The following is a 54013-nucleotide window of genomic DNA, read 5'->3' on the forward strand; positions in this document are numbered from 1 at the left end:
TCTTCCACGCCCCTGAAACCTAAGCGCGACGGCAATGAACCGGTCAAGGTGGGCATCTTGGTGACGCTGTCGCCGGCCGCATTGGCATTGCTTGTGTAAGCCACCGAGCTGTCGAGCACTCCGTACAGGGTGACGCCGCTTTGCGCGTAAGCGCCTGTGGTCACGCCGCAGGCGCACGCGCCCAGCAGCGCCAGCGCAGTCAGCTTGCGTGTGGCGTTGATTTTTCTCATGCTTGTCTCCGTCTATTGTGGTTTTTATTCTGCGTCTGGCTGTGCATCCGGGTGCGCGTGCTGGAACGCCGGCAGCGCCTCGCAGTGCGCGACGATGCGCAGGATCGTGGGATACGGCGCCAGGTCGCACTGGAAGCGCCGCGCGTTGTACACCTGCGGCACCAGGCAGCAGTCGGCCAGGGTCGGCGTGTCGCCATGGCAGAACCGGCCCGTGTGGGGACTATTTGCCAGCTGCGCTTCCAGCGCGGCCAGGCCCAGATGCGTCCAGTGCTGGTACCAGGCGTTCTTCTGCTCCTGCGACAGGGCCAAAGGCCCCGTCAGGTAATTGAGGACGCGCAGGTTGTTCAGCGGATGGATGTCGCAGGCGCAGACCATGGCCAGCTGGCGCACGCGGGCGCGGCCCAGGGCGTCGGCCGGCAGCAGTTTTTGCCCTGTTTGCGTCTCGTCCAGGTACTCGATGATGGCCAAGGATTGCGTCAGCACGGCGCCGCCGTCCTCCAGCACGGGCAGCAGGTGCTGCGGGTTCAGGCTGGAAAACGCCGGCGTGAACTGCTCGCCGCCATTGCGGCTCAGATGCACATAGGCAGTGTCGGCGTGCAGCTGTTTCAGGTTCAGCGCGATGCGCACGCGGTAGGATGCGGAGCTGCGGTAATAGCCATGCAATTTCATACGGTGCTCTCTTTCAGGGTAGCGGGAACGGCGCCGACGGCAGTCCGGGTGCGCATCAAACGCCCCATGGCCAGCAAGGCCAGGGACGCCAGCACGGCCGGAATGGCCAGCAGGAAGAAGATGGTTTCGTTATCGAGTTTCAGGGTCAGCATCAGGCCGCCGGCCATGGAACCGAGCACGGAACCGCTGCGGCCCACGGCAGCGGCCCAGCTGACACCCGTGGCGCGGCTCGACGTGGGGTAAAAGGCGGCGGCCAGCGCATTGGCGCCCACTTGCGAGCCGCTCACGCCGAAGCCCACGCCAAACACGGCCAGCACCAGCAGGGCCAGGCTGCTGCCCGACAGCGCCACGACGACGATGCAGCCGGCGGCGGCCAGGTAGGCGATGCTCAGCACTTTGTGCGGGCTGTAGCGATCCATCCAGCGCCCCAGCATGATGGCGCCGACGGTGCCGCCCACCTGGAACATCATCGTCACCAGCGAGGCGTTCGACAGGGACAGGCCATTGCCATTCAACAGCGTCGGCATCCAGCTCGATAGCAGATAGATGATCAATAAACTCATGAAAAACGTGGACCATAGCAGCAAGGTGCCGCCAATCACGCCGGGACGGAACAATTCGGCCATGGGCGAGCCGGCGAGTTTTTTATCGCTGACGACCAGGCGCGGCAAGGCAGCCACGGTGGGTGCGATGCGGCGCACGATGTTCAGCACCTGGCTGCCATCGCGGCCTTTCAGCACCAGCCAGCGCAGTGATTCAGGCAGCGCCAGCAGCAGCACGGGCACCAGCAGCAGCGGCAAGGCGCCACCGAGCATCAGCACGCCGCGCCAGCCGATCAGGTGCAGCAGCTGCGCCGAGGCCAGACCGCCCAGCGCGGAACCGATGGTAAAGCCGCAGAACATCATGGTCACCAGGCCGGAACGGCGCTGTTGCGGGCAGTATTCGGACGTCATGGTCACCGACGTCGGCATGGCGCCACCCAGGCCCAGCCCCGTCAAAAAGCGCAGCACCAGCAGCATCGTCAGATCCGTCGACCAGGCCGACAGCAGGCTGGCCGCGCCAAAAAACGCCACGGAGACGATCAGCACGGGACGCCGGCCGTAGCGGTCCGCCAGGGGGCCGAACAAAAACGAGCCGGCCATCAGGCCAAACAGGCCGGCGCCGAACAGGGGCGCCAGCGCGGCGGGCGTCAAGCCCCATTCGGCGCGGATGGCGGGCGCGATGAAGCCGATCGAGGCCGTGTCGAAGCCGTCGATGGCGACGATCAGAAAGCATAGCCAGAGGATCAGCTTCTGGTAGCGGGAAAACGGGTGGCTGTCGAGGAAGTGCTGGACGTCGGTGCCGGCGTGGGTAGTCATTGTCTTGTCTCCATTGTTATTGTTCGCTTGGGCTGCGCGATCTGTGCCGCGCTGGCCCGATGGTGTTTACTGCACGGCGACGGTGATCGGTGTCAGCCCGGCGATGCGCGCCACCATGGTTTGCCCGCGGGTGACGGCGCCCACGCCTTCGGGCGTGCCCGTCATGATGATGTCGCCCGGCTGCAGCTCGAACAGCGTGGACAGATTGGCGATGACTTCATTGACGGACCAGATCAGGTGCGTCAGGTCGCTCGTCTGCACGATTTTTCCATCCACTTCCAGCACGATGGCGCCCGTGCTGATCTCGCCGGATACCGCGATGGGCGTGAGCGCGCCGATGGGGGCCGAATAGTCGAAAGCCTTGCCGATCTCCCACGGACGGCCCTGTTCGCGCATGCGCATCTGCAGGTCGCGCCGCGTCATGTCCAGGCCCACGCCGTAGCCGAAGATGTGCGACGCCGCGTCCGCCAGGGCGATGTCCTTGCCACCCTTGCCGATGGCGACCACCAGCTCGATTTCATGGTGGTAGTTCGATGTCTGCGCCGGATACGGCACGGTGGCCGTCACGGCGGGCGACACGGGCACGACGGATTGGTCGTCATTCGGCTTGCAAAAGAAGAATGGCGGTTCGCGGTCGGGATCAAACCCCATTTCGCGCGCATGGGCGGCGTAGTTGCGGCCCACGCAGTAGATGCGGCGCACGGGAAACTGGCTGTCGGCGCCAACGATGGGCAGGCCGGCGATGGCTTGGGGTTCAAAAATGAAGTTGGTCATGGTGAAATCCTGTTTGAAAAATCAATCGGTCAAAAACTGCTCGCGCAGCACGCCCATGGCAAGCTGCACGGGGCGGTCGGAAAAACTGAACAGCACGACATCGTCCTGCGGGCAGTCGAAGGCCACGCTGGCCCACGACGGCACGACGAAGGTGTCGCGCGGGGCGAAGTCAAACACCTGCGCGTTGATCGTCACCTTGCCGTGGCCTTCGACGACGCTGTAGACGGTGCCGTCGGTGCTGCGCGCGCGCTTGCCCTTGAAACCTTTGGGCAGCAGCTGCATGAAGGTGGCCATGGTGGGCATGGGCGAGCCGCCCGTCAGCGGATTCGTGTAGCACAGCTTGTAGCCGTGCCAGGCGTCGATGGCGTCGGTGCGCGACAGCAGATCCAGCGCTTCGCGCGAACGGGCATACGGGTAGTTGAAGACGGGCGAAGTGGCGCCCTGGTGCAGCGACTTGACGGGTGCCATGTTGTAGCCGTAGCGGGCGAAGCTCTGGCCTTCCGGGCGGCTGACCGCCTGGCTGTCCTGCGTGTCGTTTTCCGCGAAACCGGAATCGAAATAGCGCAGCATGGGAATGTCGAGGCCATCGAGCCAGACGACCGGCTCGCAGACGCCATCGACGCCCAGGTTGCCATGGTCATGCCAGGTCCACGACGGGGTGATGATGAAGTCGCCCGGATGCATGGTGGTGCGCTCGCCCGCCACTGTCGTGTAGGCGCCCTGCCCTTCGATCACGAAACGCAGCGCCGACTGGCTGTGGCGGTGCGAGGGCGCCACTTCGCCGGGCAAGATCAGCTGCAGGCCCGCGTACAGCGATTGCGTAATCGATGAACGGCCCGGCAAGGCCGGGTTTTCCAGCACCAGCACGCGGCGCACGGCTTCGTGGGCGGTGATCACTTCGCCGGCGCGCGCCATCTGCGGCGCGATGTCGGCATAGCGCCACAGGGCGGCGGCATACGGCGCCGTCGGATGGGGCGGCACCAGCGTGTGCAGGGATTGCCACAGCGGCGACAGATGCATGCCGCTCAGGGCTGCATATAATGCCTCGCGTTCGGGCGTTTGATGGGAAGTCATGCTGCGTCCTTCTCGGTGGTGGCCAGACAGGTGTGCGCCGTCCAGCCATACAGCCAGGCCAGCGCTTCATAGAATTGCGCGGGCGTGCGGCCGCGCCACAAGTCATTGCGCACCAGGCGTTCGACGCCTTTGGCGTGATACAGCCGGCCCATTTCGCGCGCCGACAGCACCACGCGGGCCGTGCGGGCGATGCGCGAGGTTTGATACAGCTGGAAGGCGGCGGCCATGTCGAAGTCGCAGGCGCGCACGGCTTCGCCCAGGGTGACGGCGTCTTCCAGCGCCATGCAGGCGCCCTGCGCCAGGTATTGCAGCATCGGGTGAGCCGAGTCGCCCAGCAGGGTCATGCGCTTCGTGCTCCAGTTGGCGACGGGGTCGCGGTCGGCCGTGCTCCAGCGTTTCCAGCTGGTCGGCTTGTGCAGCAGCTGGCGCGGCTGCGCATGCACGCCGTCGAAGTAGGACACCACTTCTTCCTTGCTGCCGTCCGTGACGCTCCACGCTTCCTGCTCGCGGCTGTGGAAAGTCACCACCAGGTTGTATTGCTCGCCATTGCGCAGCGGGTAGTGCACGAGGTGGCAGTTCGGGCCGGCCCAGACGACGGGCGCGTTCCAGCGCAAGTCGGCCGGCATGTCGGCGGCCGGCACCACGGCGCGGTACACCACGTGGCCGGAAACGCGGACCTTGTCGCCCACGATGCGCTCGCGGATGACGGACTTGACGCCATCGCAGCCGATCAGCACCTCGGCGCGGAAGCTGCGTCCTGCCGCATCGACCACGGTGACGCCGTCCGCATCTTCCACGACGTCCGTCACCTGCGAGGACGTCACAAAGGTAATCAGTGGCGAAGTGCGCACCGCGTCGAGGATGGCGCCATGGATGTCGGCGCGGTGGATCACGGCGTAGGGATTGCTGAAGCGCTGGCGAAAGGCCGCATCGACGACGAAAGTGCCTACCTCGGTCGCGTCGACGGCGTCCATCATCACCAGGCGCTCCGTGAAGACAGCCTTGGCACGCGTGCGTTCGCCCACGCCCAAGGCATCGAGCGCGGCGAAGGCGTTGGGCGCCAGCTGAATGCCGGCGCCGATCTCGCCCAAGGTCGAGGCCTGTTCCAGCACGGTGACGGCCAGCCCCAGGCGCGACAGGGACAGGGCGGCGGCCATGCCGCCGATACCGCCGCCGACGATCAGCACGGACGGTTTGTGGGTAGCTTCCATTTCTTTCCTCCAATTGATCTGTGTGCTTGCGCGATGCACGTTTGCCGTGCTCTTGGTATGGCAAGCAGTGTGCCGACAGGTCAATATTTGGTAAAGCGATGGAATACAATAACAACAATCACATTTTTAAATAATGGTGGAATCCTCTTATGTCGCGCTTCGATATCGAACTGCTGTTCATCTTTGACGAGATCTATAAAAGCCGCAATGTGACGCGCGCGGCGGAAAACCTGGGCTTGCCGCAATCGACGGTGAGCATCGGCCTGGGGAAATTGCGCACGCATTTCGGCGACCGCCTGTTCGCGCGCACCTCGAAAGGCATGGAGCCGACGCCGCGCGCGCAGAACGCGGTACAGGACGTGCGCGCCGCGATCGCCGCCTGGCAGCATGCGCTGGCCGACCAGCCCGTGTTCGACCCGGCCGCCAGCACGCGCGAATTTGCCATCTGCATGACGGACATCAGTGAAATCGTGCTGCTGCCCACGCTGCTCAACCATTTGCAGCAGATCGGCCCCCGCATCACGCTGGACGTGTCGAAGATCGCCACCGACACGCCGGCGCGCCTGGAAGGAGGCGAAGTGGACCTGGCCGTGGGCTTCATGCCGCACCTGGAATCGGGGTTTTATCAGCAGAAACTGTTCGACCAGCATTTTGTCTGCCTGGTGGCCAGCAGCCACCCGCGCATCCGCGACACGATTACTGTGGCAGAATTCCTGGCGGAGGGGCATATCGAGGTGAAAAGCTCGGGCACCGGCCACTCCATCGTGGAAAAGGTACTGGCGGCGGCCGGCGTGCAGCGGCGCATCGTGCTGAAACTGCCCAGCTTCCTGGGCGTATCGCGCATCGTCGCCGAAACCGAGTACATCGTCACGGTACCGTACCGCTACGCGTTGCAAATGCGCGACCACGAAGCGTTCCACATCCTGCCCCTGCCTGTGGCGCTGCCCAGCTTTTCAGTCAAGCAGCACTGGCACGAGCGCTACCATGAAGATGCATCGAACCGCTGGCTGCGCCAGACCATGGCGCAGCTGTTTGGGGCGGGTGATGGAACGGCATTGCCTTTTGAGTAAGTTTTCCGCATACTGGCAGACCCAGCCTTTTCATTGCCTTCAATTATGTCCATCAGCCTGCGCCCCGTCACCGTCGACAATTTTGACCTCATCAGCGAATTGCCCCTGCTGCCCCAGCAGCGCGACTACCTGGCCAGCAACGACTATTCCATGGCGCAAGCGAGTTTCCATCCCGCCACCATGCATACGCGCGCCGTGTATGACGACGAGGAAGTGATCGGTTTCCTGATGTTCGTCTCGCCCGACGACGAAGATCCACCCGGCTACTACCAGATCTGGCGCTTCATGATCGATCACCGGCGCCAGGGGCAAGGCCATGGCCGCGCCGCCCTCGCTCTGGCGCTGGCGGAAATCCGCGCCCGCCCGGACGCGCGCAGCGTCGAAATTTGCTACAAGCCCAGCAATGCCAACGCGAAACAGTTCTATGCCAGCATGGGTTTCGTGGAAAAAGGCCTGGATGCCGATGGCAATGACATGCTGGCCGTGATACAGCTCGGCGCTGCCTGACCGGGCATGGCCGGCAAGAATGACCAAACTAGTTTAAGCTGCACCGGCCCCACCACTTTACAAGGACCACCATGACCCTGATCGTCGTCGCCACCATCGATGCCCAAACTGACCATATCGGCGCCGTGCGCGCCGCCCTGGAAGCCGTCGTAACGCCCAGCCGCGCGGAAAGCGCCTGCCTGCGCTACGAGTTACACCTCGACAACAAGATCCCCACGCGCTTCATCATGCTGGAAGAATGGACCGACCAGGACGCGCTGACGGCGCATTACGCAACGCCCCACTTCAAGGCGCTGGTGGCCGCCGTGGGCGACAAGACCGTCAAGATCGACGTGGCCGAGTTGAGCAAGCTGAAGTAACCGCACGGCCGCGTTCAATCGCGCGTTCCCCAAAGAAAGTTGCCACTTATAATATGGCAACTATGGCCATCATGACACCATTCTCCCGCATACACGGCGCCCTTGCGGCTGCCGCCTTCACCGTTTGCACCGGCGCCGCCGCGCAAGCGCCCATGCCCAAGCTCGTGGGCGAGTACAATCTGCTCTCGTCGACGACCGTGCCGCCCAGCAACTGGGGCTATTCCAAGGCCCGCGTGTCGATCAAGCAGCTCGATGAGCATCACCTGCTGATCCTGCTCGCCTGCGAGTGGAAACGCGAGCCGAAAGCCGTCTGTGGCGACTATTTCTATGCCCAGTGGCGCGATGATGGCCTGTATCTGCAAGACATGAACACGTTTGCCATGCGCCTGTACTTCGATCCCGCCACGCGCAAGCTCACCATCATTTCGCGCGGCGCCGACGCCAGGCAGAGCGTGCGCCACGAAGTGTTCGGCACGACGACCGCGCCGCTGGTCGATACCGCCCTGGTGCGGCGCATGAAGCGCGAACAATCGAATGCCGACAGCAAGGAAAACCGGCGCGTGTTCGGGCCCTACACCAAGTGGGACTACCGGGAAAACCGCATCGAATTCCAGCGCCAGGACTTGACGGCACCGTGATGGCGCGCCTGATCCAGCCCATGCGGCGCCAGCTGCTGCGCCTCGCCGGCGCCCTGCTGTGCTCGCCCGTGCTCGCGCACGCGGCCGATGACGGCCTGCCCCGCGCCGTGCATCAGCGCATCCTGGCCAGCCTCGACGCTCCGCTACCGAAAGTACTCAATGTGCAGCACCTGGCGCTGATACGGCGCTTCAACATCGGCTGGTCGCCCGTGGAAAGCGGCGCGCCCATGCTCAATCCGGCCTACCCGCTGGGCAAAGGCGATACCCTGGCACTGGCCATGCAAGCCATCGCCAGCAAAGATGCGGCGCTGGCCGCGCAGCGCCTGATGGAAGCGTCGCTGCTGCTGCCCCACTTCGTGCAGATGGCCGACCTGAAACCGGGCAGCTATGCCAATGGCAAGGCGCCGTTTACCTTGACCGCCCGGCATCTGACGCTGCTGCGGCAACAGTCGTGGATGACGCTGGAAATGCTGGGCATGGGCGCGGAAGACTACCTGACCGAAGGCTACTGGCCCACCCCGTCCGTTGACGGCAAGCGCCCGTATGGCGACTTCACGAATTACCCGGTTGAAATGGCACAGGCGCTGGGCTTGCCCGTCCGCAAGCAAGCGGACGGCAGCCTGGCCATTACGCCCGCACTGAGAACGGAAATGAAAGCGCTGCACCAGCAGACCATGCCTGCGCTGCAAGTGTTCGTGCGGGAAGCGGGCTTGCGACGCAATACGGTCTGAAGCGTAGCCGGCTTCCTGTCGATTACGTACGGCACTCCCCGACCAAATACTATTCCGGCGGATGAGCAGCCCGCATCGCCGTCCGACGCGGTTCCGAAGCGTGACAATTGCCCTCGCATTTATGCGCATGGCAGCTTGTTTTCAAGCCTGCTCAATCTGATTCCCCCCTTGTCACGGTCTGCTTGGACTGGAAGCGATTGGCAGGCCCATCCTCGAATCCAATCATTTTTGGTGGCGATGGGTCTTTTCTATGAGCATATGTCAACACACGCAATGCGACAGATAGCGGTACGCCATTTGTTCGCAAGTATTTTGCTGCCACTGCAGTGCCAAGCATTTCCTGGAAAATAATCGCAACGTCTATTTTTTGTGCGGTCAATGCATCGATTCGTCTTCGACGATCAAGCTCCTCTTGCGCCAGGCCACTGATGTAATTTTTATTTAGCATGTAAATTTATGTTAAGTAGCGACAAATAATCACCGCTTGCGCCTGGGGTACCGCAATTATGCGGGGCTACATTCAATCATCCTTTTCCAGCCTCTTGCGTATCTCTGCCCTGACCCTGTGAATACGGCTTCGCACTGTTCCCATAGGACAGCCCATCTTCATTGCAATCTCCCCGTAGCTCATACCATCATTCTCACGTAGCAATAATGCTTCTTTCAACAGAGGCGGCAAGTTGGCGATCAATCGAACAATCTCCAGCCCAGCTTCCATTGCACTACATATTCCCTCTGGACTATTTTCATTAGAAATATTTAATGCATCAACAACATCATTCACACCGTCGAATGAGCACAATGTACTTGATTCAATTTTTAATTCATTACGATAATAGTGTTCGATACTATTCATGGCTATTGAATACAACCATGCATATAACGTCGAGTAGCTACGACATTCTTTAAACCATTGAAATGCATTGAGAAAGATAATCTGAACCATATCATCGATATCTTGCTTATGATGAACATGATGACTTACCAAACTTCTCATATGAACACTATATTTGACATAGAGCGTATGAAATGCCGATGGGTCACCGACACAAATGCTTTCCCTTATGAAATTTTCATTATTTTCAAGCATGAATCGGTCATCGACACCAAAGATGAGCTTGTATCCTAGCAGTAAGAATTTATCCTAAAATCAATACACCAATAATCTTGATTTATATCAATGTCAAAAACATGACAGAGTACCATCGAAAAATTAATTAAATAAATACTTTCCGACGAAAATAATTAAAATTGGAAATTATTTTTTCTCATTGCAAAAATACCTATTTATAAAGAAATTTTAATTTATATTGCATAAATAATTTTTCATTTTGGAAATTTTTGCAAGCAGGCATTTATTGATGTGCTCGTTTTCGTGTGCAGCAAAAAATTTTTATATAGTAATATCTAAAAAACTTACGCACCTGAATGAGCATTTTTGATGATTAAAGATACAAGAACTTCATACGTCATCGAGTTCACGCAGCGAACGACGCGGGTATTAAGGTCGCTCGATGTCAATTCGGGGCGAATGAAGATTGATATAAAAGACACGGCGATGCCGTTCGACACGCGCATAGTTGATGCCTGGGTCAGCGTGGAAGACGGTGTCCTGTGGCTGGAGCATGAAACGGAAGGGGAGCATACGGTGAAAATCAGACTTGCTAAAGTGCTACGTTGGTCACGCCAGCCCAGATGGTAGCCAAACTGCAGACGTCACTCTGCAATTCGGGGGCTGTTCCCATCATATAATCTACTTGCCCACGCCGTCGGTCGATGGCAAGCGTCCGTACGGCAACTTCACACCCTGTGGAATTCCCCTAGGGAAATAGCGCAGGCTACCGTTGGGCTGCCCGTGCACCAGCAGGCTTACAGGGAATCGAGCCTCGTCAGCATCGTGGCCGCCTGCTGCCGGAAGGCCGCGATCGTCGCCGCGTCCATCTTCTCCAACTGGCGATACGCCATGCCGATGCGGGGATTGCGTTCCAGGGTGTCGGCATTGCGATGGAAAAAGTCCCAGTACAAGGCATTGAAGGGACAGGCGCGCTCGCCGACGCGCGCCTTTTTATCGTAATGGCAGCCTTTGCAATAATCGCCCATGCGGTCGATATACGCGGCGCTGGAGACATACGGCTTGGTGGCCAGCAGCCCGCCATCGGCGAACTGGCTCATGCCGACGGTATTGGGCAACTCCACCCATTCGAAAGCATCGATATAAATGCCCAGGTACCAGCCATGCACCCTGGCCGGATCGAGGCCGGCCAACAGCGCGAAATTGCCGATCACCATCAGGCGCTGGATGTGATGCGCATGCGCCTGTTCCAGCGACTGGGTGATCGCCTGCGACAGGCAATGCATCTTCGTCTTGCCATCCCAGAACCATGAAGGCAGCGGGCGCGCGTGGCCAAAAAAGTTCTTCTCCGCATAGCCGGGCATATGCGCCCAGTAAACACCGCGCACATACTCGCGCCATCCCAGTATCTGGCGGATGAATCCCTCCACCGCAGCCAGGGGCGCATGGCCGGCGTGATAAGCCGCCTGCGCCCTCGCGACGACTTCGCGCGGGTTGAGCATTTTGACGTTCAGCGCGAACGACAGCAGGGAATGAAACAAGCGCCATGCCTTGCTGCTCATCGCATCCTGGAAATCGCCAAAATGCGGCAAGGCCCGCTCGATGAAGGCATCGAGCTGCTGCAGCGCCTCATCCCGGTTCAGCGCCCACGCCAGCCGGTCGGCGTGAGGAGCGCCAAAGCTTTTCACGCCTGCGGCAACGATGGATTGCCATAATTGCCCATGATCGTGCAGCGTGCGCGAGTCTTGCGGCTCGGCCGGCGTGCCGCGCCATGGCTTGCGGTTATCGTGGTCGAAGTTCCATTGGCCGCCGACGGGTTTTTTCGCGTCCTCCATCAGCACCTGCTGCGTGCTGCGCATCTGGCGGTAGAAAAACTCCATCAGCCATTGCTTGCGTCCGGCGAAAATATCGGCAGCCTCATGGCGTGCCGTATAGAAATGCTCGCTGTCGACCATCAGCCAGGGGATGGTCGAGCGCCTTCCCGCCTGGTACAGCTGCTGGTCGAGGCGCCATTCGTCGGGTGCCTGATACTCGAAGGCGCAAGCGTCATAGTGACGAATCAGCGCTTCGATATTCTCCGGCATCGTCCGCGTGCTTGCCACCTCGTCGATGGCGATGTAATGCACGCTGTGGCCAAGCTGGCGCAGCTGGCGCGCCAGATCACGCATGGCCGCGAAGATCGCCAGGATTTTCTGCGCATGATGCAGCACATAATCGGTTTCTTGCCGCACTTCCATCAGGACATAGATGGTGGCGGCATCGACTTCGGTGAACCAGCGATGCTGCGCATTGAGCTGGTCGCCGAGTATCAGGCGCAGTGTGGGCTTGGGAGACATGATTGTCCTGTATCAATTAACATCGCGTCGGCTAAGCTTGCGGCACGGGCTGCGGCGCCGGCTGCGGCATAGGAGCGGGTGCCGGAGCGGGCTCCGGCACCGCCTTGCCATGCGTGTCCTGCTCGCCTTCGGCCGGCACGGCCAGCGGCGCTGGCGGCACGCCTTCCTGCAGCAAGTCTCCCGGCTCTTCCACCGGTTCGTCCTGCGGCTCATCGACCGGTTCCACATGGCGCAGCGGCGGTGGCGGCTTACCGCCGGGGAAGATGGCGTCGCGCGACAGCTTGCCCGTGTCCAGCGCCGTCTTGAAGAAGTCGCCCACCACCAGCACGGCGTTGTGGCCGCCCTGGCCCCAGTAATTGCTGCGCATGGTGACGCGCGCGTCATTGAAACCTACCCAGGCGCCGCCCACCAGTTCCGGGTGCATCAAAATGAACCAGCCATCCGCATTGTTTTGCGTGGTGCCGCTCTTGCCGGCCACGTCGGAGCGGATGCCGAAGCGGCTGCGGATGGCCGTGCCCGTGCCGCGGTCGATGACGCCGCGCATCATGTCCGTCAGGGTGGCGGCCGATGCCTCTTGCATCGCGCGCTGGGGCTTGTCTTCGCCGAAGCGGGCGATGACCTTGCCTTCACGGTCCGTGATGTGCGTGACGACGAACGGCAGGCGCGCTTCGCCCTGGGCCGCGATGCTGGCGTAGGCGTTGACCATTTCCAATAAGGTGACGGGACTGGTACCCAGCGCCAGGGACGGCACTTTTTCCAGCTTGCTGTCGCGAATGCCCAGCGCGCGCGCCAGCTTGATGATCGGCGGCAAGCCGACGTCCTGCATCACTTGCGCCGTGATGGTGTTTTTCGAGTAAACAAGGCCGTCGCGCATGGTCATGTCGCGCCCCGTGGTGCCGCTCATGTCAGTCGGGCGCCATTTGGTGCCGTCGGCCGCCTTGATATCCATCACTTCATCGCGGTAGACGTGGTCGGGGCTCAGGCCCTTTTCCAGCGCCGCGCCATACACGATGGGTTTAAAGGTGGAGCCGGGCTGGCGCGCCGCCTGCGACACGTGGTCGAATTGCTCGCGCGCAAAGTCGCGGCTGCCCACCCAGGCGCGCACGGCGCCCGTGGCCGGGTCCATGGCCGTAAAACCCGCTTCCAGGCGCGTCTTCGACTTGCGCAGGGCCGCCATGAAGGCGCGGTCGCCCTTCAGTTGCGCCAGCGCAGCCTCGGGCGTGCCGCCGGCCGCCGTCAGCTTGCGGTAGTCGCCCGACTCGCGCACGAAGGAATCGAGCAGGGCCGGATGCGATTTCCAGAAATACTCGAACGGTACGCTGCCAGCCTGCATGCCTGCGTACATGCCCGTCGAAGTGGACGACGGCACACCCGCGCGGCTCCATTCCACGTCGGCGATCGCCTGCAAGGCGTTCGCCTGGCGTTCGACGGCGCGCTCGGCCGCCTGCTGCAAATCGTGGTCCAGCGTGGTGTGCACCACCAGGCCATCGCGCTCCAGGTTGTAATCGTTTTCGTCGGCCCAGTCGATCAGCCACTTGCGCACATAGGCCGTGAAATGGCTGTCCGATTGCGCCCGCTCGCTCTGGCGCTCGAAATGCAGGCGCAGCGGACGCTTGATCAACTGTTTATAGCGCGCCTCGTCGATAACGTCGTGCTTGCGCATCTGCCCCAGCACCACGTTGCGGCGCTGCAGCGAACGCTCGGGATTGCCGACGGGATTGTAGTAATTCGTGCCCTTGAGCATGCCGACCAGGGTGGCGCTTTCCAGGATGTCGAGGCGCGAGGCTGGCTTGTCGAAGTAAGTGCGGGCCGCCATTTCGATGCCGTAAGTGTTGTACAGGAAAGGCACCGTGTTCAAATACGCTTCCAGGATTTCCGTCTTGCTGTAGGTGGCCTCGATTTTGAGGGCCGTGATGAGCTCCTTCAGCTTGCGGTTCAGGTTGCGCGAGCGGCCTATCTCCTCGGGGAACATATTGCGCGCCAGCTGCTGCGTGATGGTGGAACCGCCCTGGGGGTTGCCACCCGCAGTGTGCAGGATGGCGCCCGCCGTGCGCGTGAAATCGATGCCGTGGTGTGCGTAGAAACGGTGGTCTTCCGTCGAGATCAAGGCGCTGATCACGTTCGGCGAAATCTGTTTTAACGTGACCCGTTCCTGCAAGCCCTGGTCGAAACGCACCAGTTCCTTGCCGTCGGTGCTGACCATGGTGCTCGGTGCGGCCGCGCGCGCCTGGCGCAAATCGTGGATGCTCGGCGTCAAGGGTATCAGCAGCAGCAGGTACAGCGTCAACAAGGCCAGCAAAGCCAGGAACGCCCACAGGCCCAGCACCAGCGCGCGCCGCACGGGCGGCAAGGTCATCAAGTGCGCATGGCCGCGCCGGTACAGCACCACTGCCTTGACCCACGCCAGCCCCGCCACACGAACGACCTGCGCGCGCCCCTGTATCCACGCCTGCCGTGCTTTTTCCTGAAACTGCTCCATGCCTGATGCCATGCTTGTAACCTTGTCTGATGCCGGATGATCCGTTTCAGCAAGTATATAGGGCGGGCAACAAAGCGGGCCGGATTTTACGCCTGGCAGGCATCGAGGCGCGCCAGCGTGACGCCGACATACGCGCCCACGCAGCGCTCGTCATGCGTTGTAAACGGGTTTTCCAGCTGCAGCAGGCCGCAATCACAGACGACGGGATCGACGCTGACGACGACGCCCAGCGCCAGGTAGCGCCAGCCATCGAGGCGCAGCAAGCGCTTTTCCCGGCCGGGATTGGAGGTGAAGATCGCGTCCCAGTCGTCGCTCTCGCTGGCTTGCGGCCACAGTTCGAGCCGAACTTCCGTGCCGGCGGCCAGTTGGGCGCCGCCAAACTCGTCCATCACGTGCAGGCGCTGGCCGTCCACCTCGATGACGGCTTCCAGGTACGCTCCCTCGGAGGCGATGAAGGTGGCGCCGACGATGCTGGCCGTCACTTCGGCGCCTGCTCCAGCAGGGCCGGCAATTCCTTCAGCATGGCGTCGCGCGTGCGCAGGCCCGCCGATGGCAAGCCTTTCTGCTCGTCCTGCACCAGGCGCGCAAACACGATGCTGCGCTCGCCCTTGCTGGCCCAGCCCACGAACCAGCCATAGCCATGCGCTTCGTCAAAGCTGCCGTCGGCCTTGCGCGTGAAGGCCGCGCCCGTCTTGCCGTGCACTTGCCAGCCATCCACGTCCGCCAGGCGCGTCAAGCGCTGCGTTGCCTGCATCGCCTGTTTCGTCACGGGCAACTGGTAATTGACCAGTTTGCGCAAGAAACCCAGCTGTTCCAGCGGGGATATTTTCAGCGAAGAGCTGATCCACGAGCGCTCCAGGCTATTGTCCTTGCCCTTGTCGCCCGACACATCCGCATTCCCATAGCGCAAAGCCTTGGCGTACTTCTGGAAGCGCTCGGCGCCCAGCGCCTGCGTGATCTGCTGCGAATACCAGACCACGGAATACTGCATCCAGCGCGACGGATCCGTATCCTGGCGCCACGCTTCACCGCCCCAGTCCACATAGCCCTGGCGGTATGGCAGGGTCGGCTGGTGCTCATCCTTGAGGAAACCGGCGTCGTAGCCCATCAGGCTGAGGGCGATCTTGAAGGTCGAGGCGGGCGTGACTCTGTCGATGCAATTACCCTCTTGCAACAAGACGGCGCCCGTTTTGGCATCGGCCATGGCGGTGCAGATGGTGCCGGCCTGGGCCTGCGAGGCGGCCAGCGTGGCGCCTGCCAGGCCGAGGATGAACGGGAAGAATGCGCGGTATTTCATGGGCCTCCGGGGCTGGGGAGAAGGACAAGGCGAGATTGTACCGGTCAGCACGGCGCGATGCCAGCGCTGATGCAGCACCTGAGAGCTAGCGCCCCGCCGGCGCGCCCGGCTGGCGCTCCCGCTTCAGCCGTTCCTCTTCCAGCTCGTCCATGCCCAGCTTTTCCTCGTCGATCAGCGCATGCTCGCGCCGTTCACGTTCCCGTTCCTGTTCCAGGCTGTCATCGCCCACTTCCCGCTCGATTTTCTCCGGCATGCTGTCTTCCTTCACGGTGGTTGAGTGAAAAGCTCAGGCAAGCTGGCCCGCCTGCGCCACGGCGTCGTGCGGATGCAGGCTTTCCATATGCCGTACGGTAACACGCGCCTGCGCATAATGTTGCGCCAGCGCCGCCTGCACGCGGCGGGCCGCGTCTTCGACATACATCAGGTTAGCACCATTCAAGCGCGCGAACGCCTGCTCGTCGGCCCGTTTCACGGCCGTTTGCAGCGGCGTGGCCAGCGCCGCCTCGACCAGGTCAATCAAGGGAAACAGGTCCAGCTCCGCCTGCTCCGTCAATGCCACGCTGACCGTCGCCGTGCTGCGCTGGCTGTGCGGTGTGGCCAGGCTCGCGTGTTCCTGCAGCCAGTCGCGCGCGGCGATGCCATCGATGCCAGCCTCGCCGAACCGCGCCGCAAACGCGTCGGCAAGCAGTTGCCGCGCCAGCGCCGCCGAACAGGGACAGGTCGACGAATAGCCGATCTCCACCGTCAGGGTCAGGGCAAAGCCCTGCGCAGAAACACTCGCCTGCAGGCGCACGGGATACGATTTCCAGCCCGACAGCCCCGCCGTCAGCAGCGCCGGCTGGCGCCGCAGCACGGGAAACGCCAGCGCGAGGCGTGCCTGCGTGCTGCCGCAATCGGCATGACTGTCCACCATGCGTCGCAGCACGGCTGCCAGCGTACCCGCATCGAGCGGCTGCGCGGCGGCAAACGCATCGAGCAGCAGATACAGCCGCGACATGTGGATGCCCTTCACGTGCGGATCGGGCAAGTCCACCTGCACATCGGCCCACGCATGCACTTGCTGCGCCTGCCCGCCCTCTTCCAGCCACAGGGGCAAGGCGATGTCCTGCATGCCGACCCATTCCAATGGCAAGGGGTGGCCCAGGTGGGGGCCGGCGGCCACATCGGGCAAGGGAGAGGAAACGGAATCGCGCTTCATGGTCATGGCTCCATATGCAAACAAGTTGCATATCATGAAGAAAAACTCTCGCATTTGCAAGTATCTTGCATTAAAGCGATGCGATGATTCTACTTGACTCCTTTACATATGTCAGATAATGTTGACACATGACAGACATAAATACACCAACGGCCGGCGACCGCTTGCTGGCCATTCTGGCGGCGCTCGACAACCCGCACCGGCTGCGCATCATCGCGGCGCTGGCCAGCGGCGGGCGCATCTACATCAGCCAGCTGGCGCGCGACCTGGGCATCAGCCGGCCCCTGCTGCATTTGCACCTGCAAAAGCTGGAGCGCGCGGGACTGGTCACCAGCCAGCTGGAGCTGTCGCACGACGGCAAGGCCCTCAATTACTTCGAAGCCAGCCCATTTGAATTGCTGCTGACGCCGGCCAGCATCGCCGCGGCGGCGTCTTCGCTCACCCCCAACCCGGATTAATCCTGAACTGTAGAGGTCATCATGTCTGAAAATGTCTTTTTCGCCGCCTTATTCTTCCCCTGCACGGCCGCCGTCATCATCTTCGCCCTCAAATATACGTCCGGCATCATGCAGGCGCGCGCCCGGCTGGCGCAAGACAGCGCCTACCAGGAACTGGCCAGATCCATGGCCGCCGCGCAAGCGGAAACGGCAGCGTCACTGGCCGCACTGAACGCCTCCGTGGCGCAGATCCAGACCCGCCTGAGCAAGCTGGAAACCATCCTCAAGGAAGTCGAATAAGCCCTTTGATTGCTACCCCACGACCAGGAGACGCACCATGAACACCGTATCGACCGCCCGTCTGTATGCGCTGCGCGCCATGTATCTGCTGGTCGTCCTGGGCCTTGGCAGCGTGCTGTGGCCCGGCATCGTCACGCCGCACCAGCCGTGGGAGCTGATGCGTGGCACGGTGAACTGCATGCTGGCCGCGTTCTCGCTGCTATGCCTGCTGGGCCTGCGCTATCCGCTGCAGATGCTGCCCGTGCTGCTGTGGGAAGCGCTGTGGAAGACCCTGTGGCTGCTGCTCGTGCCGCTGCCGCAATGGCTGCGAGGCGGCCTGGATCCTGCCACCACGCAATATGTGTTTGAAATTTCATTCGTCGTGCTGGTCTACCTGGCCATACCGTGGCGCTATGTGCATGCGCACTACATTCTCAAGCCGGGTACGCCCTGGCGCCAGCTCAGCCAGCCTTGCGAAACGTCAGATTGATGCGCTGCGCGCCCAGCAACGCGTGCTCCCCCTCCTTCAGGGGCGCCACGCCGTGGAAGCGCAGGCGGTCGGGGCCGCCCCACACCACCACGTCGCCATGCAGCAAAGGAATGCGGGCCGCCTTGTCGGCCCGCTCGGCGCCGCCGAACAGGAAAGTGGCGGGCAGGCCCAGCGAGACGGAAACGATGGGCGCGGTGAAATCGCATTCATCGCGGTCCTGGTGCAGGGCCATGCGCGCACCGGGCGCATAACGGTTGACCAGGCAGGCGTCGGGCGTGAAGCCCGGATAGCCGGCCGCCAGCGCCGCCTGCTGCGCCAGGCGCAGGAACACGGGCGGCATCGGCGGCCAGGGGCGGCCGCTGGCCGGATCGAGCCGCGCATAGCGGTAGCCGCGTCCATCCGTGATCCAGCCCTGGGCGCCGCAATTGCTCATGGCAACGGACATGCGCAAGCCACCCGGCGTGGCCATGTGGCGCAGGGGCGCCGCCAGCACGATGGCGTGCAGCGCCGGCAGCAGCTCATCCAGATAAGGCAGCGCGAAAGCGCGCAGCAGGAGCGACGCGGACGAACCGGGCACCAGCGGCGCGGGAGCGGCCGGAGCCTGGTCTTCATCGGCAAACAGGGACAGGTTCATGCCGCCTATTGTAGGCGCGGCACGGAAAAAGCGCGCGCGGCTGGTCCATGCTGCGCTACAGTAGCGTTTCCAGCCACTACCCGACTCCCTGACGATGGATCACTACGCCGATTTGCTGCAAACCCTCGCGCAACAGGAAGAATCCCTGCAATTCGAACGCTTCGACAACGACGCCGCGCTGGCCGTGGGCCTGTGGATCGTTGAAGAAGTGCGCAAGCGGGGCAAGGCCGTCACCGTGAACATCACGCGCAACGGCCAAGTCCTGTTCCACCACGCCATGACGGGCGCCACGGCCGACCAGGCAGACTGGATACGCCGCAAGAACCAGACGGTGCAGCGCTTTTGCCACAGCTCCTACTACATGGGCATCTCGTATAAAAGCCGCGGCAGCACCTTCGAAGACGTGAAATACCTCGACGACATCGAGTATGCGGGCCACGGCGGCGCCTTCCCCTTGCTGATACGCGGCGTGGGACTGGTCGGCACGGTGAGCGTTTCCGGCCTGGCGCAAGCGGACGACCACGCGCTGGTGGTGGCGGCGCTGCAGGCGCAGCTGGAACGCTAGGCGGCCAGCGCCCGGCGCAAGGCGGCGCGCGCCAGCAAGCGCGTGGAGTCGAGCGTCGGCAGCGGCGAATTGGCGTCGCTGATGATCAGCGGGATTTCCGTGCAGCCGAGGATCACGGCGTCGCAGCCCTGCTCTTGCAAGCCGCCGAGGATGGACAGGAAGCGCGCCACGCTGTCCGCCTTGACGACGCCCGGCACCAGTTCTTCCATGATGATGCGGTTGATCTCGCTGCGTTCGTCCTCGCCGGGCCGCACGCAAGCGATGCCGCGCGCGGCCAGCCGGTCCGGATACACGGCGCTGTCGACCAGCCAGCGCGTGCCCGTCAGCCCCACTCTTTGAAAACCACGCGCGGCCGCTTCGGCGGCGACGACGTCCGCGATATGCAGCCACGGCAGCGGCGAACGGGGCGCCATCAGCTCGAATGCCTGGTGAATGGTGTTGTCGGGGCAGATCAGAAACTCGGCGCCGGCGGCGGCCAGCTTGCGCGCCGACGCCAGCATCAGCTCGGCCACGCCGGCCAGGTCGCCCCCGTTCAGGCAATCCACATAGCGCGCCAGCGACGGCGTGTGCAGCGTCACTTCCGGATGTGCATACGCTCCCAGTGCATGCGCGCCCTCTTCGCAGATGGTGCGATAGCACAGGGCCGCGCCTTCGGCCGAACAGCCGACGATACCGATATGTTTGCTCATGATCTTCCTCCTAGATTAAATGCGCTGGCCGCCGTCGATGGGAATTTCCGCGCCCGTGATGTACGAGGCGCGCTCGCTGCACAGGAACTCCACCAAATCGGCCACTTCGGCCGTCGTGCCCAGGCGGCGCAGGGGGATTTGCGTGTCGACGATGTGCGAGGTGCCGGGCGACAGGATGGCCGTGTCGATCTCGCCCGGCGCGATGGCGTTCACGCGCACGTTCAGCGGCGCCATGTCGTTGGCCATTTCGCGCGTCAGCGACGCCAGCGCCGCCTTCGAGCTGGCGTAGGCGGAACCGGCAAACGGATGTACGCGGTAGCCGGCGATCGAGCACAGGTTCACGACGGCACCGTGCGCATTCGACAATTCCTGCGCAAAGCCGCGCGTCAGCGCCAGCGGCGCAAAGAAATTCGTGTTGTACATTTCTTGCCAGGTCTGCATGTCGGTGGTCAGCGAATTGACGCGCGAGCCGCCCGGCCCCTTCGGCGACACGCCCGCATTGTTCACCAGCGCGTGCAGCTTCGAGTCGCCCAGCATGGGGCGCAGGGTGTCGACCATCTGCCCGATCTGGCTTAAATCCGACAGATCCATGCACACATGCGTGTTGTGTTCCTGGCTGCGCGGGCAGCCGCCGGGAATCGGGCTGCGCGAGACGGTGATGACGCGCCAGCCCAGGCTGCGGAAGCGTTCGGCCACGGCGTGGCCGATGCCGCGGCTGGCGCCCGTGACGATGGCGGTTTTTTGTTCACTCATGTTCTTCCTTGTTCTGTTCTTGTTCGGTTGGGCCGGCGTGGATGCGCTCCTGGCGCATGACATAGGCCAGCATCTGCGTCCCGCCGTCGAGGATGTCCTGTTCGATGGCGCGCCGCGCGGCCGCGCTGTCGCGCTGGCGCAGCGCGCTGATGATGGCGTGGTGGTGGCCGACCCGCATGTCGGGCGAAAAACTGGCGTAGCCGGCGGCGATCAGGGGCGCCGTCTGCATCCACAGGTGGTCGACGAAGCGTTTCAGGGTCGGCATGCCGGCCGCCTGCGCCAGCGCAAGGTGAAACGCCTGGTTGCATTGCAGGGCCGCCGCCAGGTCGTGCCGCGCGATGGCCTCTTCATTGGCCTGCAGCAGGCGTTCCAGGTCGGCCAGGGTGGCGGCGTCGATGCGCTGCGCCGCCTCGAATGCGCCCAGCCCTTCCAGTTCCAGGCGCAGCGCGCGGATTTCCAGGTAGCGCGCCACGCTGAGCACGGGCACGCGGAAGTCGCGCGGCGAGCGCAGCACCAGCGCCTCTTCCTGCACCAGTTGCAGCATGGCGTCGCGCACGGGCGTGACGCTGGTGCCGAGCTGGAGCGCCAGTTCGCGGATGCGCAGCCGGTCATTCGGCTGGAAGCGCCCCGCCGCCAGCGCGTCGCGCAGCATCGCATAGACGGATTTGCCCAGGTTGACGTGCACCAGGCTGTCCAGGGAATGGTTCATAGGCATTTTCAGATTTTTCAGATTATGATGCATCATACATCAACGCATAAAACAGTGTTTTTCCAGACGTGCGCCGCAGGCAGGAAACACCGCCAGCACGTACAATCAGCCGCCACCGTATCGAAAGGAGCGCACTTGAACTGGGATTATCCGCACGCCCACACCCTGCCCGTCACACCCGAAGCGGGCGACATCGATGGCTTGCAGCACACCAACAACGCCGTGTATGTGCGCTGGTGCGAGCATATCGCCTGGCACCACTCGGCCACGCTGGGACTGGACCTGGACGATTACCGGCGCCTGGACCGGGCCATGGCGATACGCCGCGGCGAATACGACTACCTGCTGCCGACGCGGGCCGGCGAAGCGCTGACCCTGGCCACCTGGCTGTGCGCCAGCGACGGCCGCTCCAGCATGGAACGGCGCTTCCAGCTGATCCGCGACAGCGACGGCGCCACCGTCGTGCGCGCACGCTGGGAATTGATTTGCATCGAATTGAGCAGCGGCCGCGCGCGCCGCCTGCCGCCCGAGTTTCTGGCCGTGTACGAGCCGGCCATCGTGGCGGCGCGTCAACCGGTGCAGGCTTAGGCGGCCTGGCGTGCCGGCTCCAGCGCGATCAGCACCAGCAAAATGGCCAGCGGCACGGCCAGCGCGGCAAAACCCACGGCCAGGTAGGCAAAGGCGGCCAGGATGGCGCCCACGGCAAAGCCCAGCAAGGGCCAGAAGCATTTGACGCAGCGCTCGCGCGTGGCGCCATCGGCCGCGCCGCGCAGCACGTCGACCGTATCGATCACCAATTGCGTGACGTTGCCCGTCATCATGGACGTGGGCGCCAGGTGCGCCAGCAGCAACCGGCTGATGGCGCTGTGCGCACCCATGGCCGCCGCGCCGAACAGGCCGGCCGCCATCGCCAGCGCGCCCGGCTGCGCCGCCAGCGGTTCGGCCAGCACGCCAGACACCATGAAACCGAGCAGCAGCGCCAGCTCCAGCAGCAGCGCCAGGCGCAGCGCCGGTCCGCCGCGGCGCTCGACCGCCACGCTCAGGAGCCGCGTCGCCGCCACGCCCACGATAAACGCAGGGAAGGCCAGCAGCTTGAGGGCTATCGAGGCATGCGTGGCATTGGCCAGCGCCGCGCCGATCAACACGAAATTGCCCGTCACATGGGCCGTGAACAGGCCGAACAGGGCGACAAAGCCCAGGGTATCGACATAGCCGGCCAAAAAGCCCAGGCTGATCGCTTGCAAACGGCTACGCTGCGCAAGATGCATGCATGCTCCTTGAAATTTATCATCATGATACCGTGCCGCCGGCGCTGCCTGCAGCGCTTTTGCGCGCCGTTCGGCGAAGATGCGGGGCTTTTCTTGCGCCTCCGCAGTGCAACATGCATTTCGCTCCTGCTTTGCGCGCCCATGCTTTAGAATCAGCGACCTCAGCCCCGTAAAAACAGGATAAAACATATGACGGCAGTCGGGAATACCGAACCACAAGAGCTCAAGCGCGGCCTGAAAAGCCGCCACATCCAGCTCATCGCCTTGGGCGGCGCCATCGGCACCGGCCTGTTTCTGGGCATCGCGCAAACCATCAAGATGGCCGGCCCTTCAGTGCTGCTGGGCTATGCCATCGCCGGTGTGATCGCCTTCCTGATCATGCGCCAGCTGGGCGAGATGGTGGTCGACGAACCGGTCGCCGGCTCCTTCAGCTACTTCGCCGACAAATACTGCGGCCACCTGCCCGGCTTCCTGTCGGGCTGGAATTACTGGGTACTGTATATACTCGTCAGCATGGCCGAGTTGACGGCCGTCGGCATCTATGTGCAGTACTGGTGGCCGGGCGTGCCGACCTGGGTCTCGGCGCTGATCTTCTTTTGCGCCATCAACGCCATCAGCCTGCTGAACGTGAAAGCCTTTGGCGAAATGGAATTCTGGTTCGCCATCATCAAGGTGGTCGCCATCATCGGCATGATCGTCTTCGGCGCTTACCTGCTTGCCTCCGGCGACGCGGGCCCGCAAGCGTCGGTGGCCAACCTGTGGCAGCACGGCGGCTTCTTCCCGAATGGCTGGCAGGGCCTGGTGATGGCCATGGCCGTCATCATGTTCTCGTTCGGCGGCCTGGAACTGGTGGGCATCACGGCGGCCGAAGCGGATGACCCGAGCACGACGATTCCACGCGCCACCAACCAGGCCATCTACCGCATCCTGATCTTTTACATCGGCGCACTGGGCATTTTGTTGTCGCTGTACCCGTGGCAAAACGTCGTCACCGGCGGCAGCCCCTTCGTGCTGATCTTCCATGCGCTCGACAGCAACCTGGTGGCCACGGCCCTGAACGTGGTGGTGCTGACTGCCGCCCTGTCCGTCTACAACAGCGGTGTGTACTGCAACACGCGCATGCTGTTCGGCCTGGCCAAGCAAGGCAATGCGCCGCGCGCGCTGCTGCACTTGAACCGCCGCGGCGTGCCTTTGGCGGCGCTGGGCGTGTCGGCCCTGGCGACGGGCGCCTGCGTGGTGGTCAATTACTTCATGCCGGGCGAAGCGTTCGAAGTACTGATGGGACTCGTGGTCTCGGCGCTGATCATCAACTGGGCCATGATCAGCTGGATCCATTTGCGCTTCCGCGCGCAGAAAAAAATCGAAGGCAAGACGACCTTGTTCCAGAGCCTGGGCTACCCATTCACCAACTACCTGTGCCTGGTCTTCCTGGCCGGTATTCTGGTGATCATGTACCTGACGCCGGGCCTGCGCATCTCCGTCTACCTGATCCCCGTCTGGCTAGGCGCCCTGGGCGTCGGTTACCGGGTCAGGCAAAGCAAGGCCAAAGCCTGACGCGACACCTTCGCGCCAAAGAAAAAGCCCGCCTTCTTGCGAAGACGGGCTTTTTTTCCGCACGCTATGCGCCGGCCGCCCCATTCTTGGCTTCCTGTGCCGCGGGCATGGCGTCCCCCTGCCACGGGCTGATCCACTGACCGGGATAGGATTGCAGCATGATATCGTCGTTCAGTGTCAGCAAATCCTGTTTGTGCCGCTCGGCCCTTCCCTCGACAGTCTCGTCCGTGGTACCCGTCTTGTAAGGCCACAGCAGCGTGAGCAAGTCGCGCTGCACCGAATGCTGGGTCGGCGTGGTCGTGTCCGACTCCAGCTTGCCCATCACATATGTCATGACATGCGTGGACTGGGTGGCTGTTTGTTGCAGGCTCGCTTTGACCAGCTTGCCTTCCTTGTAGGCCAGTTGCGCATCGCTGCTGGCCGTGTCTTCGATCTGGTGGTAGGTGTAATTCTGTGATTCCACCGCTTCCGTCAAGCGCAACGGCACGCCGGGGATCAAGGGCATGTGGAAGCTGGCGCTCAGCTTTGATTGCTGCTGCTGCCGGATCGAGCGCTCGTCCTGGCTGGCGCCGGCCAGGGTCGTCTGTTGCGACAGTTCATAGTTGAAGCCATCCGTTTCCGCCAGGCGCATGGAATTGCCCGATTTCGGCGTTTGCGACACCGAAGCGCTGAAGTCCGCCATGCCGGTCAGGATCGCCTTGTCCTCGGCGGCCAGGCGCCACTTGCCCGCCGCCGGTACGCCGCGCGCATCCTGCGGCGCGGCGGCGTTGCTGTGCAAGGCGCCAAACGCATCCTTGAACATCGACATCAGCGCCGGATCGCCATGCCCACGCGACGCGGCCTGGCCGATCTGCTTCATATAACTGCTCATGGCCTTGGCCTGCTGTTCCTGGCTGCCCAGGGCATTGAGCTTGCTGGCGTCCACCTTCACGTCCAGCGATCCGGCCACGCCCTTGAAGCTGACCTTGCGCTGCGCGCTGTCGGCCTGGAAGTCCAGCGTCTGCGTGCTTTGCGGCTCGGTGCGCACTTTCACTTCCGCGTGCAAGTTCACCGACGCCAGCACGTTCTGGTCAAATTGCATCAGACCGCTCAAGCTGATCTTCGGCTGGCCCTGCGCCATGCCATCGATGGCTTCCTGGAAGGCCTGCGCCAGGCCGCCCAGCGCGCCGGCCTCGGCCTCGCTGAGTTCGCCGCTCGTGCTCATGCGCACGGCCAGGCCATCGTCCTGGCTATCGAGCGACAGCTTGACCTCCACGCCGCTCCTGGTGGTGATGCCGAGAGTGACCTTGTCTTCGCCATTGCCGTGCAAGCTGGCCGCTTGCATGGCCCCGATGTCGCTATAGGTATTCGGTTCCATGCGCGGCGGCGACTGCTGTACCGCCTGCGACACATTGCGCACGCCCCCCTTGATCTGCTCCAGCAAGCTCGCGCCAAGGCCGGCGAAACGGCCGCCAACCGTGCGCGAAAAAAAGTTTTTCGCCATTTGCTCGCTGACGCCATCTTGCGCAGGGCTTTCCCATATCTTCGGCGACGGCGTCAGGTCGGCGGTGGCTTGCCTGGTCCCGATGGCAACGATGGAAGACGGACTTGGCGCCGGAGACGGCGCGGCATCGGTCTTGTTGGCCGCGGCACTGAGCGCGCGGGACGGACTTGGATTCCAGCTCGGGATCGAGGAGACGGAGGTCATGGGTCTTATGCCTTGCTAAACGAAGATCGGTGATTGGATAAAAGATGCATAACTTTCATTTTTTGATAACTATTTACCTTCAAACACTCCCTGGCTTGCACGGAGAAAGGGACGGGGCACATCTGAAACGCTAAGCAGACACAGCTATAACGACGTGAAAGGTGAAATCATGAGCGCAAAGTAGCATGAAAATTTTTCATTCCTGATGCAACTCACACTGCGCCGCCACACCTGCGCCCGCGCGCGTTCGCCATCTAACTCAATCTGAACTGTTGCCGCAAGTAAATTTCTACTGTTGCTCTAATGCTGAAAGTGACTTTGTGTGACATTCCACCTGCCCTCAATCACTATGATCGTTGAGTGCTTCACGATAAATCCGCATTAGCTTATGCGAAACGGCAAGCATAGCCCTAAGGAGGCAGCATGAAATTTTTGAACTTAACCATAGCCAAGCGGCTCGGCCTGGGCTTTGGCCTGGTATCCCTGTTTCTGTTGCTGGTCATCGCGTTGGGACTGACCAGCATGCGACAAATCCAGGACCGCATGGATGAAGCGACCAAGGTCAACAACGTCGAAACCAGGCTGGCCCAGACTATGGACTTGACAGTGACCGAGCGGGCGCTGGCGCTGCGCAATCTGATTTTGCTGAAGGAGGAGAAGGAGATCCAGATCGAGGTCGCGCGCATCGCGGAGCAGGAAAAAAAATACGCCGCCGCCCAGCAAAAGCTGGGGGAAATGTTCGCCAAGCTGGAAGGCACCTCGAGCGAAGAAAAAAGCCTGCTCGAACAGATCCGCACACAAAGCGGGCTGGCGGCCCCCTTCATTCAGCGGGCCGCCGCGCTGGCACTGGAGCAAAAGCAGGACGATGCCTACAAGCTGCTGCGCTATGAATTCCGCCCCGTGCAAAAGCGTTGGTGGGAATTGCTGCGCACCTTGATCGCCGTCGAGGAAAAGCAGAATAGCGAAGCCTCCAGCATGGCCGAGGCGGCCTACAGCCAGGCGCGCCTGGTGATGCTGAGCATCGGCTCGCTGGCGCTGCTCACCAGCCTGCTGGCCGCCGTGCTGATCACGCGCAGCGTGACGCGCCAACTCGGTTGCGAACCCGACGAAGCGGCGGCGATCGCCGGACAGATCGCCAGCGGCAACCTGGCCGTGCCCATTCATACCCGCGCCGGCGACACGCACAGCCTGTTGCACGCCATGCAATCGATGCGCGACAGCCTGGCGCAAATCGTCCAGCAAGTTCACGCCAGCACCGAGACCATCGCCACGGCGGCGGGACAAATCGCCATGGGCAACCTGGACTTGTCTTCGCGCACGGAGCAGCAGGCCAGCACGCTGGAGCAAACCGCGTCGTCCATGGAAGAACTGACCAGCACCGTGCGCATCAACACCGACCATGCGCGCCAGGCCAACGGGCTGGCCGAATCGGCCTCCGATGTCGCCACCAAGGGCGGCGCCGTGGTGGCGCAGGTGGTCGACACCATGGCGGCCATCGATGTCTCGGCGCGCAAGATCGTCGACATCATCGCCGTCATCGACGGCATCGCCTTCCAGACGAATATCCTGGCGCTGAACGCGGCAGTCGAAGCGGCCCGCGCCGGGGAACAGGGGCGCGGCTTTGCCGTAGTGGCCACCGAGGTGCGCAACCTGGCGCAGCGCTCGGCCGCGGCGGCCAAGGAAATCAAGGACTTGATCGGCGACTCGGTCGACAAGGTCCAGGCCGGCAACCGGCTGGTGGAACAGGCAGGATCGACCATGCACGAGGTCGTCGCCAGCGTGCGGCGCGTCACCGGCATCATGTCCGAAATGATGTCCGCCAGCCAGGAACAATCGGCCGGCATCGAGCAAATCAATATCGCCGTGACGCAAATGGACAATGTGACGCAGCAAAATGCGGCGCTGGTCGAAGAAGCCGCCGCCGCCGCGCAAGCGATGCAGGAACAGGTCAACAGCCTGAACGAGGTGGTCAGCGTCTTCCGCGTGGGCAACATCGCCGGCAGCCGCGATGCGGGACTGCGCGCGGTCAGCCGTCCGCCACCGCCGCTGGCGGCACGGCGCCCGCCCGTCACGGCAAAGCCGTCCCGTCCGGCCGTCGCCAAGCCCAGCGAAATCGAGTGGGAACAGTTTTGAGCCGGTAACGGGGGGGAGTGGCACATGGGTAAACTGGAACAGATCGCCGCTGCGGGCCACGTGGCGACGCACATCTTCCCGCATGCGGGCCATATCGGCAAGGAACAGCGGGGGCCGCTGGCCGGCCAGCGTGCTGCGACGCTGTGGCTGACCGGCCTGAGCGGCGCAGGCAAGTCGACGCTGGCGTACGCGCTGGAAAGGCGGCTGCTGGCGCAGGGCCGCCTGAGCTGCGTGCTCGACGGCGACAATATGCGGCAGCACCTGAATGGCGACCTGGGCTTTTCTGCGCGTGACCGCCAGGAAAACATCCGCCGCGGCGCCGTCGTCGCCAGGCTGATGAACGACGCCGGCATGATGGTCATCTGCGCCTTCATCTCGCCGCTGCGCAGCGACCGTGAGATGGCGCGCCAGATCATCGGCGGCGACGATTTTATCGAAGCCTACATCAGCACGCCATGCGCGCTGTGCGAGGAACGCGATCCCAAGGGACTGTACAAGAAAGCGCGGGCCGGATTGATCCCGGCATTTACGGGCGTCTCGGCGCCCTATGAAGCGCCGCTGGCGCCGGCGCTGACGCTCGATACCGGCACGCTGTCGCTGGAACAGGCTTGCGAACGGCTGTTCCAGCAGCTGTGCCCGCGTTTCATCTGATGCCGCGCACCCACCTGTTCGAGGAATGATGCGATGAGCAGCCACCCCCCCGGCGACGGCGCACGCCCGCGCCCTGTCATGATGATCCCCCTGCGCCGCTGCGGCAGCCATGCCCTGCGCCTGCGCCTGAACCTGTCACCGCAGTTCTATTCACCGTATCCGCTGCACCTGGTCGATATGATGCCGCTGCTGCCCCTGTACGGCGACTTGCGCGACGACCGCGCCTACTTTCGCCTGGTGGTCGATGTGGTGGGCCTGGCGGCGGTCAGCATGGTCAAGTGGCCGGGAGTCGCCTTCGATCCGGTGGAAGTGTTCGAGACGCTGCGCGGCCAGCCGCGCAGCATCCACCGCGTGGCATGGGAGCTGCTGCTGCGCGCGGGCGAACGCCGCCAGGCGCAGGTGGTGATGGACAAGTCGCTCGACAGCGTGCACTACGCCGACGACATCGTGCGGCTGTATCCGGACATGCTGTTCCTGAACGTGGTGCGCGATCCGCGTGCGCAAGTGGCGTCGATGAACCGCGCCATCATCCACGATTTCGACACGCTGCTCAATGCCAGGACCTGGCTCGCCGCCCACACGGCCGCCGACCACGTCGTGCAGCGCTATCGGCAGCGCGTGCTGACGATACGCTATGAAGATTTCCTGTCGCGGCAACACGAGACGCTGGAAACGGTATGTGACTTTCTCGGCATCGCCTTCCTGCCGCAGATGCTGGACGTGGCGGCGTCGGCCGAAGCGCGGCACATCGCACAGTTGTCGTCGCTGTGGTCGGCCAACTGCCATGCGCCGATCACGGCCAACATCGACAAATTCCGGCAGCAACTGTCGGACGATGAGATCAACCTCATCGAAACGCTCGCCGGCCCGTATATGGACCGCTACGGCTACCCGCGCCTCGCTCGCGGCGACGCCGGCATCACGCCTGCGCTTATCGAACTGGCCGGGGTGCGCTCGGCGCAAGGACGCGAACGCGCCTGGCGCGCCCTGGAACAGGACAACTTCCGCGACTACGCGCTGCGCCGCTGCCGCGCCGACTATCTGGCCCAGCTGCATGTACGCCTCAGCCAGAGCGGCGGCGCGGCGGGCCGCGGCGCCATCGTCACGCTCGATCCACTCGATCCGGACGCGTTTGTCGTCGATGATTGACAGGCTGGCGCCGACTACCTGCTCCGCAGCGACATGCCGCCGTCGCTGCCGGCCCGGCAAGCCGCGATCAACGCTCTTTGCTTTCTAAAAACAATAATTCAATATCGATCGGTAATGTCCACTAGAATAGTGAACATATGAAACATCTGATTAGTGCGCCGGTCGCCAGCTTCACCGATTTGCTGCTCGACGCCGTGTGCATGGTCGATGTCAAAGGCCGCTTTGTCTTTGTCAGCGCCGCCTGCGAACGTATCTTCGGCTACACCCAGGAAGAAATGATCGGCATGGTCATGCTCGACCTGGTCGCGCCAGCCGATCGTCAGCGCACCATCGCGGCGGCACAGGCCATCATGAACGGCCATGCCCAGGTCCACTTTGAAAACCGCTACACCAGGAAAGACGGGCGAGTCGCGCACATCATGTGGTCGGCCCGCTGGTCCGCCACCGACCAGCTGCGCGTGGCAGTGGCGCGCGATATCACGACGCTGAAACAGACGCAGGCGAAGCAGGCGGCGCTATACGCCATCTCCGAGGCGGCGCATGCGACCGAGGAACTGCCGGCCCTGCTCCAGCGCATCCACCAGATCGTCTGCGAACTGCTGCCCGCCTGCGGCCTGACAGTCTCCCTGCGCGACGAGCACGGTCAGCACTTGCACCATGCGCAGCAGGGGCTGGACGGCGCGCCCGCAACGCACGCCGCGCTGGCGGGCCTGCTGTGCGAAGAAGTGCAGCGCAGCGGCCGCGCCTTGCTGATCGAACCCGGCCAGCTGGCTGGCTTGCCGCCCGCCTTGCAGGCTGCCGCTGGCGACCTGCAGGAGTACTGGCTCGCCGTCCCGCTGCAGTCGTCGCGCGGCATCATCGGCGTGCTGGTATTGCAAAGCGGCCAGGGAGATGCCACAGGCAACGAACACGAGCTCGATTTGCTGCAATTCGTCGCCAAGCAACTTGCCATCGCCATCGAGCGCAAGCAACTGCAGAGCCGCATGCACTTCATGGCCATGCACGATGAACTGACCCGCCTGCCGAATCGGCGCCTGTTCCATGACCGCCTGCAGACCGCGTTTGCGCGTGCCCAACGCCATGATGGCCGGCTGTCGCTGCTGTTTCTTGACCTGAACCGTTTCAAATTAATCAATGACCGCTACGGCCATGCCTGCGGCGACTTGCTGCTGCAGGCCGTGGCAAGCCGGATCAGGGCTTGCCTGCGCGAGACCGATACCCTGGCCCGCCTGGGCGGCGATGAATTCGTCGTGCTATTGGAAAACAATCCGCTGTCGCTCGATGTGATGCTGATCGAACGGAAAATCCACGCGGCGCTGGCCACCCCGCTGCGGCTCGACGATGGTCGCCACCTGCGCATCAGCGTCAGCATCGGCGTCGCGCACTACCCGGACGACGGCGATACCATGCAGCTGCTGCTGCGCAATGCGGACCGGGCCATGTACAAATCGAAGGCGGGCGCCACCGAGCGCTAAGTAACCCCTCCTGAGGATGACTTGGAGAGTGCCTGCTTCTGGCGACAATGCCCCTATGCTATACTTTCCGGCGATGCTAAAACTGTTCAAAACATGGCTGATCCTGCTGCTGATCACGGCGGTGCCGCTGCAAGCGGCAGCAAGCGGCGTCACGCGTGCGTGCGCGCCGCTCGCTGCCTTGCCTGCCGCCATGCTGGCAGCGAACTGCCAGCATCACGCTGCGCAGTCATCCGCCGTCGCCCACAGCGTCGGCACGCAAGAAGAAAACACGCCCCCTGCCAAGCACCCCGCGTGCGGCGTCTGCGCGAACTTTTGCCTGGGCGCGCTGATGCCGCCCTGCCTTTCCCTGCCTGCCGCAGCCTGCACCGGCGCGCAACAAGTCACCATCGCAACGGCCACCTTGCTGACAGGATTCATTCCTGACGGCCCGCGCCGGCCGCCGCGACCGCTTTCCGCTTAAAGTCCAAGCTCGTCCCAAGCAGGCCACCCGTGTGGCCACGATAGACCAACTCCGTCTGAAAGCAGCACATGATCAAACATTTCTTATTGCGCGGCGCCTGCGCCGCCATGCTGGGCCTGCCCCTGCTCGCCACGGCAGCAGCCCCCGTCATCGACGTCTACAAAAGCGCGTCGTGCGGCTGCTGCACCGCATGGGTCAAGCACCTGGAAGCGAACGGTTTTACCGTGCGCGCCAGGAACGTCGAGATGCCGGCGCAATATCGCCAGCGCGCCGGCATACCCGACCAGTTCGGCTCCTGCCACACGGGCATCGTCAACGGCTACGCCATCGAAGGCCACGTGCCCGCCACCGACATCAAGCGCCTGCTGCGTGAGAAACCCCAGGCGAAAGGCCTGGCCGTGCCGGCCATGCCGATGGGCTCGCCAGGCATGGAAGGACCGCGCAACGATCCCTACGACGTGTTCCTGGTGAAAGCCAATGGCACTACGGTCTACCAGCACTACAAATAAAGGCAGGGGACCATAAAAAAACGCCGCCGGGATTGCTCCCGGCGGCGTTTTTTGTCAGGCAGCAAAGAACTTACCGCCTGTCAGGACTGCATCAGATGCTGTCGAGCACCGCATTCAGGCTGGCGCTAGGACGCATCACCGCTTCCGTCTTCGCCGGATCGGGCAGGTAGTAGCCGCCGATATCCGTTTCCTTGCCTTGTACTGCTTTCAGCTCGGCAACGATCTTTTCTTCGTTGTCGGCCAGGGCTTTGGCCACTGGCGCGAAGTGCGCTGCCAGTTCCGCATCGTCCTTCTGCGCTGCCAGGGCTTGCGCCCAGTACATGGCCAGGTAGAAATGGCTGCCGCGGTTGTCGAGTTCGCCGGTACGTGGCGATGGCGACTTGTTGTTGTCCAGCAGCTTGCCGGTGGCTTCATCCAGGGTTTTCGCGAGGATTTTGGCCTTCGCATTGCCCGTCTTGATGCCCATGTCTTCCAGCGACACGGCCAGGGCCAGGAATTCACCCAGCGAATCCCAGCGCAAATGGTTTTCTTCCACCAGTTGCTTGACGTGTTTCGGTGCCGAACCGCCGGCGCCCGTTTCGTACATGCCGCCACCGGCCATCAGCGGCACGATCGACAGCATCTTGGCGGACGTGCCCAGTTCCAGGATCGGGAACAGGTCGGTCAGGTAATCGCGCAGGATGTTGCCGGTCACCGAGATGGTGTCCAGGCCGCGGAAGGCGCGTTCCAGCGTGTAACGCATGGCGCGCGTCTGCGACATGATCTGGATTTCCAGGCCGCTCGTGTCGTGCTCCTTCAGGTACACCTGTACCTTCTTGATGACTTCGTTCTCGTGCGGACGGTAGGAATCGAGCCAGAACACGGCAGGCATGCCCGAGTTGCGCGCGCGCGTCACGGCCAGCTTGACCCAGTCGCGGATCGGCGCGTCCTTGACCTGGCACATGCGCCAGATATCGCCCTCTTCCACCGTTTGCGTCAGCAGCACTTCGCCCGTTTCCAGGTCGGTGATGTTGGCGGTGCCACCTTCCGGCACTTCAAAGGTCTTGTCGTGCGAACCGTATTCTTCCGCTTGCTGCGCCATCAGGCCCACGTTCGGCACGGTGCCCATGGTCTTCGGATCGAAGTTGCCATGCCATTTGCAAAAACCGATCATTTCCTGGTAGATGCGCGCGAAAGTCGATTCCGGCATGACTGCCTTGACATCCTTCGGACGGCCGTCGGCGCCCCACATCTTGCCACCGATGCGGATCATGGCGGGCATGGACGCGTCGACGATGATGTCGTTCGGCGAATGGAAGTTGGTGATGCCCTTGGCCGAATCGACCATGGCCAGTTCCGGACGATTCGCGTGGCAGGCGTGCAAATCTTTCAGCACTTCATCTTTTTGCGACGCTGGCAGTGTCTCGATCTTGTCGTACAGGTTGCTCATGCCATTGTTGACATTCACGCCCAGCTTGTCGAACAGTTCGGCGTGCTTGGCGAACGCGTCCTTGTAGAAAATGCGCACGCAGTGGCCGAAGACGATCGGGTGCGAGACCTTCATCATGGTCGCCTTGACGTGCAGCGAGAACATCACGCCCGTCTTGAAGGCGTCGTCGATTTCCTTTTCGTAGAACTCCAGCAGCGCTTTCTTGCTCATGAACATGCTGTCGATGATTTCGCCCGCTTTCAGCGCAACCTTCGGTTTCAGCACGATGGTCTTGCCCGAGGCGGTGACCAGTTCCATCTTGACATCGCGGGCCTTTTCCAGGGTCAGCGATTTTTCGCCATGGTAGAAGTCGCCATGGTGCATGTGCGAGACGTGGGTTTGCGACGCCTGGCTCCACTCGCCCATCGAATGCGGGTGCTTGCGTGCATACTCTTTGACAGCCTTCGGTGCGCGGCGGTCGGAATTGCCTTCACGCAGGACCGGATTGACGGAGCTGCCGATGCACTTGCCGTAACGGGCCTTCAAGGCTTTTTCTTCTTCCGTCTTCGCGTCTTCCGGATAGTCCGGCAGCTTGTAGCCACGGCTTTGCAATTCGCGCACGCAAGCGATCAATTGACCTTGGGAAGCGCTGACGTTCGGCAATTTGATGATGTTGGTGTCTGGATTCTGGGTCAATTTGCCCAGTTCAGCCAGGGTATTCGGGACTTTTTGCGCGTCCGTCAGGAATTCGGGAAACTCGGCCAGTACACGCGACGCCACCGAAATATCCGTGGCCACGATGTCCACGCCAGCCGGCGCGGTGAATTTTTTGATAATTGGCAGCAGGGAATACGTCGCGAGCAGCGGCGCCTCGTCAGTCAGCGTGTAGATGATTTTGGATTTTTGTGTTGCCATGTTCATTCCCTTGTATGCGGTGATGCCTGGTGGTTAACTTTCTTCATTCCAAACACAGGACGGTTAGCCTTGCTTTGGACGGCTAGTGTGCCGGCGGTGACGCCGTGCTTGCCCACCACGTATTTTAGACTGTCCTGCCGCTGTTTGTGTATCCGATGGCGACGAATCTTATATAAGACAGCAAATATCTGATGGCGCCAGGCCAGAACGGCCATTTTCGGCCTTGAAATGGGCGCAGGAGAATCGCATGGCATGTATGCGGCCACGGAGAATCATTCAATATTGACAATATCCAAGTGGGAGCGACGTCACGCCCGCCCGTTCTTGACGATGCCGCGCACATTCATCAGCGCCAGGCAAACGTTCAGCACGATCAAGGCCCAGGCTGCGTCTTGCCAGCCCCAGCAGACCTACAGCACATTGCTGATCAAAGAGACCCGGAACCCGGCGCTGTCGAGCTAGCAATTGCCGATGTCATGTTGTTCTCCAAAAATTATTCCAGGAGCGCAATAGCATTTACGGCAAGTTCTCAAGAAACCTGGCCGTGAGCGTCAGGTCGCGCCCCTGTTTTTCGCCCACCGCGAGCGCTCAAGCGGCCAAGCGGCTCACTGCCGGCTTGAAGGCGGCCCGCGAGAGAGGCGCCTTGATGGCGACACGACTGGTGCTGCGGCTACCTTCGGGATCGGCGGTGAGCTGGAAAACGCCGACCACCTCGGCCAGCATCTGCGCTTCTTTCTGCAGCGATGCGGCGGCGCTGCTGGCTTGTTCGACCATGGCGGCGTTCTGCTGGGTCGCTTCATCCATCTCGCCTACGGCCTGGTTGACCGATTCGATGCCGGTGCTTTGTTCCTGACTGGCCAGGCTGATCTCTGCCATGATGTCGGTTACGCGTTTTACGCTACGCACAATCTCTTCCATCGTAGTGCCGGCATCGTCAACCAGGCGCGCGCCGATGTCAACCCGCTGCACCGAACTGCCGATCAAGGCCTTGATTTCGCTGGCGGCCGAGGCCGAACGCTGAGCCAGGTTACGCACCTCGGTTGCCACGACAGCAAAGCCGCGGCCCTGCTCCCCGGCGCGCGCCGCTTCCACGGCGGCATTCAGCGCCAGGATATTGGTCTGAAATGCAATCGAGTCAATCACGCCGATGATGTCGACAATTTTCTTTGACGATTCATTGATTGCCGCCATAGTCTCGACCACTTGCGCCACCACGGCCCCGCCACGTACCGCAACTTCGGATGCGGACTCGGCCAATACATTGGCCTGCCGCGCATTGTCGGCATTCTGACGCACGGTGCTGGTTAATTCCTCCAGAGACGATGCGGTCTCTTCAAGCGTTCCTGCCTGGCGTTCGGTGCGCGATGAGAGATCAAAGTTTCCGGCTGCGATCTCGGTCGAAGCGTTGAAAATTGTTTCGGTGCCGGTCCGCACCTGCGCCACGATCCCGACCAGATTGTCGCGCATTTTTTTCATGGCGAACAGCAGGCTGCTGTGGTCGTCTTTCGCCGTGTGAATCGCGACGGACAGGTCGCCAGCAGCGATGCGGGTAACGATACTGACCGCATAATCCGGTTGTCCTCCGAGCTGCTGCAGCAGCCCGCGACCGATATACCAGGCACTGCTTACGCCGGCGGCAATGGCAACCGAACACAGCAGTAGCATCCAGGTGAAGAAGCTGCTGCTCAGCGCGCGGGCGCCGGCGGTAGCGTCCTGGCTCATCTTTTCTTCCAGGTCGATCAGTTTATTCACCGACGCCAACCAGTCTACGAAGGCCGGGCCGACCTGTTGCGCCAGCAGGCTGGAAGCCTGCGCAAATTGCTCGGCACTACGCAACTCGATCACCTTGGCGATCAACGGTTGCACGCGGCGCTCGGTGTCCTTGATACTGCTCAAGGCCGCTTTTTCGTCGGCAGTCACGGCACCGGCAAATAAGGCATCGAGGGGGGCCGCCGATTGCTGGTATTTGTCATCAAGCGCCTTGATTTTGTTCACCTGCGCCTGCAAGGCGGCGGCGTCGGTGGCCAACACCACGTCGCGCACGGCAATCGCACGGTCGTGGACGCTGCCGCGGAAGTTGATCGCGTGGCGCTGTTTGACGTTATTGACATCGTTGACGCGGCTCAGCGTCTGATCGATACTGCCGACTCGATTCATGGCCAGGCCGGTGAGTACGATTGTCAGCGCGAAGGTGATGCCGAAACCTATTGCCAGGCGGGTGCCGACGGTTTGAGTGGAATTGTTCATTCAAGTCTTTATGTAGTTTGCAGGACAGAGCGATAAGGAAACCATTGTCCGATAAATGATGATTCTTTGCGGCAACGTCTTTGGCGAGCAGATTGGCGTTACAAATTTTATATTTGCAACATTTAATTTCTTGCAATGGATACGCGGCGCGGAAAGACAGGATTTTTTCTAAAAAGTTTCAATTTATGCAGGACGGCAACTGCCTATCAGTTTGCCAACCGCTGGTGGAGCAGCGTTTCTTGTTTTCGCGGATGAAAGCCGGGCGACCAGCGGCCTGATGGCTCACCCTGCCTTGCCTCATACATGGCTGGCGAAGCTGGTGGCGAGCAGGCTTGCAGCAGCGACGACAGACAATTGCAACCTCAGCGGCAAATACCAGATGGGTAACCCGGCATGCCTGAATAGCCGCCAGTCCTGGAAGTAATGGACGCCAAAGCCGGTGGCCAGCAAGGCACTGCCCGCAAGCGGGTCAAGCGCCAAGGCCAACCAGGCCAGCAAGGCGGGAATCACACTCCAGGCAAAGCAGACGTTGCGCTTACGATCACTGACGAATTGCACGCTCATGGCGAAACCCCAATGCAGAGCGCCTACAAAACTGAGGATCACAGCGCCGTAGTGCAGTGATAATTGCTGCCAGACACCGCTACGCTGCGTATCGAGCCAGCTCGCCGCCAATAAGGCAAGGAACGGCATCAGGCCAGCGTAAGCGAGGCAGGCAACGATGCGCGGCGTGCGGCCCCGGCTCATTTGACGCGCCCACTCCAGCTCGTCGGCCACAGCCGCATTCAATGCTAGCTTGTTCATGCAACCCTCTTTGTTTGTCAATGTTGTGCGGCGTTGATCGCCGCACTAGCAAGTATGCCGAGATTGTATCTATAATGAACCGTATTACCTAATATATATAGGTTCAATGTAGGTTCATCACAACAAATACTCCATACCCAAAGAGGTCAAGTCATGCCCAACCCTGCCGAAAACGGCATTACGACAACTGTTTTTTTTGATGGCTCCTGTCCTTTGTGCCGTTGGGAAATCAGCCTCTATCAACGTGCTGTGCCGACGACCCCCATCGAATGGGTCGATGTCAGCGATTCCAAGCTGAGCGCAATGGAGGGTTGCAGTTGCCAGGAGTTGATGGCGAGATTTCATGTGCAAACGAAAGACGGCACCATGCTGAGCGGCGCAGCGGCCTTCGTTGCACTATGGCTGCTATACCCGGCCTGGCGCTGGCTGGGGAAGTTGGGCGCATTGCCCGGCATGCAAACGCTGCTGGAGTTGCTGTATCGTGGCTTCTTGCGCCTGCGTCCCAGCCTCCAGTGGCTAGTCAGACAATGCGGCACTGCCAAGCCACTGTAGTGTCAGTCCTGGCATCGATGTCGGCACGGTGCCACCCGGGTAGAACAGGCGCCCTCATGGTGAAAGCGCATGCTGGCAGTACCATATCTCGATGCGAAGAACCGATAATGAACCGCTTTTTTATCAGACAGGCGCACACCACGCTGGACACCTACGATGCAGGGCGCTAAGCTGGGTCGAGATGGCGTGCCAGGAACCATGTCAGGAAACAGATAGGTACACCCCCCACCCTTGAATGGAGCAGCATGCCATGATGTCCAGTCTTCCTGATCAGTTTCACGCGCTAGTGCTTGGCGCGTCGGGCACGATCGGCGCCGCATTCGTCGACCTGTTGGGCGCCATGCCACGTTGCGCATCTGTGTGCGGCCTGCATCGCCATTCGACACCACGACTCGACTTTACCGACGAAAACAGCATTGCCGAGGCAGCACGAGAACTTGCCACCAAGCCGCCCTATCACCTGATCATCAACGCCGCAGGCATGCTGCACGACGGCGATCTCATGCCGGAGAAACGCCTGGCTGACCTCAATTATGAGCAGATGCAGGCAATTTTCCAGACCAACACCATGGGGCCGGCGCTGCTCATGCGCCATTTCTTGCCGCTGCTCGATGGTGAACGCGCCATCATGGCCATGTTATCGGCGAAAGTGGGCAGCATAGGCGACAATCAGCTAGGCGGCTGGTACAGCTACCGTGCCTCGAAAGCCGCGCTCAACATGCTGGTCAAGACGGCAGCCATTGAATTGGCGCGCAAGCAGAAGCACAGCGTGCTGGTCGCGCTGCATCCGGGCACCGTCAACTCCCGCTTGTCGCGGCCATTTCGCGGTGAGATTATCGGACGTCCGGCGCATGACGCCGCCAGCGACATGCTCACCGTACTAAACACCCTGAAGCCGTCTGACAGCGGCGCATTCCTGGCATACGACGGCACGCGCCTCCCCTGGTAGTACGAGTACGCATTGCGCCGGTACGCGCGCCAGGCTCAAGCGGGGCCGGCAATGATGCGTTGTGCCAGTGCATGACCGCTAAGCCAGGCAGCCTCCACCGTGCCACCGTTCAACCAATCGCCGCACATCCCCAGACCCTGCCCTGCCTCCCATAGGCAGACATCGTTACGCGCCTGCGGCGTACTGGCATAGCGCCAACGGTGTACGCTCCAGCGTTGCGGCACCTGGCCGCCCAGAGTGATGAAGGCTGCGAGCAGCTGCGCGGCAATGCTATCGGCATCGAGCTCAATGTGCGCCTCGCTCCATTCGGCACTGGCGTGCAACAGCCAGCTTTCTCGACCGCTACGGCCAGGCTTGGCGCTGTCGCGGGCCACCCAGCGCAGCGGACCGGCGTTGAGGAAAGCCGCATTGAAGTCCAATGCCAACGGCTGCGCATACTCCAGCATCATTGCCCAGCAGCCTGCCATATTTGTCCCTGCCGCCAGCGCGGCCTGCAATGGCGCCACCTGGCCCAGCAGTGGCACCGCCTGCGGCGCCGGCACCGCAAGCACTACCATGTCATAGCGATGCGCAAGAGGCCCCTCATCCTGCACATGCAAGCGCCAAACGTTGTCTTCGCGTTGCAACGCACTGATCGCCATCCCTGTGTGCAGTACCAGATCTGCGGCCAGCCACGCGCCGATAGATGACATGCGCGGGACGCCGACAAAGCGCTCGACCGGTGCACCGCCGCTGCATCCGTCGGCATCGAGGCCGCGCAGCTGCAGCTGCCAATGCGCAGCCACGCCCGCCCGCTCCCAGCGGCTCACCTCGGCCCGGAATTCAGGGTTGCGCGCAGTAAAATACTGTGCGCCATGGTCGCATTGCCAGTCGGCGCCGCGCCGTGTGCTCATGCGCCCTCCCGCGCCGCGGCTCTTGTCAAACAGAGTGACCTGGAAGCCAGCCTGCCTCAAGGCCGTGGCACAGGCCAAACCGGCGATGCCGGCGCCAATGATGGCGATGCGAGAAGAGTTCAGCATGAGATGCTCAGTCTTCTGCGCAGCAACATGCGCGGCTGCAAGCGCAGCACCTTTCCCGCATGGCCAGACATGCGCCAGGCTGGCGCGTGCCATGAAATGTGCGGGCACAACTGGGCTTTCGTGATGGTGGAATACGGCATAGTGCTCCTGACAAGTGATGACTTTGCGCTTACAGGCCCGCCGGCAAAGGCAGCGCCTCCGCCCGAGCAAGCCGCAACAGCGCTTCCTCCAGGACCATGCGGGCGGTAGCGGCGGCGCGCCCCAACTGCTCATGCAACAGCGCATCGGCCACATTGCGCGACGAGCATTGTTCGCTGTAACGCTCGAAGCTGTTGATCATTAACAGGATCTCCGTCAGATGGCGCGGGCATTCACAGTGGACAGTACTGCTGGCCGCAGCCAGCTCCGTCAACGCCCGGTCGTCGAAGCGGCGCGGGGCCGCCGCCGGGCGCTGCCGCGCAAGCTGAGCTTGCGCCAAGGGCAACGCAGCCAGCGCCGCCTGGCACAGCAACACTATTTCTGCAACATCGTTGGGTACGCGCGCCACCAGGCAGCCCTGAGCGCGCAACTGGCGTATGGTGGCGCTGGCGCCGAAACGGTACAACACCACCACCGCCATCCCCAGTTTTTGACGCAGCGCGCCAATCCCCGGCACCACGCGCTCATCGAGTTCCGATATTTCCATCAACAGCAGTTGCGCGCCGGTGCCTGGCCATGTCGCTGCCACCTCGTCCAGATTCTGAAAGTGGGCGACGATATCGAGCGCCAGTAACTCTCGCCCGCCGACCGCCAGGCGTCGCGCCAGTGCCGTGCCCATCAGTGCCAGGCGCATAGGCTGCAAAGGCTGCAAAGGCTCACCAGGCTCCGGCACCAACGCAAACTGGCCTAATTGTTCCAACTGCAGCTTCGCCAGCGCGCCAATTGGATGGCCCTGGTCGACCAGTTGCTTCATCAGCCGCAGCCGACGAACCTGATCCTCGGAATACAGACGCTGGCCATGCGCGCTACGCCCGGTGTCGGAGATGCCGTAACGACGCTCCCACACGCGCAACGTTTCAACCGGCAAGCCTGCAAGTCTGGCGGCGACCCCGCTGCGATATTGAACAGGCTGACTGTTGTCGGACTGAGGAGGAAGTAAAGATTGCACCATAAATCGAACCGATAATGAACCTATAATCCCTGATTATATCGTGCAATCGGCGGATAACAGATGAAAATCGCCGAAGACACCGCTACAAATCCAGTTCATCGCCACGCCAACTCCCCGTGAGCCGGGAACAGCCTCGACTGTTTTTCGAGTTAAATGCAACAAAATTGCACATGAACCCACCGCAAGCGGCAGATTCCTCGACAGCTTCGGTGCAGATGCGATGGCGCGTCGCCCTTATGCCCGACCAAGGACCGCAGCGCCAGCCATCAACTCGTCGACCAGCGAGAGCGAACTGGCTCCGCCAAGCGCGAACGGATCGAACTCGGGAAGCATCGAGTACCGCAGCAGCGTGCCCGGATTGAGCTTGTCGAGGTTGGTCTGTCCCATAGTCCAGCCAGCGTAGCGACGCTCGCTCATTTCTTCGTAGTGCAGCAGTGTTACGCCTGTGTGTCGTGTATCGGCGAGTATGCGGGCATACAGGATATTGACCTGTTCGCGTCCGCCTTCGATCAGCTGCAGGTAAAACCGTTCGCTGTGGCACAGGACGCCGGTTATGCCGCTCGGTGGATTGTGGCGGCGGGACTGCTGGAGTATGGCGCCGATGGTAGCGGCATCGATAGTGCCCGCAGCGCGGCTGGCATAGAGTAAACGGACGAGCATGGGAACTCCTTTGGACGGTGTATCAGCGTTTGATCAATGAGAGGAACTCCCGCCGCAGAGCGGGGTCCTTGAGGAAAGAACCGTGCATGACGCTATTGATCATACGCGCGTCATTGTCCTTGACGCCACGCCACTGCATGCAGAAGTGATCGGCCTCCATGATCACGGCCAAACCGTCCGGCTTGACCTTTTCCTGCAGCAGTTCGGCCAACTGGACCACGGCTTCTTCCTGGATCTGCGGACGGCTCATGATCCATCCCGCCAGCCGCGCATACTTGGACAGGCCAATCAGGTTGGAGTGCTGGTTGGGCATCACACCTATCCATACTTTGCCCATGACCGGGCACAAGTGGTGCGAACAGGCGCTGCGCACGGTGATCGGACCGATGATCATCAGCTCGTTCAGGTTGGCGGCGTTGGGAAATTCTGTCACGGGCGGTGGGGGGATGTAGCGCCCGCCGAACACTTCCAGCAAATACATCTTGGCCACGCGGCGCGCCGTGTCCTGCGAGTTATGGTCGTTGGCGGTGTCGATCACCAGACTCTCCAGCACGCCCTGCATGCGCAGGCTGACCTCGTCCAGCAGTTCATCCATTTCGCCGCTTTCGATGTAGTCGGCGATATTGTCGTTGGCGTGGAAACGGACACCGCTGGTCATCAAGCGGGCGCGTATGCGTTCGGAGGCAGGTATGCCAGCGACCCGGTAGTCAAGCTGCTTTTCATTCGTCATGGAAATTCCTTGTTGTTGGTAGTGCGTTGTAGCGTTTAGCCGAGCAGGGACGGGTTGCGCTGCCAGATGCTGAAGCACAGCCCCCCGGCGAAGCTGACCCATGCCAGATAGGGCCATAGCAGCATGGCGGCGAGGCGTTCGCGGCGGCCGAAGAGTACGATGGTCGCCGCGATCATCAGCCACAACACAACGATGCACGCAAACGCCGCCGCGCCCAGATGCCAGGCAAAGAATAGCCAGCTCCACAGTGCGTTGACCGCCAGCTGCGCTAGATAAAGCAGGAGCGCCGGGCAGGCGCGGCTTGCAGCGGTACGCCCGACGCGCCAGGCGGCGATGGCCATCATCAGATACAGCAAGCTCCACACGGGACCGAACAGCCAGGCGGGCGGTGCCCAACCTGGGCGATCCAGCTGCGCATAAAACACGGCCGCGTGCACGGAGGCGAACGCGCCCACGGCTGCAAAAGCGGCGGTCAGCGCGATCCAGCCGGCCAACTGCAGCAATGCGCCCGGCTTCATGGACTTGGCCCCGTTCATGCCTTCCTCCCCTTTGTTGCCGCATCGGGCAACGGCACGCGGAAGCGGCCGCGCAGCCATCGGATCGGGGCGCCGATCAGTGGCAGCTTTTCCAGCAGCTCTTCGGCGGCATCCCAGTAGTCGCGGTGCATGAAGACCAGGCCATCCGCATTGAAGCGCAAATGGCTGCCGCCGGAGATCTGATACGGCACGCCGCGCAAGTGGAACGCGAATAGCCAGGTAACGAAGGCCTGGTCGCCCTGCACCACGCGCTCGCCGATGATGAAGCGCGGCTGCTCGGTGTGGACAAACATGTGGCGCAAGATTGCCTCTATCGCTGCAACGCCATCTACCTCGTTGAACGGATCGCGAAACTGCGCGTCCGCCGCGTAGAATTGGCCCGCCCGTCCAACGGTGTCCGGTGTCAGCGTGGCATACCATGCCAGCAGTGGTTCAGTATTGTTCATTTTTCCAGCAAAAAGTGAGTGATGGCGATGGGCCGATTCAAGGGGCGCATGCGCGCCGGCCGAACATCAGCGTGACCTGGCCCAGGCGCCACAGCGACGTCATGGCCGGCTAGGCCTTCTGCAGCAGGAATTGGACAACATCGGTGCGTCCCTCGTCAAAGGCAGCTTCGCAATAGGCGAAGTACATATGCCAGATCCGCATGAAGGGTTCGTCGAAGCCCAGGCCCGCGATCTGCGGATGGTGCAGGCGGCAGCGAGCATCCCAGCGGCGCAGCGTTTCGGCGTAGTCGCGGCCGAAGGCGTGGCGCTCGACTGGGCGCAGGCCGCTGCGAGCCGCCTGGCGTTCGAAACGTTCGACGCTGGGCAGCATTCCGCCGGGGAAAATGTACTGCTGGATGAAATCGGTGCTGCTGCGGTAGCGGGCAAAATGCTGTTCGCCGATGGTGATCGACTGTACCAGCGCCTGTGCACCGGGCTTTAGCCGCGCCGCGACGGTGCGGAAATACTGCGGCCAATACTGCTCGCCCACGGCCTCGAACATTTCAATCGACACCACGGCGTCGTACTCGCCACGCAGGTCACGGTAATCGCACAGCTCCAGCTGCACGCGGTCGTTCAGCCCCAGCGCCTGCACGCGGCGCTGCGCCACCTCCAGCTGCGACGGGGAAATCGTCACGCCATGCACGTGGATACCTTGCTGCGCGGCCTGCTCAGCAAAGCCGCCCCAGCCGCAGCCGATTTCCAGCACGCGCTGGCCGGGCCGTAGCTGTAGCGTGTCGATGATACGCTGGTACTTGCGCCGCTGGGCGTCGTGCAGCGTCAACTGGTAGTCGCCGTCGAACAGCGCGCTGGAATACGTCCAGCTGGGATCGAGCCAGAGCTGGTAGAAGTTGTTGCCGATGTCGTAATGCGCGTGGATGTTGCGCATGCTGCCCTTGCGCGTGTTGGGGCGCAGCCAGTGCCGCAGCCGGTACCAGCAGCGCGCCAGCGCGCCGCCGAACACCAGCTGGTTCAGCGACGCTTCGTTGCGCAGCGCCAGGCGCAGCAGCGCGCTCAGGTCCGGCGTGCTGACCCAGCCAGCCGCGTAGGCCTCGGCAAAACCGATGTCCCCCGCGCGCAGGATGCGCTGGCAGGCGCGCCAGTCGTGCAGCTTGAGCGTCGCGCCGGAAGCCGCATGGGCGTCGCCGAACACCATGCGCGTATCGCAGGGGGTGATCAGTTCCAGGTGTCCGTGACGGATATTGTTCAGTAGCCTGAGGAATAACCGTGCGCCGATGGGGGCGGACAGCGTGACGGTAGACAAGGTACGATTCATCGGGCAGGCTCCTGGTGCACGGTGGTTTGATGAGAGGGGGCAGCCGGCTTGCTGAAAAACGGAACGTGTTTCAGCCAGAGCCTGAACGCCTGCCAGTGAATGCGGAACACGATGCCCAGCCCCAGCAGCGGATAGCGCAGCAGGGCACCAGCCAATGCGCTGTCGGTCATCGGCACGGGACGCCCGCTCAGCGCAGTGCGCAGTAGCACGCCGTCGCCATCGTGATAGTCCAGCCCGGTGCAGTGGCTGACACCGTCCAGGCGGAAGCGAAAGCGGTAGTGTCCCTTGACCTCGCAGAACGGCGACACGTGCATCTGCTTGTCGGCAGTGGCCGTGGCCGAGCCACCGGCCGTAGGGGCGATACGCATCAGGTAGCGGTGGCTTTCGCCGAAGGTGTTGTTGACCTCGGCCAGCACGGCGCGCAGCTGGCCAGCCGCATCGTGGCAATGCCAGAAACTGACGGGATTGAACACATAGCCAGCCACACGGGGAAAGGTTTGCAGCCAGATTTCGCCGTCGGCGTCGATGTGGTGGTCGCGCAGCAGAGCGCGCATCCATTGCTCCAGACTCGATCCATCGCGCGGGCCATAATCACGCCGCCATATCGACAGCGGCCGCCAGCGGTCCACGCCGAACCAGCGCGTATCACATTCGTCCAGCCGGGCCAGATTCAAGCGCACATAAAATAGCGGATAGACGAAACGGTGCGGCGCCGGACGCAGGCGCACATGCGTCACCTGGCCGTGCAACAGTTGAGCGGCAGCCTGCTTCATGGCAGCACACTCCATGCTGGCGCCGTGTCGAATGCCGCGGCGATGCGCAGTGCCGATTTCAGGCCATCTTCGTGGAAGCCGTAGCCGGTCCAGGCGCCGGCGAACCACGCACCGCCCTTGCCCTGGATTTGCGCCATCTGCTGCTGTGCGCGCACGGTAGCCAGGTCCATCACCGGGTGGGCGTAGTCGAACTTGGCAAGCAGTTTGCTCTCGGCCGGCAGGGTGTGCGGATTGAGCGTCACGATCACCGGTGTCTCGAACGGCAATGCCTGCAGCTGGTTCAGCCAGTAACTCACGCACACGGGACGCTGTCCATCCGACTGCGCGCCCGCCAGGTAGTTCCAGGCCGACCAGACCTTGCGCCGCCGTGGCATAAGATTCGTGTCCGTGTGCAGGTAGGCCGTGTTGGGCTGGTAGCGCACGCCGCCGAGGATGGCGCGCTCTGTCTGGCTGGCGTCGTGCAACATGGCAAGCGTGGTCGGCGCGTGGGTAGCGAACACGACGGCGTCGAACTCGTCGGCACCCGCGCCGCTGCTCAACACCTGCATCCTGCCAGCGCTGCGCCGCACGGAAACCACCGGCATGTTCAGACGAATGTCAGGCAGCGTGGCGGCGATCTTGTCCACATAGTGGCGGGCTCCGCCTGCGACCGTGCGCCACTGCGGACGGTCATTGACCTGCAACAGACCGTGATTCAGACAGAAACGCAAAAAGGTCGCCGCAGGAAATTGCAATATATCGCTTGGCGAACTGGACCATATTGCCGCCGCCATCGGCAGCAGGTAGGCGTCGCGGAAGCGCGCGCCATAGCCCTCCTGCTGCAGAAGCTGTCCCAGCGTCAGCACTGTCTGGTTCGAGCATTGCAGAAAGCGCTCCGCGTTGCGGTTGAAATGCAGGATGTCCCACAGCATGCGCAGGAAGGAAGGTGAGCCGGCGTTGAGCCGCTGCGCAAACACGGTATCGAGGCTGGAGCCTGCCCACTCCAGCGCTCCGCCGTCCATGGACACGCCGAACGACATGTCGCTGGCTATGCTGTCGACACCCAGCTCGTCGAACAGCGCCACAAGGTTGGGATAGGTGCGCTCGTTATAGACCAGAAAGCCCGTATCGACGCCTTGGCAGCGCCCTTCCAGCGTCACATCCACGGTGTTGGTATGGCCGCCAAGATAGCCGGCGGCCTCAAACAGCACGACGTCGTGCTTGCGGTTGAGGAAATAGGCGCTGGCCAGACCTGAAATGCCGGAGCCGATGATAGCGATGCGTTTACGTGGCGGGTTCATGTAGTTTTGTTGATTATTCTGACCATTTTTTACTGGCGTGCTAATATTACTACCTCCAAATAATAAAAGCTACTGATTAGTATCGAAAATTACCAATGAGTATCCTTCCAAGACTTAGCTTTAAAAATCAAGCATTTAAGCTGCGCGAGAACGCCATCCTGGATGCCGCGACGGCAGTACTGAGCCAAAAAGGCTATGACTTGATGACCATGGATGACGTCGCCGGCACGGTCGGCATCTCCAAACCCAGCCTTTACAAGCACTTCAAATCAAAGGAGGAGCTAATCGGTGAGGCGCTGATACGACTGCTCGACGGCGCGCTCGAGTATGTCGCCGCGCTAGACGCCGCACTCAGTCCGCTGCAGAAATTGTCAGCCCTGCTCGAGTGGGCGCTGCGGGTGCGCCTGGGCGGCGGACTGCCGTTCCTGCCATCGACCAGCCCGCACGTGCGCGACATGTTGATCCGCAATGTGAAGTACATGCTGCGAATAATGAAACTGAACCGGCAGCTGGAGGCCCTGGTGAAGCTGGCGCAGCAGCAGGGGCAATTGAACCGCGAACTGCCCACCGACGTTATACTCTTCAGCTATTACGCTCGAACCTGCGACCCTGCGGTCGAGTATTTGCAAAAATACAGCAAGATGGAGCCTGAGGATATCGTGCGCCATATGCTCAAAGTATCGTTTGAAGGCTTGAAGTGAAACAGACTCAAGCACCCTACCCGCACTGCGTCACCGGCGCCTGAAATAGATGTATGCCGAGGAGGGTTTGAAAGCGGAGATCGTCGAGGAAAATGCTGTTGTGGCCGACTGGCTGGTGCGCCAGCTGGCTGATGGCCGCAGCATCGGCTTGCTCAACGTGATTGACGATGACAACCGTGAGGGGCTCGGCATCGAGGTTGATTTCTCATTGCCGTCCGAACGCGTCATCTGGTCCCTCGACAGTATCATCGAATGGCGTGACAAACCCCAGGTCATTGGCTGCGATAACGGCCCCGAGTACATCAGCGCCGTGACGCTGGCCTGGGCCACCAACTGCGGCATACGCATCGACTTCATCCAGCCTGAACAGCCGCAGCAGAATGCTTATGTCGAGCGCTATAACCGCACGGTGCGCTACGACTGGCTGGCCCATCACCTGTTTGAATCACTCGTTGAAATCCAGGATTTTGCAACCCGCTGGCTGTGGACTTGCAATCACCCCCGGCCCAACATGGCACTTGGCGGCATCACACCAAAACAGAAGCTTGCCTTGGCCGCTTAAGCTCTACTGTTAGCGCGCTCTAAAAATGGGGGGATTACCGCGATAAACGTATATCTGCAAAGAAACGCTACGCGTCAACTGCGCATATAATGTAATTTACAACGTAATAAGGCTGCATATTATTGTGCGATGCCGCCGAATTTGGATTATCGTAGGTTGGTTTATTTGTAGAACCGGGAGGAGTGCTAAAATCGTGACCGCCGCCAGCTTCAGAAAAGGTTCCGTTCACCAAATCATGTACGTGTGACGGGACTTCAGTAATGCTAAGCTGATGATTACACTCACCTCCTGCAGTACCAAGTTCAAAGCCGGACACAGGAAAATTAGGAATAGTTCCATCTGACTGCATGCTGTCGTTAAGCGAAGTGCCGCCCCCGATAAGGGTTCTGCCCCGCAAATCAGGCAAGTATTTACCGATCAGCGTAACAAGATCAGGGTTTGTTGCAACATCGATTAACGATCCGTCGCACAGTAGCCATCCCGTTGGGATACTTTCCCCACTAGCTGCATACGCCACAATTGATCCCAATGGGATTTGAATTGACATCCTCCACTCCATTTCCCAGGTTGTTCGAGCCGAAATAATTTCGACCTTCTCGAGTATCTACAATGTAGCGAGCTTTTGCAAATTCTTTTCGGGGCAACTACCTTCCCTAGGGAGAATCTGGTATAACAAATAGCTTAATGTCTTGATCGGCTAATTGTGCGTTGTGAATGCCCAATAATAGAGAGCACTTATCTTTCACTAGCAGGCTGCTGAAATACCAGCCAGCTGAAACTGATCGTGCTCTTTGGAGATATTTTTGTCAAGAAATATATTATCAACTTCACAAACGCCATAAGGATGGCATTTGTCCCGATCTCCCCAAACCAAGCTCGCGTTTTTCTGGTGGTTGCTTGGCCTGATCAGCACTCTGCTCTACTGCACCACACGCCCCCTCACAAATGCCTGGCATGCCCGGCCCGCCGCCGCCACCTCTTCCATCTGCAAGATCAGGCTTGAATATCTCGCGCCACCGCGTCAGGAAGTAGCCCGCTGGCGGGATCGGCTGCAGCGCTTCCTTCGGCGCCATTGCTACCTGCCGGGGCGGCAGGTCGAGCAGTTGCACAGAAGGCGGGCTTGCGCATACGCTCCAGGCGGCCCTGCAGGCGCTGCATGGTTTTCCGTTGCTGCTGCACTTGCTGCTGCCACTGCGCGCGCGTGGCGGGAAATGCCAGCAAGCCCGGCTGCTGCATCTGCGTTCGCTGCAGGCGCGATGCCTGCGACTCGATCAGGTTTTCCAGCCTGTCCTCGATGCGCTCGACCTGCTCGTGCTTGGCCTCGAGCTGCGCCGCCAGCGCCGCGCCATACTGCATGTCAGGCGGGGCCGCATCCAGCATCGCCGCCTGCTCCAGCTGCTCCTCCGCTGCCTGGTACAGCTGCGCATCGGCCTGCATCTCGGCGCCGCCCCGCGCGCCCGAGCCAACAGTCTTGCCTTGCTGCGGCCGCTCCACCGATAGTTTCATGATCATCCGCCTCCTGTATCAGCGGGCTCTGCTCTACCGGCTCAGCTTGCGCCCCTGTTTGACGCTGGCACTGCTGCTGTGCGCCTGGCCGTCCTCGTAGCTGACACTGGTATCGACGCCCGTCCCAGGTACTTTAGCGAAATCGCTGGCGGCGTGCTTGATCAATGTCTTGCCTACCTGCTGGTAAGCGTAAAGCCAGAGTCATCTTGAGCCTCGCCTCGATTTGCTAGACTGAATCGCCAAGCCGAACTCGATCCACATTCCCGAACACATCGAATGCCTCAAAGTCTGGCAGGTGCTTGACCTCCCTGTTGGCATCGAACGGCAGGTACGCCAAAACCGCTTGCGCAAGATCGCCAGCGAAGGTGGCCAGATGACTCCCGCTGACCTGGCTGGTCGCGCTGGCCATCGAAGGCATGGCCTTGGCGATTTCCAGCAACTGGCATTCGGCCACACGTAACTCGCCTACCGCTGACCGCGATAGGCATCTCCCGGCGGCCCTTGCGCAGCGGCCAGGTGCTTTGCAGTAGCCCCGGATAGGCGAATACCAGGCAGTTGTGCTGTTCCAGCTCTTCCGGCTGCACGGGCTGTCCATGCGATTCTAGATAGGCAGGAGATGCCGCCAGGATGCGTCGATTGTCGGCTATGCGCCGGGCCACCAATCGCGAATCGGCCAACTCAGGTTGTGAAGAGAACGTTGCCAAGTCTGCTTTGAGGTTGAGTATTCCGGTAGCCTGATTGCGGTGCGCAGATTGCCCCGCTGCCGCCGAGTTGCTCGGTTCGTTACAATGGGGATGAAACGGCCGGTCGAAATTGCCTTGGCGTCACGCCTATCACTTTGCGCATCAGGCGCCTGAGTGCCGTCGTATCGACATAGCCCACGCGTTCAGCCACTTGCTCAACCGTCAACTTGCTCGTTTCGAGCAGCATGCGTGCCTTGTTGAGCCGTACGCTCTGCAGCAATGCCGACGTACTGCGCCCCGTGGCGACTCTGACGTGCCGCGAGAGCGTACGCTCGGACATGCAAAATTCCGCCGCCAACGCTGCAACGCCGGGCGGATTGGGCAAGGCGGACTCGAAACGTTCCACCAGTTTCGCGATCAGTGCATTGCCATTGGCAAACATGGCGGGAACGATGAATTGTGCCTGGGATTGCCGGCCATCGATTAACAGCGCGCGCGATACGGCGTCGGCAAGCGCCGGGCTGAACTGGGTGCTCAACAGGTGCAGCATCAAATCGGTCTGGGCGAGCGCCGCTCCGGCGGTCACGAGCGTTCCATCGCGTATCACCATGCGGTCGGCATCGACCGCACAGCGCGGCTCCAGTTGCTGCAATAGCGGCGCCAGCCACCATGAGGTGGTGGCCCGTCTTCCCGCCAGGAGACCGGCGGACTGCAGCAAAAAAACGGCCGAGCACGACGCAGCCACGGCACCGCCTGCTTGCACATGCACTTGCAAGGCCTGCATGGCGCGCAGGGCGTCGGCTTGCGCCAGGCGCTCCTTGATAGCGTGCGGACGCTCCAGGCCAAGGCCGGGAATGACCCAAGTAGAACCATCCGGACGAGCGGTTTTCGGCAGAATTGTGGCGTCGATGGTCATGCCGTGGCCAAGCTTGACCGCGCCCTGAGTGGTGACCACGCGCCATCGCGGTGTGGCGCAAGCAGCCGTTGCCGCTAACGACGCTGCGGCCGATAAAATATCGAGGGTCAAGGCGACACTCGACGCAAAAGCACCTGGCAAGACCAGAACCGTGAAATCATTCATTGACTGAAAAAGCTCGAAATATGTCAAAACAGACACTGTGATTCTGCATCAATCGAGGTTGTAATACAAGCTCCGATTCACACACAGAAAAGCTGACCATGCCTAACATTCTCATCAAGATACCAAAGGGTGCCTTTTCAACCGAACACCGCGCCGTCCTGGTACAAAAGCTCAACGATGCTGCCGCCACCGCGGAGCAAATTCCCGACGACCCACGGAAACGGTCGATGTGCTGGGTGATCATCGACGAAGTGGAGCCTGGCACGTGGACCTGCGGCGCAAGCGACATGAGCGCACGATTGCTGCCCTGCCTTGCCGTGATTTACGTTCCGGCTGGCGTCCTGGACGGTGCGTCCCAGGCCATGTACGTCGACCTTGTGCACGCGGCCTTCAAGCAGTCTCTGCCAGAGACCGAGCAACGGCAGTTGGCAACGTCCGTCATCCTGCATCATGTGGCCGACGGCAGCTGGGGTGCCAACGGCGCCATCTGGCGGCTTCCCGACTTCGCGCAGGCTGCAGGCTTCGCGCATCTTCAAGCATTGCTTCCCCGCACCTGACGCGGTCAACGGGTGCCGCCTTGACTGCGCCGGTACCATCCCGACGGCAGCTAGCTGCCACAGCGCGTGCCGGCTGTATGCCGGACATGCCAAACTATCCACCCGATCGATCACGGTTCACTCAAGATGCGTTTACTTTCCTTGTCCGGCAGCTTGCGCGCTGCATCGTCCAACACGCAGACACTCATCGCGGCTGCCCTGCTGGCGCCGCCAGGCGTCGTCATCGAACATTACGATGCGATTGGCGAGCTGCCTCACTTTACTCCAGACCTCGATGCCAACCTTCCGCAGAGCATCGTTGACTTGCGCAGCCGCGTATGTCAGGCGGACGGCCTCCTGATTGCCTGCCCCGAATACGCGCGCGGCATACCCGGATCGTTCAAGAACATGCTCGATTGGCTGGTAGGCAGCCCGGATTTCCCGGGAAAGCCCGTCGCGCTGTTCAATACCTCGCCGAGAGCATCCGCTGCGCAAGCCGCCTTGAAGCTGGTCCTGGAAACGATGTCGGCAACGATCATCCACGATGCTTGCGCCACGCTTCACTTGCCGGGCAAGCAGGCAGACCCGCTTGCCATCGCACATGATCCCGTGAGCGGCGCAACACTGCGGCATGCGATTCAGGCACTTGCAGAACATCTTCAGGTAGAGGCAGCGCCAACTTGTACTCCATGGGCAGAGCAATAATACGCCACGTCAATTCTTCACTTTTGATCATGGGTTTAGATATCGTACTGTCTGCATTAACGCGTCAACGTCGTTGATGTCAACTTCAGGTTCGACAGGGGGCAAAACAAGCATGAAAAAGACCGAACAGCGTTCCACGATGCAGACATTCCAATATGGAAAATCCACCGACTAGCAAGCGGATCTGTACCTTCCTGCAACACCACGGCCGCCCGTTGTTTGCCTGCTGCACGGTGGGTCTTGGCGGATGCCTTACGGTCGTGATCAGATGACCGCCATCGCTAGCGACTTGGTAGCCCACGGCTTTGCCGTCTGGAATATGGAATACCGCCGGCTGGGTGCGCCTCAGGCCGGGTGGCCGGCAACAATGGACGATGTTGCCGCTGGCATCGACTACCTGGCGGACCTTTGTGTCGGAGGCGTTCACGTCGATCTTGACCGCGTCATCATGATCGGCCACTCTGCCGGTGCGGTCCCCATCGAGTTTTCACGAGGCTACGCAAGGGCAGCAGAGGCAGCAGGTGACACTGTAGAGATCATCGAATTGCCGGGTACGGGTCACATGGAGTACCTTGATCCAGATAGCGATGCCCATGCGATCCTTCGTCGCTGGCTGTTGGCCTCCATGAGCGAGGCCGGATCGCAGGTAAGCGCTGTTGAACAACAGCTTTCAGCGGACGGCGTCCACGCCGCCGCTGAACAGGAACGTTAGGCTTCATCTACGGATTTTCCGCGACTCTAGATTTACTCCCTGCGCTCGGAAGGGAAACGACGCAACTTTGTGCGGACTTATGCAGTAGTCGTATTGTCCGTTGTCCAGCCTCGTCCAAGCGGGTCCGAAGCGGATTTTTCATACTTTTTTCATACCAAACAAAAAAGGCCTACACTGGATCAGTGTAAGCCTTTGATATCAAACGAATTCTTGGTGGGAAGTGCAAGTTTCGAATTAGAAACAAAGTAACCATAGATCACAATAGCCTACGACAGCGCAGGGGAAAAATTGGTAACTT

At 61.6% G+C, this 54013-nt stretch carries 61 protein-coding genes and 2 pseudogenes (1 of these 63 running past the window's edge); 25 read left to right on the top strand and 38 right to left on the bottom strand.

What is annotated here, in order from left to right; translation table 11 throughout:
* The 6 genes from FJQ89_RS06260 to FJQ89_RS06285 form a co-directional block, all read right to left on the bottom strand.
* Positions 1 to 230: the beginning of a porin gene (locus tag FJQ89_RS06260; RefSeq protein WP_141169500.1), read on the bottom strand. Its footprint begins 883 nt before the window's first position; the window shows 230 of its 1113 coding nt (coding positions 1-230); it begins with the start codon at positions 228 to 230; its stop codon lies beyond the left edge, outside the window.
* Between the two features lie 24 nt (positions 231 to 254).
* Positions 255 to 899 carry a maleylacetoacetate isomerase gene (gene maiA, locus FJQ89_RS06265; protein ID WP_141169501.1) on the bottom strand — a complete coding sequence of 215 codons (645 nt, stop codon included), beginning with the start codon at positions 897 to 899 and terminating at the stop codon, positions 255 to 257.
* Positions 896 to 2257, bottom strand: a complete 1362-nt coding sequence (locus FJQ89_RS06270) for an MFS transporter (RefSeq protein WP_141169502.1) — start codon at positions 2255 to 2257, stop codon at positions 896 to 898. Before FJQ89_RS06270 ends, maiA begins: the two co-directional genes overlap by 4 nt.
* A gap of 66 nt (positions 2258 to 2323) precedes the next feature.
* Entirely contained in the window at positions 2324 to 3031 is a 708-nt protein-coding gene (locus tag FJQ89_RS06275; protein ID WP_141169503.1) for a fumarylacetoacetate hydrolase family protein, read from the bottom strand.
* A 21-nt stretch (positions 3032 to 3052) separates the two neighbouring features.
* Complete coding sequence (gene gtdA, locus FJQ89_RS06280) at positions 3053 to 4105, bottom strand: gentisate 1,2-dioxygenase (protein WP_141169504.1); 1053 nt, start codon at positions 4103 to 4105, stop codon at positions 3053 to 3055.
* Positions 4102 to 5316, bottom strand: coding sequence for a 3-hydroxybenzoate 6-monooxygenase (locus FJQ89_RS06285; RefSeq protein WP_141169505.1), 1215 nt, complete (start codon positions 5314 to 5316; stop codon positions 4102 to 4104). Before FJQ89_RS06285 ends, gtdA begins: the two co-directional genes overlap by 4 nt.
* 149 nt (positions 5317 to 5465) lie before the next feature.
* Here FJQ89_RS06285 and FJQ89_RS06290 point away from each other — a divergent pair, with 149 nt between their 5' ends.
* The 5 genes from FJQ89_RS06290 to FJQ89_RS06310 all read left to right on the top strand — a co-directional run bounded on the left by FJQ89_RS06290 (position 5466) and on the right by FJQ89_RS06310 (position 8621).
* Positions 5466 to 6386: a LysR family transcriptional regulator gene (locus FJQ89_RS06290; protein WP_141169506.1), complete on the top strand. Its 921-nt coding sequence runs from the start codon at positions 5466 to 5468 to the stop codon at positions 6384 to 6386.
* A 45-nt stretch (positions 6387 to 6431) separates the two neighbouring features.
* Entirely contained in the window at positions 6432 to 6893 is a 462-nt protein-coding gene (locus tag FJQ89_RS06295) for a GNAT family N-acetyltransferase (protein WP_141169507.1), read from the top strand.
* Positions 6894 to 6964: 71 nt separating this feature from the next.
* Positions 6965 to 7252: a putative quinol monooxygenase gene (locus FJQ89_RS06300; protein WP_141169508.1), complete on the top strand. Its 288-nt coding sequence runs from the start codon at positions 6965 to 6967 to the stop codon at positions 7250 to 7252.
* Positions 7253 to 7323: 71 nt separating this feature from the next.
* Complete coding sequence (locus FJQ89_RS06305; protein WP_141169509.1) at positions 7324 to 7890, top strand: hypothetical protein; 567 nt, start codon at positions 7324 to 7326, stop codon at positions 7888 to 7890.
* Complete coding sequence (locus FJQ89_RS06310; RefSeq protein ID WP_141169510.1) at positions 7890 to 8621, top strand: hypothetical protein; 732 nt, start codon at positions 7890 to 7892, stop codon at positions 8619 to 8621. Before FJQ89_RS06305 ends, FJQ89_RS06310 begins: the two co-directional genes overlap by 1 nt.
* A gap of 151 nt (positions 8622 to 8772) precedes the next feature.
* Here the strand turns inward: FJQ89_RS06310 and FJQ89_RS06315 are convergent, their stop codons facing one another.
* Together FJQ89_RS06315 and FJQ89_RS06320 are read right to left on the bottom strand one after the other, a co-directional pair.
* Positions 8773 to 9069 carry a hypothetical protein gene (locus FJQ89_RS06315; protein WP_141169511.1) on the bottom strand — a complete coding sequence of 99 codons (297 nt, stop codon included), beginning with the start codon at positions 9067 to 9069 and terminating at the stop codon, positions 8773 to 8775.
* Between the two features lie 72 nt (positions 9070 to 9141).
* Positions 9142 to 9711: a sigma-70 family RNA polymerase sigma factor gene (locus tag FJQ89_RS06320; RefSeq protein WP_141169512.1), complete on the bottom strand. Its 570-nt coding sequence runs from the start codon at positions 9709 to 9711 to the stop codon at positions 9142 to 9144.
* Positions 9712 to 10062: 351 nt separating this feature from the next.
* Between FJQ89_RS06320 and FJQ89_RS06325 the strand changes: the two genes are divergently transcribed.
* Positions 10063 to 10323, top strand: a complete 261-nt coding sequence (locus FJQ89_RS06325; protein WP_141169513.1) for a hypothetical protein — start codon at positions 10063 to 10065, stop codon at positions 10321 to 10323.
* A 167-nt stretch (positions 10324 to 10490) separates the two neighbouring features.
* Here the strand turns inward: FJQ89_RS06325 and FJQ89_RS06330 are convergent, their stop codons facing one another.
* The 6 genes from FJQ89_RS06330 to folE2 form a co-directional block, all read right to left on the bottom strand.
* A complete protein-coding gene (locus tag FJQ89_RS06330; protein WP_141169514.1) occupies positions 10491 to 12029 on the bottom strand; it encodes a cryptochrome/photolyase family protein in 1539 nt (512 codons plus the stop codon).
* A 31-nt stretch (positions 12030 to 12060) separates the two neighbouring features.
* A complete protein-coding gene (locus tag FJQ89_RS06335; RefSeq protein WP_141169515.1) occupies positions 12061 to 14520 on the bottom strand; it encodes a penicillin-binding protein 1A in 2460 nt (819 codons plus the stop codon).
* Positions 14521 to 14594: 74 nt separating this feature from the next.
* The gene (locus FJQ89_RS06340; protein WP_141169516.1) at positions 14595 to 14990 is read right to left on the bottom strand and encodes a hypothetical protein; all 396 of its coding nucleotides are present in this window, start codon (positions 14988 to 14990) and stop codon (positions 14595 to 14597) included.
* Positions 14987 to 15805, bottom strand: a complete 819-nt coding sequence (gene blaOXA, locus FJQ89_RS06345; RefSeq protein ID WP_141169517.1) for a class D beta-lactamase — start codon at positions 15803 to 15805, stop codon at positions 14987 to 14989. The genes FJQ89_RS06340 and blaOXA overlap by 4 nt, the downstream gene beginning before the upstream one ends.
* Before the next feature lie 85 nt (positions 15806 to 15890).
* Positions 15891 to 16058 (bottom strand): hypothetical protein, encoded by a 168-nt coding sequence (locus tag FJQ89_RS27985; protein WP_168208379.1) that lies wholly within the window; start codon positions 16056 to 16058, stop codon positions 15891 to 15893.
* A gap of 33 nt (positions 16059 to 16091) precedes the next feature.
* Positions 16092 to 17009 carry a GTP cyclohydrolase FolE2 gene (folE2, locus tag FJQ89_RS06350; protein ID WP_141169518.1) on the bottom strand — a complete coding sequence of 306 codons (918 nt, stop codon included), beginning with the start codon at positions 17007 to 17009 and terminating at the stop codon, positions 16092 to 16094.
* Positions 17010 to 17131: 122 nt separating this feature from the next.
* Between folE2 and FJQ89_RS06355 the strand changes: the two genes are divergently transcribed.
* The 3 genes from FJQ89_RS06355 to FJQ89_RS06365 are packed head-to-tail and all read left to right on the top strand — an operon-like array spanning position 17132 to position 18209.
* Positions 17132 to 17461, top strand: a complete 330-nt coding sequence (locus FJQ89_RS06355) for an ArsR/SmtB family transcription factor (RefSeq protein ID WP_141169519.1) — start codon at positions 17132 to 17134, stop codon at positions 17459 to 17461.
* A 21-nt stretch (positions 17462 to 17482) separates the two neighbouring features.
* Complete coding sequence (locus tag FJQ89_RS06360) at positions 17483 to 17740, top strand: hypothetical protein (RefSeq protein WP_141169520.1); 258 nt, start codon at positions 17483 to 17485, stop codon at positions 17738 to 17740.
* A 37-nt stretch (positions 17741 to 17777) separates the two neighbouring features.
* The gene (locus tag FJQ89_RS06365) at positions 17778 to 18209 is read left to right on the top strand and encodes a hypothetical protein (protein WP_141169521.1); all 432 of its coding nucleotides are present in this window, start codon (positions 17778 to 17780) and stop codon (positions 18207 to 18209) included.
* On the opposite strand, the gene alkB is transcribed toward FJQ89_RS06365, so the two are convergent.
* Positions 18181 to 18843 carry a DNA oxidative demethylase AlkB gene (alkB, locus tag FJQ89_RS06370; protein WP_141169522.1) on the bottom strand — a complete coding sequence of 221 codons (663 nt, stop codon included), beginning with the start codon at positions 18841 to 18843 and terminating at the stop codon, positions 18181 to 18183. The two genes, FJQ89_RS06365 and alkB, sit on opposite strands and share 29 nt — an antisense overlap.
* A gap of 94 nt (positions 18844 to 18937) precedes the next feature.
* On the opposite strand from alkB, the gene FJQ89_RS06375 reads away from it, so the two are divergent.
* Positions 18938 to 19408 (top strand): heme-degrading domain-containing protein, encoded by a 471-nt coding sequence (locus FJQ89_RS06375; protein ID WP_071077059.1) that lies wholly within the window; start codon positions 18938 to 18940, stop codon positions 19406 to 19408.
* Here the strand turns inward: FJQ89_RS06375 and FJQ89_RS06380 are convergent.
* Genes FJQ89_RS06380 through FJQ89_RS06390 form a run of 3 tightly spaced genes read right to left on the bottom strand, consistent with a single transcriptional unit; the run spans position 19405 to position 21559 of the window.
* Complete coding sequence (locus FJQ89_RS06380; protein WP_141169523.1) at positions 19405 to 20097, bottom strand: aspartate/glutamate racemase family protein; 693 nt, start codon at positions 20095 to 20097, stop codon at positions 19405 to 19407. The genes FJQ89_RS06375 and FJQ89_RS06380 overlap by 4 nt on opposite strands.
* 15 nt (positions 20098 to 20112) lie before the next feature.
* Positions 20113 to 20850, bottom strand: a complete 738-nt coding sequence (locus FJQ89_RS06385; protein ID WP_141169524.1) for an SDR family NAD(P)-dependent oxidoreductase — start codon at positions 20848 to 20850, stop codon at positions 20113 to 20115.
* Entirely contained in the window at positions 20843 to 21559 is a 717-nt protein-coding gene (locus FJQ89_RS06390) for a GntR family transcriptional regulator (protein WP_141169525.1), read from the bottom strand. The genes FJQ89_RS06385 and FJQ89_RS06390 overlap by 8 nt, the downstream gene beginning before the upstream one ends.
* A 135-nt stretch (positions 21560 to 21694) precedes the next feature.
* Between FJQ89_RS06390 and FJQ89_RS06395 the strand changes: the two genes are divergently transcribed.
* Entirely contained in the window at positions 21695 to 22147 is a 453-nt protein-coding gene (locus FJQ89_RS06395; protein WP_205704577.1) for an acyl-CoA thioesterase, read from the top strand.
* Here FJQ89_RS06395 and FJQ89_RS06400 read toward each other — a convergent pair.
* On the bottom strand, positions 22144 to 22827 hold the full coding sequence (locus FJQ89_RS06400; protein ID WP_141169527.1) for a YoaK family protein: 684 nt from the start codon (positions 22825 to 22827) through the stop codon (positions 22144 to 22146). The two genes, FJQ89_RS06395 and FJQ89_RS06400, sit on opposite strands and share 4 nt — an antisense overlap.
* A 189-nt stretch (positions 22828 to 23016) precedes the next feature.
* Between FJQ89_RS06400 and FJQ89_RS06405 the strand changes: the two genes are divergently transcribed.
* The gene (locus FJQ89_RS06405) at positions 23017 to 24381 is read left to right on the top strand and encodes an amino acid permease (RefSeq protein WP_141169528.1); all 1365 of its coding nucleotides are present in this window, start codon (positions 23017 to 23019) and stop codon (positions 24379 to 24381) included.
* A 64-nt stretch (positions 24382 to 24445) separates the two neighbouring features.
* Here FJQ89_RS06405 and FJQ89_RS06410 read toward each other — a convergent pair whose 3' ends face one another.
* Complete coding sequence (locus tag FJQ89_RS06410) at positions 24446 to 26068, bottom strand: hypothetical protein (protein WP_141169529.1); 1623 nt, start codon at positions 26066 to 26068, stop codon at positions 24446 to 24448.
* A gap of 423 nt (positions 26069 to 26491) precedes the next feature.
* On the opposite strand from FJQ89_RS06410, the gene FJQ89_RS06415 reads away from it, so the two are divergent.
* The 6 genes from FJQ89_RS06415 to FJQ89_RS06440 all read left to right on the top strand — a co-directional run bounded on the left by FJQ89_RS06415 (position 26492) and on the right by FJQ89_RS06440 (position 32445).
* Positions 26492 to 28201: a methyl-accepting chemotaxis protein gene (locus FJQ89_RS06415; RefSeq protein ID WP_141169530.1), complete on the top strand. Its 1710-nt coding sequence runs from the start codon at positions 26492 to 26494 to the stop codon at positions 28199 to 28201.
* Between the two features lie 24 nt (positions 28202 to 28225).
* On the top strand, positions 28226 to 28852 hold the full coding sequence (gene cysC / locus FJQ89_RS06420; RefSeq protein ID WP_141169531.1) for an adenylyl-sulfate kinase: 627 nt from the start codon (positions 28226 to 28228) through the stop codon (positions 28850 to 28852).
* Positions 28853 to 28885: 33 nt separating this feature from the next.
* Positions 28886 to 30001 (top strand): sulfotransferase family protein, encoded by a 1116-nt coding sequence (locus tag FJQ89_RS06425; RefSeq protein ID WP_141169532.1) that lies wholly within the window; start codon positions 28886 to 28888, stop codon positions 29999 to 30001.
* Between the two features lie 137 nt (positions 30002 to 30138).
* On the top strand, positions 30139 to 31476 hold the full coding sequence (locus FJQ89_RS06430; protein WP_116744644.1) for a sensor domain-containing protein: 1338 nt from the start codon (positions 30139 to 30141) through the stop codon (positions 31474 to 31476).
* A 73-nt stretch (positions 31477 to 31549) separates the two neighbouring features.
* A complete protein-coding gene (locus FJQ89_RS06435) occupies positions 31550 to 31936 on the top strand; it encodes a hypothetical protein (protein ID WP_141169533.1) in 387 nt (128 codons plus the stop codon).
* Positions 31937 to 32004: 68 nt separating this feature from the next.
* A complete protein-coding gene (locus FJQ89_RS06440; protein WP_141169534.1) occupies positions 32005 to 32445 on the top strand; it encodes a DUF411 domain-containing protein in 441 nt (146 codons plus the stop codon).
* Positions 32446 to 32536: 91 nt separating this feature from the next.
* Here FJQ89_RS06440 and FJQ89_RS06445 read toward each other — a convergent pair whose 3' ends face one another.
* The 3 genes from FJQ89_RS06445 to FJQ89_RS06455 all read right to left on the bottom strand — a co-directional run bounded on the left by FJQ89_RS06445 (position 32537) and on the right by FJQ89_RS06455 (position 37819).
* Positions 32537 to 34768 carry an NADP-dependent isocitrate dehydrogenase gene (locus FJQ89_RS06445; protein WP_141169535.1) on the bottom strand — a complete coding sequence of 744 codons (2232 nt, stop codon included), beginning with the start codon at positions 34766 to 34768 and terminating at the stop codon, positions 32537 to 32539.
* A gap of 588 nt (positions 34769 to 35356) precedes the next feature.
* Positions 35357 to 37015, bottom strand: a complete 1659-nt coding sequence (locus FJQ89_RS28575) for a methyl-accepting chemotaxis protein (RefSeq protein WP_141169536.1) — start codon at positions 37013 to 37015, stop codon at positions 35357 to 35359.
* 297 nt (positions 37016 to 37312) lie between these two features.
* On the bottom strand, positions 37313 to 37819 hold the full coding sequence (locus FJQ89_RS06455) for a DUF3429 domain-containing protein (RefSeq protein ID WP_243136444.1): 507 nt from the start codon (positions 37817 to 37819) through the stop codon (positions 37313 to 37315).
* A gap of 153 nt (positions 37820 to 37972) precedes the next feature.
* Here FJQ89_RS06455 and FJQ89_RS06460 point away from each other — a divergent pair, with 153 nt between their 5' ends.
* Both FJQ89_RS06460 and FJQ89_RS06465 read left to right on the top strand, forming a co-directional pair.
* Entirely contained in the window at positions 37973 to 38371 is a 399-nt protein-coding gene (locus FJQ89_RS06460; RefSeq protein WP_141169537.1) for a thiol-disulfide oxidoreductase DCC family protein, read from the top strand.
* Between the two features lie 253 nt (positions 38372 to 38624).
* The gene (locus tag FJQ89_RS06465) at positions 38625 to 39320 is read left to right on the top strand and encodes an SDR family NAD(P)-dependent oxidoreductase (RefSeq protein WP_205704628.1); all 696 of its coding nucleotides are present in this window, start codon (positions 38625 to 38627) and stop codon (positions 39318 to 39320) included.
* Between the two features lie 35 nt (positions 39321 to 39355).
* Here the strand turns inward: FJQ89_RS06465 and FJQ89_RS06470 are convergent, their stop codons facing one another.
* The 9 genes from FJQ89_RS06470 to FJQ89_RS06510 all read right to left on the bottom strand — a co-directional run bounded on the left by FJQ89_RS06470 (position 39356) and on the right by FJQ89_RS06510 (position 47229).
* Positions 39356 to 40432, bottom strand: a complete 1077-nt coding sequence (locus tag FJQ89_RS06470) for an NAD(P)/FAD-dependent oxidoreductase (protein WP_341474478.1) — start codon at positions 40430 to 40432, stop codon at positions 39356 to 39358.
* 76 nt (positions 40433 to 40508) lie between these two features.
* Positions 40509 to 41405 (bottom strand): MerR family transcriptional regulator, encoded by an 897-nt coding sequence (locus FJQ89_RS06475; protein WP_243136445.1) that lies wholly within the window; start codon positions 41403 to 41405, stop codon positions 40509 to 40511.
* A gap of 318 nt (positions 41406 to 41723) precedes the next feature.
* Positions 41724 to 42149, bottom strand: a complete 426-nt coding sequence (locus FJQ89_RS06480) for a BLUF domain-containing protein (RefSeq protein WP_141169540.1) — start codon at positions 42147 to 42149, stop codon at positions 41724 to 41726.
* Between the two features lie 22 nt (positions 42150 to 42171).
* The gene (folE, locus tag FJQ89_RS06485; RefSeq protein ID WP_141169541.1) at positions 42172 to 42879 is read right to left on the bottom strand and encodes a GTP cyclohydrolase I; all 708 of its coding nucleotides are present in this window, start codon (positions 42877 to 42879) and stop codon (positions 42172 to 42174) included.
* Positions 42880 to 42914: 35 nt separating this feature from the next.
* On the bottom strand, positions 42915 to 43415 hold the full coding sequence (locus tag FJQ89_RS06490; protein WP_205704578.1) for a TspO/MBR family protein: 501 nt from the start codon (positions 43413 to 43415) through the stop codon (positions 42915 to 42917).
* Positions 43412 to 43861, bottom strand: coding sequence for a nuclear transport factor 2 family protein (locus FJQ89_RS06495; RefSeq protein ID WP_141169542.1), 450 nt, complete (start codon positions 43859 to 43861; stop codon positions 43412 to 43414). Before FJQ89_RS06495 ends, FJQ89_RS06490 begins: the two co-directional genes overlap by 4 nt.
* A 109-nt stretch (positions 43862 to 43970) precedes the next feature.
* Positions 43971 to 45176, bottom strand: coding sequence for an SAM-dependent methyltransferase (locus FJQ89_RS06500; protein ID WP_141169543.1), 1206 nt, complete (start codon positions 45174 to 45176; stop codon positions 43971 to 43973).
* Positions 45173 to 45949 carry a DUF1365 domain-containing protein gene (locus FJQ89_RS06505; RefSeq protein ID WP_141169544.1) on the bottom strand — a complete coding sequence of 259 codons (777 nt, stop codon included), beginning with the start codon at positions 45947 to 45949 and terminating at the stop codon, positions 45173 to 45175. The genes FJQ89_RS06500 and FJQ89_RS06505 overlap by 4 nt, the downstream gene beginning before the upstream one ends.
* Positions 45946 to 47229, bottom strand: coding sequence for an NAD(P)/FAD-dependent oxidoreductase (locus FJQ89_RS06510; protein WP_141169545.1), 1284 nt, complete (start codon positions 47227 to 47229; stop codon positions 45946 to 45948). Before FJQ89_RS06510 ends, FJQ89_RS06505 begins: the two co-directional genes overlap by 4 nt.
* 95 nt (positions 47230 to 47324) lie before the next feature.
* Between FJQ89_RS06510 and FJQ89_RS06515 the strand changes: the two genes are divergently transcribed.
* Together FJQ89_RS06515 and FJQ89_RS06520 are read left to right on the top strand one after the other, a co-directional pair.
* Positions 47325 to 47930 (top strand): TetR/AcrR family transcriptional regulator, encoded by a 606-nt coding sequence (locus FJQ89_RS06515; protein WP_141169546.1) that lies wholly within the window; start codon positions 47325 to 47327, stop codon positions 47928 to 47930.
* Between the two features lie 106 nt (positions 47931 to 48036).
* Positions 48037 to 48492 (top strand): annotated as a pseudogene (locus FJQ89_RS06520) (integrase core domain-containing protein); the annotation flags it as partial.
* Between the two features lie 67 nt (positions 48493 to 48559).
* On the opposite strand, the gene FJQ89_RS06525 reads toward FJQ89_RS06520, so the two are convergent.
* The 6 genes and pseudogenes from FJQ89_RS06525 to FJQ89_RS06540 form a co-directional block, all read right to left on the bottom strand.
* Positions 48560 to 49039: a phage tail protein gene (locus tag FJQ89_RS06525; RefSeq protein WP_168208380.1), complete on the bottom strand. Its 480-nt coding sequence runs from the start codon at positions 49037 to 49039 to the stop codon at positions 48560 to 48562.
* A gap of 446 nt (positions 49040 to 49485) precedes the next feature.
* A complete protein-coding gene (locus FJQ89_RS06530; RefSeq protein ID WP_141169548.1) occupies positions 49486 to 49998 on the bottom strand; it encodes an IncP plasmid survival protein KfrC family protein in 513 nt (170 codons plus the stop codon).
* A 33-nt stretch (positions 49999 to 50031) separates the two neighbouring features.
* Positions 50032 to 50163 (bottom strand): hypothetical protein, encoded by a 132-nt coding sequence (locus FJQ89_RS28580; RefSeq protein WP_279239626.1) that lies wholly within the window; start codon positions 50161 to 50163, stop codon positions 50032 to 50034.
* 61 nt (positions 50164 to 50224) lie between these two features.
* Positions 50225 to 50452 (bottom strand): hypothetical protein, encoded by a 228-nt coding sequence (locus FJQ89_RS28695; RefSeq protein WP_168208308.1) that lies wholly within the window; start codon positions 50450 to 50452, stop codon positions 50225 to 50227.
* Between the two features lie 133 nt (positions 50453 to 50585).
* A pseudogene (locus FJQ89_RS28335) lies at positions 50586 to 50702 on the bottom strand (hypothetical protein); the annotation flags it as partial.
* Positions 50703 to 50781: 79 nt separating this feature from the next.
* Positions 50782 to 51798 carry a GlxA family transcriptional regulator gene (locus FJQ89_RS06540; RefSeq protein WP_341474479.1) on the bottom strand — a complete coding sequence of 339 codons (1017 nt, stop codon included), beginning with the start codon at positions 51796 to 51798 and terminating at the stop codon, positions 50782 to 50784.
* 62 nt (positions 51799 to 51860) lie between these two features.
* Here FJQ89_RS06540 and FJQ89_RS06545 point away from each other — a divergent pair, with 62 nt between their 5' ends.
* The 3 genes from FJQ89_RS06545 to FJQ89_RS06555 all read left to right on the top strand — a co-directional run bounded on the left by FJQ89_RS06545 (position 51861) and on the right by FJQ89_RS06555 (position 53715).
* Positions 51861 to 52319, top strand: coding sequence for a tautomerase family protein (locus FJQ89_RS06545; protein ID WP_141169549.1), 459 nt, complete (start codon positions 51861 to 51863; stop codon positions 52317 to 52319).
* Between the two features lie 126 nt (positions 52320 to 52445).
* Positions 52446 to 53003 carry an NADPH-dependent FMN reductase gene (locus FJQ89_RS06550; protein ID WP_141169550.1) on the top strand — a complete coding sequence of 186 codons (558 nt, stop codon included), beginning with the start codon at positions 52446 to 52448 and terminating at the stop codon, positions 53001 to 53003.
* A 226-nt stretch (positions 53004 to 53229) separates the two neighbouring features.
* Positions 53230 to 53715, top strand: coding sequence for an alpha/beta hydrolase (locus FJQ89_RS06555; protein WP_341474487.1), 486 nt, complete (start codon positions 53230 to 53232; stop codon positions 53713 to 53715).
* Positions 53716 to 54013: the final 298 nt, after the last annotated feature.

It is taken from the genome of Janthinobacterium tructae (assembly GCF_006517255.1).
GTDB lineage: Bacteria > Pseudomonadota > Gammaproteobacteria > Burkholderiales > Burkholderiaceae_D > Janthinobacterium > Janthinobacterium tructae.

Bases quoted from the DNA above. Each gene is read 5' to 3' on its own strand.
- FJQ89_RS28575 (WP_141169536.1), bottom strand. From the start codon at position 37,015: ATGAACAATTCCACTCAAACCGTCGGCACCCGCCTGGCAATAGGTTTC.
- FJQ89_RS06310 (WP_141169510.1), top strand. From the start codon at position 7,890: ATGGCGCGCCTGATCCAGCCCATGCGGCGCCAGCTGCTGCGCCTCGCC.
- FJQ89_RS06480 (WP_141169540.1), bottom strand. From the start codon at position 42,149: ATGCTCGTCCGTTTACTCTATGCCAGCCGCGCTGCGGGCACTATCGAT.
- FJQ89_RS06530 (WP_141169548.1), bottom strand. From the start codon at position 49,998: ATGAAACTATCGGTGGAGCGGCCGCAGCAAGGCAAGACTGTTGGCTCG.
- FJQ89_RS06545 (WP_141169549.1), top strand. From the start codon at position 51,861: ATGCCTAACATTCTCATCAAGATACCAAAGGGTGCCTTTTCAACCGAA.
- FJQ89_RS06385 (WP_141169524.1), bottom strand. From the start codon at position 20,850: ATGAGTGAACAAAAAACCGCCATCGTCACGGGCGCCAGCCGCGGCATC.
- gtdA (WP_141169504.1), bottom strand. From the start codon at position 4,105: ATGACTTCCCATCAAACGCCCGAACGCGAGGCATTATATGCAGCCCTG.
- FJQ89_RS06460 (WP_141169537.1), top strand. From the start codon at position 37,973: ATGCCCAACCCTGCCGAAAACGGCATTACGACAACTGTTTTTTTTGAT.
- FJQ89_RS06295 (WP_141169507.1), top strand. From the start codon at position 6,432: ATGTCCATCAGCCTGCGCCCCGTCACCGTCGACAATTTTGACCTCATC.
- FJQ89_RS06505 (WP_141169544.1), bottom strand. From the start codon at position 45,949: ATGAAGCAGGCTGCCGCTCAACTGTTGCACGGCCAGGTGACGCATGTG.
- FJQ89_RS06285 (WP_141169505.1), bottom strand. From the start codon at position 5,316: ATGGAAGCTACCCACAAACCGTCCGTGCTGATCGTCGGCGGCGGTATC.
- FJQ89_RS06495 (WP_141169542.1), bottom strand. From the start codon at position 43,861: ATGAACAATACTGAACCACTGCTGGCATGGTATGCCACGCTGACACCG.
- FJQ89_RS06430 (WP_116744644.1), top strand. From the start codon at position 30,139: ATGAAACATCTGATTAGTGCGCCGGTCGCCAGCTTCACCGATTTGCTG.
- FJQ89_RS06270 (WP_141169502.1), bottom strand. From the start codon at position 2,257: ATGACTACCCACGCCGGCACCGACGTCCAGCACTTCCTCGACAGCCAC.
- cysC (WP_141169531.1), top strand. From the start codon at position 28,226: ATGGGTAAACTGGAACAGATCGCCGCTGCGGGCCACGTGGCGACGCAC.
- FJQ89_RS06390 (WP_141169525.1), bottom strand. From the start codon at position 21,559: ATGAACCATTCCCTGGACAGCCTGGTGCACGTCAACCTGGGCAAATCC.
- FJQ89_RS06515 (WP_141169546.1), top strand. From the start codon at position 47,325: ATGAGTATCCTTCCAAGACTTAGCTTTAAAAATCAAGCATTTAAGCTG.
- folE (WP_141169541.1), bottom strand. From the start codon at position 42,879: ATGACGAATGAAAAGCAGCTTGACTACCGGGTCGCTGGCATACCTGCC.
- FJQ89_RS06525 (WP_168208380.1), bottom strand. From the start codon at position 49,039: ATGTCAATTCAAATCCCATTGGGATCAATTGTGGCGTATGCAGCTAGT.
- FJQ89_RS06300 (WP_141169508.1), top strand. From the start codon at position 6,965: ATGACCCTGATCGTCGTCGCCACCATCGATGCCCAAACTGACCATATC.
- FJQ89_RS06445 (WP_141169535.1), bottom strand. From the start codon at position 34,768: ATGGCAACACAAAAATCCAAAATCATCTACACGCTGACTGACGAGGCG.
- FJQ89_RS06470 (WP_341474478.1), bottom strand. From the start codon at position 40,432: ATGGCACGCGCCAGCCTGGCGCATGTCTGGCCATGCGGGAAAGGTGCT.
- FJQ89_RS06490 (WP_205704578.1), bottom strand. From the start codon at position 43,415: ATGAACGGGGCCAAGTCCATGAAGCCGGGCGCATTGCTGCAGTTGGCC.
- FJQ89_RS06365 (WP_141169521.1), top strand. From the start codon at position 17,778: ATGAACACCGTATCGACCGCCCGTCTGTATGCGCTGCGCGCCATGTAT.
- FJQ89_RS06440 (WP_141169534.1), top strand. From the start codon at position 32,005: ATGATCAAACATTTCTTATTGCGCGGCGCCTGCGCCGCCATGCTGGGC.
- maiA (WP_141169501.1), bottom strand. From the start codon at position 899: ATGAAATTGCATGGCTATTACCGCAGCTCCGCATCCTACCGCGTGCGC.
- FJQ89_RS06405 (WP_141169528.1), top strand. From the start codon at position 23,017: ATGACGGCAGTCGGGAATACCGAACCACAAGAGCTCAAGCGCGGCCTG.
- FJQ89_RS06275 (WP_141169503.1), bottom strand. From the start codon at position 3,031: ATGACCAACTTCATTTTTGAACCCCAAGCCATCGCCGGCCTGCCCATC.
- FJQ89_RS06360 (WP_141169520.1), top strand. From the start codon at position 17,483: ATGTCTGAAAATGTCTTTTTCGCCGCCTTATTCTTCCCCTGCACGGCC.
- FJQ89_RS06315 (WP_141169511.1), bottom strand. From the start codon at position 9,069: ATGCTAAATAAAAATTACATCAGTGGCCTGGCGCAAGAGGAGCTTGAT.
- FJQ89_RS06355 (WP_141169519.1), top strand. From the start codon at position 17,132: ATGACAGACATAAATACACCAACGGCCGGCGACCGCTTGCTGGCCATT.
- FJQ89_RS06500 (WP_141169543.1), bottom strand. From the start codon at position 45,176: ATGAATCGTACCTTGTCTACCGTCACGCTGTCCGCCCCCATCGGCGCA.
- FJQ89_RS06465 (WP_205704628.1), top strand. From the start codon at position 38,625: ATGTCCAGTCTTCCTGATCAGTTTCACGCGCTAGTGCTTGGCGCGTCG.
- FJQ89_RS06455 (WP_243136444.1), bottom strand. From the start codon at position 37,819: ATGAACAAGCTAGCATTGAATGCGGCTGTGGCCGACGAGCTGGAGTGG.
- FJQ89_RS06510 (WP_141169545.1), bottom strand. From the start codon at position 47,229: ATGAACCCGCCACGTAAACGCATCGCTATCATCGGCTCCGGCATTTCA.
- alkB (WP_141169522.1), bottom strand. From the start codon at position 18,843: ATGAACCTGTCCCTGTTTGCCGATGAAGACCAGGCTCCGGCCGCTCCC.
- FJQ89_RS06435 (WP_141169533.1), top strand. From the start codon at position 31,550: ATGCTAAAACTGTTCAAAACATGGCTGATCCTGCTGCTGATCACGGCG.
- FJQ89_RS06400 (WP_141169527.1), bottom strand. From the start codon at position 22,827: ATGCATCTTGCGCAGCGTAGCCGTTTGCAAGCGATCAGCCTGGGCTTT.
- FJQ89_RS06375 (WP_071077059.1), top strand. From the start codon at position 18,938: ATGGATCACTACGCCGATTTGCTGCAAACCCTCGCGCAACAGGAAGAA.
- FJQ89_RS06320 (WP_141169512.1), bottom strand. From the start codon at position 9,711: ATGCTTGAAAATAATGAAAATTTCATAAGGGAAAGCATTTGTGTCGGT.
- FJQ89_RS06415 (WP_141169530.1), top strand. From the start codon at position 26,492: ATGAAATTTTTGAACTTAACCATAGCCAAGCGGCTCGGCCTGGGCTTT.
- FJQ89_RS06380 (WP_141169523.1), bottom strand. From the start codon at position 20,097: ATGAGCAAACATATCGGTATCGTCGGCTGTTCGGCCGAAGGCGCGGCC.
- blaOXA (WP_141169517.1), bottom strand. From the start codon at position 15,805: ATGAAATACCGCGCATTCTTCCCGTTCATCCTCGGCCTGGCAGGCGCC.
- FJQ89_RS06330 (WP_141169514.1), bottom strand. From the start codon at position 12,029: ATGTCTCCCAAGCCCACACTGCGCCTGATACTCGGCGACCAGCTCAAT.
- FJQ89_RS06305 (WP_141169509.1), top strand. From the start codon at position 7,324: ATGACACCATTCTCCCGCATACACGGCGCCCTTGCGGCTGCCGCCTTC.
- FJQ89_RS06410 (WP_141169529.1), bottom strand. From the start codon at position 26,068: ATGACCTCCGTCTCCTCGATCCCGAGCTGGAATCCAAGTCCGTCCCGC.
- FJQ89_RS06335 (WP_141169515.1), bottom strand. From the start codon at position 14,520: ATGGCATCAGGCATGGAGCAGTTTCAGGAAAAAGCACGGCAGGCGTGG.
- FJQ89_RS06425 (WP_141169532.1), top strand. From the start codon at position 28,886: ATGAGCAGCCACCCCCCCGGCGACGGCGCACGCCCGCGCCCTGTCATG.
- FJQ89_RS06290 (WP_141169506.1), top strand. From the start codon at position 5,466: ATGTCGCGCTTCGATATCGAACTGCTGTTCATCTTTGACGAGATCTAT.
- folE2 (WP_141169518.1), bottom strand. From the start codon at position 17,009: ATGACCATGAAGCGCGATTCCGTTTCCTCTCCCTTGCCCGATGTGGCC.
- FJQ89_RS06550 (WP_141169550.1), top strand. From the start codon at position 52,446: ATGCGTTTACTTTCCTTGTCCGGCAGCTTGCGCGCTGCATCGTCCAAC.
- FJQ89_RS06325 (WP_141169513.1), top strand. From the start codon at position 10,063: ATGATTAAAGATACAAGAACTTCATACGTCATCGAGTTCACGCAGCGA.
- FJQ89_RS27985 (WP_168208379.1), bottom strand. From the start codon at position 16,058: ATGCCGGAGAAAATCGAGCGGGAAGTGGGCGATGACAGCCTGGAACAG.